The 53182-nt window shown below is 41.2% G+C and carries 46 protein-coding genes, 1 pseudogene and 1 CRISPR repeat array; of the genes and pseudogenes, 26 read left to right on the plus strand and 21 right to left on the minus strand.

The annotated features are described in order from the left end of the window. Positions 1 to 203: 203 nt before the first annotated feature. A complete protein-coding gene (locus tag WN50_RS01145) occupies positions 204 to 692 on the minus strand; it encodes a helix-turn-helix transcriptional regulator (protein ID WP_046279999.1) in 489 nt (162 codons plus the stop codon). A gap of 235 nt (positions 693 to 927) precedes the next feature. On the opposite strand from WN50_RS01145, the gene WN50_RS01150 reads away from it, so the two are divergent. The 5 genes from WN50_RS01150 to WN50_RS01170 all read left to right on the plus strand — a co-directional run bounded on the left by WN50_RS01150 (position 928) and on the right by WN50_RS01170 (position 4969). Further along, positions 928 to 1278, plus strand: a complete 351-nt coding sequence (locus WN50_RS01150) for a hypothetical protein (RefSeq protein ID WP_046279998.1) — start codon at positions 928 to 930, stop codon at positions 1276 to 1278. A gap of 79 nt (positions 1279 to 1357) precedes the next feature. Then, on the plus strand, positions 1358 to 1702 hold the full coding sequence (locus WN50_RS01155) for a hypothetical protein (RefSeq protein WP_046279997.1): 345 nt from the start codon (positions 1358 to 1360) through the stop codon (positions 1700 to 1702). 5 nt (positions 1703 to 1707) lie between these two features. After that, on the plus strand, positions 1708 to 2160 hold the full coding sequence (locus tag WN50_RS01160; RefSeq protein WP_046279996.1) for a hypothetical protein: 453 nt from the start codon (positions 1708 to 1710) through the stop codon (positions 2158 to 2160). 114 nt (positions 2161 to 2274) lie between these two features. Continuing rightward, positions 2275 to 2937: a hypothetical protein gene (locus tag WN50_RS01165; RefSeq protein ID WP_049557514.1), complete on the plus strand. Its 663-nt coding sequence runs from the start codon at positions 2275 to 2277 to the stop codon at positions 2935 to 2937. Positions 2938 to 3028: 91 nt separating this feature from the next. After that, the gene (locus WN50_RS01170; RefSeq protein ID WP_049557517.1) at positions 3029 to 4969 is read left to right on the plus strand and encodes a protein-arginine deiminase family protein; all 1941 of its coding nucleotides are present in this window, start codon (positions 3029 to 3031) and stop codon (positions 4967 to 4969) included. A gap of 169 nt (positions 4970 to 5138) precedes the next feature. Here WN50_RS01170 and WN50_RS01175 read toward each other — a convergent pair whose 3' ends face one another. Next, positions 5139 to 7061: a S9 family peptidase gene (locus WN50_RS01175; protein ID WP_046279089.1), complete on the minus strand. Its 1923-nt coding sequence runs from the start codon at positions 7059 to 7061 to the stop codon at positions 5139 to 5141. A gap of 598 nt (positions 7062 to 7659) precedes the next feature. Between WN50_RS01175 and WN50_RS36790 the strand changes: the two genes are divergently transcribed. The 3 genes and pseudogenes from WN50_RS36790 to WN50_RS33645 all read left to right on the plus strand — a co-directional run bounded on the left by WN50_RS36790 (position 7660) and on the right by WN50_RS33645 (position 9145). Next, positions 7660 to 8799: an Ig-like domain-containing protein gene (locus tag WN50_RS36790; protein WP_049557522.1), complete on the plus strand. Its 1140-nt coding sequence runs from the start codon at positions 7660 to 7662 to the stop codon at positions 8797 to 8799. Between the two features lie 57 nt (positions 8800 to 8856). After that, positions 8857 to 8960, plus strand: a pseudogene (locus tag WN50_RS33640) (IS1 family transposase); the annotation flags it as partial. A 62-nt stretch (positions 8961 to 9022) separates the two neighbouring features. Then, positions 9023 to 9145, plus strand: a complete 123-nt coding sequence (locus WN50_RS33645) for a PEP-CTERM sorting domain-containing protein (protein ID WP_152964666.1) — start codon at positions 9023 to 9025, stop codon at positions 9143 to 9145. Positions 9146 to 9172: 27 nt separating this feature from the next. Here WN50_RS33645 and WN50_RS01185 read toward each other — a convergent pair whose 3' ends face one another. The 4 genes from WN50_RS01185 to mfd form a co-directional block, all read right to left on the minus strand. Beyond that, positions 9173 to 10126, minus strand: a complete 954-nt coding sequence (locus WN50_RS01185; RefSeq protein WP_342586720.1) for a 2OG-Fe(II) oxygenase — start codon at positions 10124 to 10126, stop codon at positions 9173 to 9175. 560 nt (positions 10127 to 10686) lie between these two features. Continuing rightward, positions 10687 to 11277 (minus strand): class I SAM-dependent methyltransferase, encoded by a 591-nt coding sequence (locus WN50_RS37285; RefSeq protein WP_063847358.1) that lies wholly within the window; start codon positions 11275 to 11277, stop codon positions 10687 to 10689. Next, positions 11264 to 11815 carry a hypothetical protein gene (locus WN50_RS01190; protein WP_152964667.1) on the minus strand — a complete coding sequence of 184 codons (552 nt, stop codon included), beginning with the start codon at positions 11813 to 11815 and terminating at the stop codon, positions 11264 to 11266. The genes WN50_RS37285 and WN50_RS01190 overlap by 14 nt, the downstream gene beginning before the upstream one ends. Positions 11816 to 11943: 128 nt before the next feature. Next, a CRISPR array of direct repeats spans positions 11944 to 12780; the repeat unit is 37 nt; unit sequence GTTTCAGTCCCCTTGCGGGGAATTTAATGTTGGAAAG. A 271-nt stretch (positions 12781 to 13051) separates the two neighbouring features. Further along, on the minus strand, positions 13052 to 16489 hold the full coding sequence (mfd, locus tag WN50_RS01195; protein WP_049557525.1) for a transcription-repair coupling factor: 3438 nt from the start codon (positions 16487 to 16489) through the stop codon (positions 13052 to 13054). 79 nt (positions 16490 to 16568) lie between these two features. Between mfd and WN50_RS01200 the strand changes: the two genes are divergently transcribed. Continuing rightward, positions 16569 to 16778: a CNNM domain-containing protein gene (locus tag WN50_RS01200; RefSeq protein WP_082172228.1), complete on the plus strand. Its 210-nt coding sequence runs from the start codon at positions 16569 to 16571 to the stop codon at positions 16776 to 16778. A gap of 48 nt (positions 16779 to 16826) precedes the next feature. Here the strand turns inward: WN50_RS01200 and tnpA are convergent, their stop codons facing one another. Continuing rightward, positions 16827 to 17237: an IS200/IS605 family transposase gene (gene tnpA / locus WN50_RS01205; RefSeq protein WP_046279083.1), complete on the minus strand. Its 411-nt coding sequence runs from the start codon at positions 17235 to 17237 to the stop codon at positions 16827 to 16829. A 92-nt stretch (positions 17238 to 17329) separates the two neighbouring features. On the opposite strand from tnpA, the gene WN50_RS01210 reads away from it, so the two are divergent. The 5 genes from WN50_RS01210 to WN50_RS01225 are packed head-to-tail and all read left to right on the plus strand — an operon-like array spanning position 17330 to position 21440. Further along, on the plus strand, positions 17330 to 18511 hold the full coding sequence (locus tag WN50_RS01210) for an RNA-guided endonuclease InsQ/TnpB family protein (RefSeq protein WP_046279082.1): 1182 nt from the start codon (positions 17330 to 17332) through the stop codon (positions 18509 to 18511). Between the two features lie 12 nt (positions 18512 to 18523). Next, complete coding sequence (locus tag WN50_RS01215) at positions 18524 to 18868, plus strand: CNNM domain-containing protein (RefSeq protein ID WP_082172222.1); 345 nt, start codon at positions 18524 to 18526, stop codon at positions 18866 to 18868. Further along, a complete protein-coding gene (locus WN50_RS31630) occupies positions 18865 to 19017 on the plus strand; it encodes a transporter associated domain-containing protein (protein WP_082172224.1) in 153 nt (50 codons plus the stop codon). Before WN50_RS01215 ends, WN50_RS31630 begins: the two co-directional genes overlap by 4 nt. Before the next feature lie 46 nt (positions 19018 to 19063). After that, complete coding sequence (locus tag WN50_RS01220) at positions 19064 to 20305, plus strand: alginate O-acetyltransferase AlgX-related protein (RefSeq protein ID WP_046279080.1); 1242 nt, start codon at positions 19064 to 19066, stop codon at positions 20303 to 20305. Between the two features lie 58 nt (positions 20306 to 20363). After that, entirely contained in the window at positions 20364 to 21440 is a 1077-nt protein-coding gene (locus tag WN50_RS01225) for an SGNH/GDSL hydrolase family protein (protein ID WP_046279079.1), read from the plus strand. Positions 21441 to 21455: 15 nt separating this feature from the next. Here the strand turns inward: WN50_RS01225 and WN50_RS01230 are convergent, their stop codons facing one another. Next, positions 21456 to 22181 carry a GDSL-type esterase/lipase family protein gene (locus WN50_RS01230; RefSeq protein ID WP_046279078.1) on the minus strand — a complete coding sequence of 242 codons (726 nt, stop codon included), beginning with the start codon at positions 22179 to 22181 and terminating at the stop codon, positions 21456 to 21458. A 171-nt stretch (positions 22182 to 22352) separates the two neighbouring features. Continuing rightward, complete coding sequence (locus WN50_RS01235) at positions 22353 to 22985, minus strand: TetR/AcrR family transcriptional regulator (RefSeq protein WP_235440789.1); 633 nt, start codon at positions 22983 to 22985, stop codon at positions 22353 to 22355. Between the two features lie 259 nt (positions 22986 to 23244). Here WN50_RS01235 and WN50_RS01240 point away from each other — a divergent pair, with 259 nt between their 5' ends. The 7 genes from WN50_RS01240 to WN50_RS35665 all read left to right on the plus strand — a co-directional run bounded on the left by WN50_RS01240 (position 23245) and on the right by WN50_RS35665 (position 35885). Continuing rightward, the gene (locus WN50_RS01240) at positions 23245 to 23493 is read left to right on the plus strand and encodes a hypothetical protein (protein ID WP_046279076.1); all 249 of its coding nucleotides are present in this window, start codon (positions 23245 to 23247) and stop codon (positions 23491 to 23493) included. A 218-nt stretch (positions 23494 to 23711) separates the two neighbouring features. Beyond that, a complete protein-coding gene (cas6, locus tag WN50_RS01245) occupies positions 23712 to 24821 on the plus strand; it encodes a CRISPR-associated endoribonuclease Cas6 (RefSeq protein ID WP_046279075.1) in 1110 nt (369 codons plus the stop codon). A gap of 111 nt (positions 24822 to 24932) precedes the next feature. Continuing rightward, positions 24933 to 26132 carry a quaternary amine ABC transporter ATP-binding protein gene (locus WN50_RS01250; protein WP_046279074.1) on the plus strand — a complete coding sequence of 400 codons (1200 nt, stop codon included), beginning with the start codon at positions 24933 to 24935 and terminating at the stop codon, positions 26130 to 26132. Positions 26133 to 26172: 40 nt separating this feature from the next. Continuing rightward, positions 26173 to 28134, plus strand: a complete 1962-nt coding sequence (gene proX, locus WN50_RS35660; RefSeq protein ID WP_082172226.1) for a glycine betaine/L-proline ABC transporter substrate-binding protein ProX — start codon at positions 26173 to 26175, stop codon at positions 28132 to 28134. Between the two features lie 218 nt (positions 28135 to 28352). Beyond that, the gene (locus tag WN50_RS01265) at positions 28353 to 34745 is read left to right on the plus strand and encodes an AAA family ATPase (RefSeq protein WP_046279073.1); all 6393 of its coding nucleotides are present in this window, start codon (positions 28353 to 28355) and stop codon (positions 34743 to 34745) included. After that, a complete protein-coding gene (locus tag WN50_RS01270) occupies positions 34742 to 35770 on the plus strand; it encodes an ATP-binding response regulator (protein WP_046279072.1) in 1029 nt (342 codons plus the stop codon). The genes WN50_RS01265 and WN50_RS01270 overlap by 4 nt, the downstream gene beginning before the upstream one ends. 16 nt (positions 35771 to 35786) lie before the next feature. Further along, positions 35787 to 35885, plus strand: a complete 99-nt coding sequence (locus WN50_RS35665; RefSeq protein WP_235440790.1) for a LuxR C-terminal-related transcriptional regulator — start codon at positions 35787 to 35789, stop codon at positions 35883 to 35885. A gap of 155 nt (positions 35886 to 36040) precedes the next feature. On the opposite strand, the gene WN50_RS01275 is transcribed toward WN50_RS35665, so the two are convergent. Both WN50_RS01275 and WN50_RS01280 read right to left on the minus strand, forming a co-directional pair. Beyond that, positions 36041 to 36766, minus strand: coding sequence for a GUN4 domain-containing protein (locus tag WN50_RS01275; protein ID WP_046279071.1), 726 nt, complete (start codon positions 36764 to 36766; stop codon positions 36041 to 36043). Between the two features lie 81 nt (positions 36767 to 36847). Continuing rightward, on the minus strand, positions 36848 to 37360 hold the full coding sequence (locus tag WN50_RS01280) for an adenylyltransferase/cytidyltransferase family protein (RefSeq protein WP_046279070.1): 513 nt from the start codon (positions 37358 to 37360) through the stop codon (positions 36848 to 36850). Positions 37361 to 37708: 348 nt separating this feature from the next. Between WN50_RS01280 and hpsJ-B the strand changes: the two genes are divergently transcribed. Beyond that, complete coding sequence (gene hpsJ-B, locus WN50_RS01285) at positions 37709 to 38542, plus strand: hormogonium polysaccharide biosynthesis protein HpsJ (RefSeq protein ID WP_046279069.1); 834 nt, start codon at positions 37709 to 37711, stop codon at positions 38540 to 38542. 138 nt (positions 38543 to 38680) lie between these two features. Further along, positions 38681 to 39577, plus strand: coding sequence for a glycosyltransferase family 2 protein (locus tag WN50_RS01290; protein WP_046279068.1), 897 nt, complete (start codon positions 38681 to 38683; stop codon positions 39575 to 39577). A 287-nt stretch (positions 39578 to 39864) separates the two neighbouring features. Here WN50_RS01290 and WN50_RS01295 read toward each other — a convergent pair whose 3' ends face one another. Further along, entirely contained in the window at positions 39865 to 40566 is a 702-nt protein-coding gene (locus WN50_RS01295; RefSeq protein WP_046279067.1) for a CADD family putative folate metabolism protein, read from the minus strand. A 195-nt stretch (positions 40567 to 40761) separates the two neighbouring features. Between WN50_RS01295 and WN50_RS01300 the strand changes: the two genes are divergently transcribed. Next, positions 40762 to 41844 (plus strand): thiamine phosphate synthase, encoded by a 1083-nt coding sequence (locus tag WN50_RS01300; protein ID WP_046279066.1) that lies wholly within the window; start codon positions 40762 to 40764, stop codon positions 41842 to 41844. Positions 41845 to 41863: 19 nt separating this feature from the next. Further along, positions 41864 to 42154 (plus strand): sulfur carrier protein ThiS, encoded by a 291-nt coding sequence (gene thiS, locus WN50_RS01305; protein WP_046279065.1) that lies wholly within the window; start codon positions 41864 to 41866, stop codon positions 42152 to 42154. Here the strand turns inward: thiS and WN50_RS01310 are convergent. The 7 genes from WN50_RS01310 to WN50_RS01340 all read right to left on the minus strand — a co-directional run bounded on the left by WN50_RS01310 (position 42111) and on the right by WN50_RS01340 (position 50533). Continuing rightward, entirely contained in the window at positions 42111 to 42647 is a 537-nt protein-coding gene (locus WN50_RS01310) for a universal stress protein (protein WP_046279064.1), read from the minus strand. The two genes, thiS and WN50_RS01310, sit on opposite strands and share 44 nt — an antisense overlap. 565 nt (positions 42648 to 43212) lie before the next feature. Further along, entirely contained in the window at positions 43213 to 43434 is a 222-nt protein-coding gene (locus tag WN50_RS01315; RefSeq protein ID WP_046279093.1) for a DUF4327 family protein, read from the minus strand. A gap of 319 nt (positions 43435 to 43753) precedes the next feature. Continuing rightward, positions 43754 to 44590 carry a nucleoside triphosphate pyrophosphohydrolase gene (gene mazG, locus WN50_RS01320; RefSeq protein ID WP_046279063.1) on the minus strand — a complete coding sequence of 279 codons (837 nt, stop codon included), beginning with the start codon at positions 44588 to 44590 and terminating at the stop codon, positions 43754 to 43756. A 195-nt stretch (positions 44591 to 44785) separates the two neighbouring features. Continuing rightward, the gene (locus WN50_RS01325; RefSeq protein WP_049557546.1) at positions 44786 to 46444 is read right to left on the minus strand and encodes an S-layer homology domain-containing protein; all 1659 of its coding nucleotides are present in this window, start codon (positions 46442 to 46444) and stop codon (positions 44786 to 44788) included. A 107-nt stretch (positions 46445 to 46551) separates the two neighbouring features. After that, positions 46552 to 47238, minus strand: coding sequence for an endonuclease I family protein (locus WN50_RS01330; protein ID WP_046279062.1), 687 nt, complete (start codon positions 47236 to 47238; stop codon positions 46552 to 46554). A 219-nt stretch (positions 47239 to 47457) separates the two neighbouring features. Next, positions 47458 to 48639, minus strand: a complete 1182-nt coding sequence (gene lpxB, locus WN50_RS01335) for a lipid-A-disaccharide synthase (protein ID WP_046279061.1) — start codon at positions 48637 to 48639, stop codon at positions 47458 to 47460. 169 nt (positions 48640 to 48808) lie between these two features. Continuing rightward, entirely contained in the window at positions 48809 to 50533 is a 1725-nt protein-coding gene (locus tag WN50_RS01340; protein ID WP_046279091.1) for an ABC transporter ATP-binding protein, read from the minus strand. Between the two features lie 351 nt (positions 50534 to 50884). On the opposite strand from WN50_RS01340, the gene WN50_RS01345 reads away from it, so the two are divergent. Next, a complete protein-coding gene (locus WN50_RS01345) occupies positions 50885 to 51289 on the plus strand; it encodes a hypothetical protein (RefSeq protein WP_046279060.1) in 405 nt (134 codons plus the stop codon). On the opposite strand, the gene WN50_RS01350 is transcribed toward WN50_RS01345, so the two are convergent. Then, on the minus strand, positions 51286 to 52329 hold the full coding sequence (locus WN50_RS01350; RefSeq protein WP_046279090.1) for a glycosyltransferase family 2 protein: 1044 nt from the start codon (positions 52327 to 52329) through the stop codon (positions 51286 to 51288). The two genes, WN50_RS01345 and WN50_RS01350, sit on opposite strands and share 4 nt — an antisense overlap. A gap of 94 nt (positions 52330 to 52423) precedes the next feature. Beyond that, positions 52424 to 53182, minus strand: a 759-nt coding sequence (gene iscB, locus WN50_RS01355; RefSeq protein ID WP_049557549.1) for an RNA-guided endonuclease IscB, incomplete at its 5' end; no start/stop codon positions are given.

A 53182-nucleotide genomic window follows, 5' to 3' on the forward strand; every position in this document is an offset into this window, starting at 1 on the left:
TGCACTTCGTTTAACCCAACCTACTTTTATTAAACCTTAAAACTGGCTAAAGTTGGGTTGCACTTCGTTTAACCCAACCTACTTTTATTAAACCTTAAAACTGGCTAAAGTTGGGTTGCACTTCGTTTAACCCAACCTACTTTTATTAAACCTTAAAACTGGCTAAAGTTGGGTTGCACTTCGTTTAACCCAACCTACTTTTATTAAACCTTAAAACCTTCATCCCCTAAATCTAAATTTGGAATTGAGAGTTCAGAGACTTTTGAAGTCGGTATCCGCAAATTAAACGCAATAACTAATTGATTATTTTCAATATTAATATTCGTGATATTAACAACACTCTTTTCCGGTAATAAACTCTCAAGCGGAACTTCAGAAGAAGATTTACGTTTGTATCCCGCAGCATCTAACCATTCGGCAACATTTCTCCAGTTTTCTATTCTCTCATCACACTTATCTAACAAACTTTTTATATACCTATATAAAGTCGCACAGAGATCAGTCTCAACCCCTTTAGGATTTTTACCCAGTTTTTCTGCAATTTCAGCCGGACTATAACCACACAGCAACCCTCGCAGATGCAGCTTCTCCATCGGAGTTAGACGCTTACCTTTTGCGGAGGCGAGGTCAATATACAAGGTTTCCAAGTCCCAATCTTGTGCAGCCTGATTGAACTGTTCGTCAGTGGACATAGGAGAGTTTAGTGAATTCCTGATGTAATCCTAACACAATTCATGATTTTTGTTAGGTATAACCTGTTTTTAGCTAGTCTATGCTGAATATAGAAGCTCACATCAGCCTTGTATACAGTTCATCACCAGACATCATTCTCTTTGAAAGCAGAATTTTATTCAGTGGTATTTCTACTGAGTGAAAACTTGATCGAAACAGTAAGCTACAAAACAGAAAATTAAAGGATTAAAGTCAATGCAAATTTCATTTGAACCTATCAAAAATGCGTTGAGTCAAGCTCTTGAATCATTATCGGATTGGAAAAAACTCAATCCCTTCCAACAAGGTGACGTAATTGATAATACATTTAAGTCTATACTAAAAGACTTAATGAATCAATTTGGTATGAAACCGGGGATTGATTATGTAGACAATTTAAAACCCAATGAACCCTGTACTGATTTTGTAGCTTTATCTCCCAGAGCAGATGAGTTAATTACAGGTTTGATGGAAGGAAAAATTATAGCTATTAGCGGCCACATTCGTACAAGCAAGTTAGGGAATCAATCTTCAGTAAAAGCACATTTTCGTCGCAAAGCATCTTAAATTGATTCAAGTCAATTTTTAAAACAGCTTCACATCAAATAATGAGTCATAAAGTCAAACTCTATTCAACAGGAAAACAATGGAATCACAATTTTTTCAACAGGGTAACAATATCTATGAATGCAAAACATCTCCAACTCAAATGGGAGGCAATTTCAGTACATCATATCTCAAGTCAGCGATCAAGGATTTAGAGCAAAGATGGAAAGGCGGAAGTAAGCCTAGCGGCTATCGGTATGTGTTTCCAGTCAACTATCTAAATGATGAAGGTAAAGCAGTCATAGAGGATTTACAATCTCGTCATCCAGATGTAGATATTAGGTATTATGATTGTGATCATGTACAAAAACTTGTTGACAGTTTAGCAAAAGTTAATACTTTACCTGAGTTAGTCAACTACATTAACCGAGTACGAGGTAAATAATTAAAATGTCACAACAGCTATATTTTTATAAGATTAAGGTGTTTACGGGAAAGGTAGCCGAGTCTTTTGAACCTCAAAATATTTCTGATGCTCTCAAAGCATTAATCGGTCAAAGCAATTTAGAAGAAAATGATAAACTAAAGGAAATTCTCTTTGAAGAAATTGTTAAAATTAATCCGGTTTTACATAATTTAGACCCAGATATTACTCAAATTTTTAATGAAAATAAGGTCGATTTTTTTGAAAACACGGGTTATTTTCTGATGTCGGATGAAATACTATCAGCTATTGGAAAACGTCACGGATTTTTAAGTAAAACTAGCAATAAAAACACCAAAAATAAAAAAGAAAATACTTATAACACTGAGCGCACTGAAGATCATAAGCAACTTAAAAAAGATTATAAAAAACTTCAAGATCTTTTTAATAAGAATTTATTGATTGCTCGGGTGGGATAATTGTTTTAACAACTTAAATTTTAACCCAGAAAGAGACAATTATATATCATAGTTTACAAGGCGATCGCATTCCGTTTACCCTATTAAAGTTAAGTGCGATCGCTGATCAAAGTTGTGTCATGTACAACAGGAGTCAGGGATGATGGTGATGTTGGGTTTCGTTCCTCAACCGTAAGGGATGATGGTGATGTTGGGTTTCGTTCCTCAACCGTAAGGGATGATGGTGATGTTGGGTTTCGTTCCTCAACCGTAAGGGATGATGGTGATGTTGGGTTTCGTTCCTCAACCGTAAGGGATGATGGTGATGTTGGGTTTCGTTCCTCAACCGTAAGGGATGATGGTGATGTTGGGTTTCGTTCCTCAACCGTAAGGGATGATGGTGATGTTGGGTTTCGTTCCTCAACCGTAAGGGATGATGGTGATGTTGGGTTTCGTTCCTCAACCGTAAGGGATGATGGTGATGTTGGGTTTCGTTCCTCAACCGTAAGGGATGATGGTGATGTTGGGTTTCGTTCCTCAACCGTAAGGGATGATGGTGATGTTGGGTTTCGTTCCTCAACCCAACCCGTTGGTGCGATCGCGCAGGAAAGGCGTACCAAAGATGATGGTGATGTTGGGTTTCGTTCCTCAACCCAACCTACTGGTATTTTGAGTAATATCAGGTCAAAAAACTCTAATATTACAAAATACGTGTTAATCAGAGTATATTGGTTTCTGCTGAAAATCAATAGGGTTGATTCGCTAAATATTTATATATCTTTACTATTATTTTCCTGATTCCCAAAAACTGTAGACGAACTAAAGAGTAAACCTCTAGAGACAAATTTAATTTGACGTTTATTTTTGAACGTCTAAAGGAAGCATAAACGTGGACAAACGGACAATATTTCAAGTCTTAGGACAACCTTCACGAACGAATTTTCCAGCTTTATCTGGACAAATTATTTTACGGGCAGCAACGAATTTAACAGTTTATCATTCTGGACAAAGAGACTGGATGCCGTTTGAGATCAATTCTCCTATTAATGCGGCTGATGAATTAGAAAGTCGGCTTCTGGTGAATGGCGATCAACCGGGACGGGGAACAGCCGTTTTAGAACATCGGATTAATGAGACTATTGTTAATCAAATAGAACTCGAACTCTATACCCTAAAGCTTCAACTGATTAATGATGCCAATCGAGATGGCAAAGTTGATTTAACAGAAACGAACTGTAACAATTGGGTTTGGGGAGAAAATAGTCCGGGTGCTATTTTACTGGTTAATAATGATCGCGATTTATCAGATTTTAATCCAAGTTCCGAATCTCTTTCTGAACTTTCAGAGTTAGTGCTTGCACCAACAGGCTGTACTGATTTACCGAAAGGAGTAGAAATCGTTTTGTACGCTACACCCGATGCAGCAAAACGTTTTTGTGTCTACAAAAAAACCATTGATGGGTTTCGTCGAATTTTAGGGAAAGATCCCCTATTAGCAGATAGCAATGCAATTTCGATCTCAGCCCCTCTTGCTGCGACTGGGGAAACATTCTTTGTCGAAGCGCTTCAATATCCCGGTTCTTTTTTTGAAGGATTAATTACGATTGAAGTTCATTTGCGACACAATGGAGTTGTGATTGGAACCGATCAAGTCGTCTTCCGAGTCGCACCTTGGATTATGACTCCAAATACTCTCCCCGTTGAAAAAGTTTACACCTGTGAAATTTCAGAAGATTTCTTTAATCCTAATACTAACTTTCTGAAACAGCTTCGAGAAGCACTCGATGAATTAGACATTCCCCTAATCATTCTACCCCCTTCTCAACATAACGGCGATCGCTGGATTCAAGATGAAATTGAGTTTGGCTATTGTGAAAGTAGTAGTCATATTCTTCCTGTTGTTTTTGATAGTCCGCGTGATCGAGAATTAGACGGATTTCCCGAAGCCGAATTACTAAAGCCTGACTTTGGACATTTTCAAATTGGCGGAAGTACCCCCAATTCTTTGGATTCTTTTGGAAACTTAGAAGTCAGTCCTCCTGTTACCGTTAATGGACGAGAATATCCTTTAGGTCGCATCGTGTTTGGAGGTCGAAAATATGGAGATTTTGGAGAAGAAACCCGACAAATGATGCCACAAATTCGGAGTTTTCTTTATGCTCAAAAAGTCCAAAGTCCGATTGAAATCTATACAGATTGGCTAGCCGTTGGTCATGTTGATGAAATTATTTGTTTTATCCCGGCTAATAATGCTAAAGGATTTAAAGTATTGCTGGCTTCTCCAGGGAGTTGTCTAGCCTTATTACAATCTCTCAGCAATGATGGATATGGTTCGACTTTAATGTTTGAAGGTCAAAATCGAAACAGTCCAGACAGTTCCTTCTCCGCAGAAATTACCATTGATCAACTTCTTGATGATCAAGAATTTTGGGAAGCGAATGCTGTTTTTCAAAGCCACATGGATCTTAATCGAGAAATCCTCAAGCTAGAATTAGGATTAGATGAATCTGATTTGATTGATATTCCGGTTTTGTTTTATCCTCCTGCTAAAGAACGAACTCTCGCTTACTTCCCTGATATGATCAATCATTTAGTGATTGGAAATGTCAGTCTGGTTCCTAAACCTTACGGGCCTATCATTAATGGAGAATGTGCCTTTGAAGCTGCATTCCGCAAGGCGGTTCCTGAACAAACCTGTAAGTTTATTGACAATTGGTATCCCTACCATGAAATGTCAGGGGAAGTTCATTGCGGAACCAATACTTTACGTTCTCCCTTTACTCATAAAAAATGGTGGGAGTTTAAGCCCGATGGTGCGTTTGATATTTGACATACTCCCGCATTCTAAACCCACAACCGAAACGGTGACACTATTCAATTTTTAAGGTTCTGGCGATTTTGGCAAACCTCCTGGGGTTTTTCCTCCGTTTGGCTTTGCCAAAAATCGAATCAAACTGATCCTACAACAGATCTTTTTTCGGGTCTACCTAACACCAACTCTAAGAGTCCGCAGGTTCAAAACCGAACACCTTAGCATAGAAGCCAAACTCATCTTTGATCGCCCGTTTAATATTCTCAGCTTTGCGGAACCCATGTTGTTCATCCTCAAACGGCACATATTCAACCGTTAACCCCTTGGCTTTTAACACTTCCACCATTGTTTCGGCTTGGTTAGGCGGAACTACCTTGTCTTCTAAGCCTTGAAAGAAAATCACCGGACAGGACAACTGTTCGGTATGATGAATAGGCGATCGCTGAATATAGAGATCTTTCGCTTCAGGGTACGGCCCGATTAAATTATCTAAATAGCGAGACTCAAACTTGTGTGTATCTCGAAGGAGCGCTTCTAGATCACTGACGCCGTAGTAACTCGCCCCTGCTTTAAACACATCAGTAAACGTTAGGGCGCATAATGTTGTATAACCGCCTGCACTACCGCCTGTAATTGCCATGCGATCGCCATCCACTAAACCCTGCCCTGCCAGGTATTTCGCCCCATTTGCACAGTCATTGACATCAACAATTCCCCAGTTATCTTTGAGGCGTTGACGATATTCCCGTCCATAGCCTGTACTTCCGCCATAGTTAACATCCAAAACTGCAAAGCCGCGACTGGTCCAGTATTGAATTTTTAAACTGAGGCTACTAGAAGTCGCTGCCGTCGGGCCACCATGACTTTTGACTAACAGAGGCGGTTTTTCGCTGGGTGAGGCGATGTAATCTTTGTTGGTAGGAGGATAGAAGAAGCCAAAGGCGGTTTGATCGTTATCAGTGGGAAATTCGATCGGTTCGGCGACAGACAGATAGCCCTCATCGATGTCAATATCGGTTGAACGTTTCAACACCGACATTTCCCCATCAGAAAAGTTCAGTCGGACAACTGCACTGGGTTCGGTAGCCGAACCGCCTATAAATAAAATACGCCCTCCAGAGACTTTTATTCCCGAGATCGAAGTATAGGGAATATGGATCTGTTGCAGTTGTTGGGACTGACCATTTAAAGTGGCGAGATACCAGTTTCCTTTTTCAGTGTAGGTGCAAATAATCCCATCGGCAGTAGCGAAGCCGTAGGTAGACATTCCAAACACCCATTGCGGTAAGCCAAATTCGGCAGGAATGGGATAGAGGGGTTCGATTTGACCCGATCGATAACGATAAAAGTTCCACCACTCGGAGCGATCGCTGACAAAATACAGTACACCTTTCGGCGACCATTGAGGTTGAAAAATCGATTCTTCTTTACCGCCTGTCACCAGTTTGGGGTTAGCGAGGGAACCATCCGCTTGTACAGAAGCTAACCAAAGTTCGCTGTTATCCCAAGGCATATTCGGATGATTCCAGCTTATCCAACAGAGTTGTAAACCATTGGGACTGAGGCGAGGAGAGGCATAAAAATCCATTCCCTCAGCTAAAATAATCATGTCTTCAGCGTTGTTGAGATTGATGCTAACAATGGTGTTAACGGGTTCACCTGTTGCGGTGTGGTCTTCTCGCACACAGATTAACCGTTGACGTTGGGTGTCAATCACCGCATCAGCGTAACGATAGTTTCCTTCTGGTGTCACGGGTTCTGGGGTGACTTCGTGAGGAATAGGGCTGTTGTGAATGACCTGACGATAGAGACGTTGATCGGCAAAGTTGGAGAAATAGACAACTCCTTGATGAACAGTATAAGATCCGCCGCCGTATTCGTGAACGCGAGTCCGAACGTTATAGGGTGGGGGGGTGACATCCTGTTGCTGACCCTCGGGAGTCAGTCGGACTAATACACTGCGTCCTGCTTCTGAGGGACGGCTTTCTAACCAATAAATATCTTCTCCATCCCAAGCGACACTTCCGAGTCCAACCGTTCCCGCTACAATTAGATCGGCTGTAATGGGAGATGTCCAAGATCCATAGGGGGCTACAGTTCGATCCGTCATTAATCTCTGAATTTAGTGCAGGTCACAGGGTATTTTAGCTTAGATTGTTCCAGAAGGTTGATTCAAAAGATAGAGTCTGAGTTGTCTTCCGGTTTAATTTGGCGTTTCCGCACGGGGTAAAATGCGATCGCCTCCTCATTCTAGCTAGCTCTCTAGAGATAGAACGTTACCAAAGTTGAGCGGAAAGCGAGGGCGTGACTTCCGCCTCTGCTGACGAGGAGATATCCGACTTAATAAGTGGTGTTGATGAACCAAGAATTAGCAATAGCTAAGAATCCCCTTTCTTTAGAAATGGGGAGTATGTCAATGCGTCAATTGCAAGCCAAATCCATTGTTTTTTTTGCTTTTGACCAAGAAAAACGGGACACAAGCTCCGTCCGTGACTGACGGTTAACTTAAATTGATGCACCCGCGCCTTGGCAAAACAGTGTCAAGAAACTCCAGTTACCCGAGCAATCGCAGCAGCTAACGACATCCTCAAATTTTCACCACTTGATTTCCACCAATGTAAAGATTTGATGAAAGTCATTGTATTTTTTTAGTTTGTCAAATAAAGTTTAATTTGTATGTTTTAAACAGCAGGTAAGTAACCCCATAAATGACAACAATCATAAATTTCGATGAGTTAGCCGGAAATACAGTCGTCAGCGATCAATATTCTGGAGTCACATTTTCAACCGATCCGGGGTCTGTTGTAGCAATTCCAATTGCAGGAATTTTCGGAACCTCTGCACCCAACCTAATCGGTACATTCGATGAAAATGGCGGGTTGGATGGAAACCTAACCCTTGACGTTGCTTTCGAGTCACCCGTCAATAATTTTTCGTTTTTCACGATTGGCGATGACACCAATGGTACAGCCGCACTCATCGATGTTTATACCGCCGATGGATTGACTACAACTGTCGATCTGATCACTGATGGTAACGGTTTTACCCCAGAGCTTGTGGATTTATCAACATTCACAAACATTACCCGCATTAATATCAATACCATCACAGATCCGGGTGGGATTGGTTATGATGACTTTGCATTTGAGTTCGCACCACTGAACATTGCACCAGTTGCCGTTGATGATAGTGCAACTGCCGCTCAAAACAGTTCCCAGACCATCCTCGCCGCCGACCTACTCGCCAACGACACCGACGAAGATGGCGACCCTCTCACCCTGACCGAAGTGAGTAATCCCCTAAACGGTACTGTTGCCTTGGATGCCAATGGGGATGTCGTGTTCACTCCGACCTCCGGATTTAGCGGTACTGCCAGTTTTGACTATACCGTGTCCGATGGTACTGACACAGATATTGGTTCTGTGACAGTCGAAGTCGGAGGTATGTTCAATGGCGGAAATCAAAAAGATATCCTCATCGGTACTGGGGGTAACGATTGGATGTCCGGCGGTAACGGTGCCGATGAACTCTACGGAGGTGAAGGCGATGACACTTTGGGCGGTGACGGTAGCGATAACGGCCCAGATCTCCTCGATGGCGGTCTTGGCAACGATATCTTAACGGGTGGTTTGGGACCCGATGTATTTGTCCTCGCCCCCGGCAATGGAACTGATACCATTACCGACTTCCAGACTCCTGACAGCATCGGTTTGTCCGGTGGCATCGGATTTGGCGACCTGTCTTTCTCGGGTAGTAATATTATCTTGACTTCAACTTCAGAGGTGTTGGCAACCTTAGTTAGTGTGGATGCGACAAGTTTAACAGCAAATGACTTTGTAAGTGTTTAAGCTGTTTTAAACAGAGAACGTCACAAATAAAGTGAACGGCACTGGTGAGTGTATTGCAAAACATTCTGTTACTCCAAATGGGTGGAAATGTTGAAGCATTCGATTCGATTACTAATTCATTACCTCACCTCAAGTTTGACGATGTTCCAGTGCCGGCATAGATTCATAGTCTGATTCAGCAACGCCCAGTGTAGAGTTTTATAACTACCAGTTTACAGGAAAATTGCCTGAAATTCAAACGGCTGAGTTACCCTCTAAATCTCAAGACGTTCCTGAACCTTCAGCACTTTTAGGATTAGGGTTTATTGGGGGATTGTTTAAATTCTTCCAGCCTCATAAGTCCTAATCCAACAATTAACTGAGTAAAAGTTTATTAATTGTCTTCTCGTCGTAACCAACCGTTGAGGGTGAAGCGCCCATCTTCAAACTTGCGGGAGGGACAGCAAACTGGCATAACTTCATGTTTGCAACGACTGTCAAAAAAGACGATGCTATTATTGCGAGGTTCTATGGTTTTGTAGTTGTTATGGCTAATAGCTGAACCTGCTTTCAGTTCAGTTTCATAGAGTCTTAATTCTCCGCCTGAAAATTGCTTCGGTTCTTGGTGGAAATAATAGACATAGGTAATCACACGAGTATAAGTTTTTTCACTGCCTGAGTCATTATGAATTTTATAGAAGCAACCGTCGTTATGGGCGGTGAGTTGCATTTCCACTTGAGAAACGTTAAAGGGTTTATGATTGAGTTTCGGGCAAATTTCCGGGCAAGTTTGTAAGAGTTTGTTTCTCATCAAGTTATAAAAATCAGGAAATAAAGTCGCGTATAAGATAGAAGACTGACGGTAGTTCACGGCTTGGGTTGTCGTTGTTGAACCGACGAACTGATCGCTTTTACTCAAAGCTATTTCTAATATTTTTTGGTTCTCTTCTGGAGACAAAAAGTTTTCAATAAAAACATGATCTGCGGGTAAAAATAAAGACTCTGTTTGGATAACAGATTGATAGTCTGGCGCGGGAACGGGTTCGGTTTTGGGTGAGGGTTGAATGGGTTTAGAAAAGCCATTGGTTGAGGGAGAAATGCTAGAAGGTTTGAAGTTTTCAGGTGAAACTCCCACCATTTCTAATATTTTGAAGGCAATTTCTGCTTTTTGTTGAGAAGAAATATCAGGACTTTTTAGCAGAGATTCTAAAGTTTCTATCGATAGGTTAGTTAACTGTTTGAGTCGGTCAACAGAAAGGATATCGTGAGCCATCTTTCCACCAAATTCTGACTTATTCTCTATCATGGCATAAGGGGGTTCAACTCGGCAATAGAGTAGTGCAAGCATCGGGCTGGCAGTTGGAAGCAGTATAGATGTCTATTAACTCGGGAGAGTCAACATTTATGAATTACTACTGACCATCGACATTAAGCAATTATCCAAGCACTGTTTAATTATCCGATAGAAGTAGGCTATCTCCGAACTAATCCTATTACTGGTATTAGAAACTTTTCTGGTTTGTGCATCTATTTTATATGAAATCGAAAAAATATTCCTACTTTAATATAGCGGTGTACGCTCCTATGAGGTACAAACCAGAAACAACCAGAAACCCGGTTTCTTCAAGAAACCGGGTTTCTAGTGCCGAGACTTTGAAGAACGAACGTTTCAGTCCCCTTGCGGGGAAATTAATGTTGGAAAGTCCCTATTCGGGATTTTTATGAAAGTCCCGCGTTTAGTTTCAGTCCCCTTGCGGGGAAATTAATGTTGGAAAGTCACTTAGATTCAAGCCTGCAATGCCGAAATAGAGACGTTTCAGTCCCCTTGCGGGGAATTTAATGTTGGAAAGGAGACTAATCAGCAAGAATATTTCTGTGATGCTGAGTTTCAGTCCCCTTGCGGGGAATTTAATGTTGGAAAGTTTGATAATCTCTAATATCAAAAACTGCATCATAGATTTGACGATTGTTTTCTGACTTTCCATTTTTCAGGTAAGCCACACGCCCCACAATGGGATGGATAGCGTGAATATGTAAATTGAGTTTGAGAAATTCTGCGTTTCGTTTCTTGGCACAGAAGCAGTCTAATGGTGCAAGCATCAGAAGGCGACCATTGGGTTTGAGAAATTTCATTGAATGCTCAATGAATTTTACAATTTGAGAAAACGGGAAGTTGGCAACCACTACATCAACAGCACATCGGGCCTCAGCGTCCACTTTGAGAAAATCATAGTGATGGACAACAACTTGATGAGTTGCTAATTTCTCAAGCTGAGAAAAACGACTTTGAGAAATTTCATACGCTTCAACCCATCGGTTTTTCTCAGCTAAAGCTTTTACTAAACGACCCCGACCAGCGCAAGGCTCTAAGACCGTGATTTCAAACGGGGTTAATAATTGTACAATTTTCTCAGCTAAAATCGGTGGAGTCTCCCAATCGTCGGGACTCCAATTTTGAGAAATTTCATCGTTTTGAGAAATTAACTTAAGCTGTTGCATGACTTTGTGCCTCTACTTTCTCAAACCGCCAGGGATAATGTTTCTCAAGCTGATAAGCTCGGTACGCAACACCACAAACCGACTTTGACCACTCCTCAAAGTCACCCTTAGCAATATGCGCTCGGATAAGACTTTCCGTTAAACGCATGGGTTTTTGCTGATTTAATTTCAAAATATGGTGCATTTGCGCCAAATCAATGGGTTTTTCAATGGGACGCTTTGCAAGCTTTTGAGCGACTTTCTCAGAATCTGGGCGGTGAATTACCGCGTCTTCCCACCGCACCCCGAAATCTTCAGGCTTTTTCTCAAGCGCATAGCATAGCGCATTAAATTTATCCTCACTGATGTGAGGGTATTTATTAATTGTTACCGCGTGAAGGAATTCTCTGGAAATACCCGCAATCCGGCAGATATCACCAATCGGTAGTTGCGACGTCTCACAAGCGTGTTTGACTTTTTCACCAAAATCATCCGGTGCTGTGGCGATAACTGTTCGCTTTATCAGCATTTGAATACCTACAATAACTTCAAATCCCACTTTACACTATTTTTGGTGTATCCGTAAAGTGTTGTCAAATGACACTTGACAAAATTTAGTACACCACTTACAATAAAAAACAGATGCGTAGTGAAGCATCTGCGGGGAAAACATTAAACAAATTAGGAGTTTCAGTCCCCTTGCGGGGAATTTAATGTTGGAAAGCCGCTTCTAATTCATGTTCTTCTTCAACGGATAAAAGTTTCAGTCCCCTTGCGGGGAATTTAATGTTGGAAAGATGAATACGAACGGCCGTCAGGACGTTGTGACTGGACTGTTTCAGTCCCCTTGCGGGGAATTTAATGTTGGAAAGAGACTTGAAAACGATACGCGCCGATAAGTTCTTCTTGTTTCAGTCCCCTTGCGGGGAATTTAATGTTGGAAAGAGTTTAAATCCAACTGAGCAGAAGTTAGTAGAACTGTTTCAGTCCCCTTGCGGGGAATTTAATGTTGGAAAGTTGGTAAAAATTCTTAGAGAAAGATACGGAATTTGTTTCAGTCCCCTTGCGGGGAATTTAATGTTGGAAAGCTAACTTTAAACCCGGGATAATTAATAATAAGAAATGTTTCAGTCCCCTTGCGGGGAATTTAATGTTGGAAAGTTGGTTTTGATACATCTGCTTTTGAAGTAAAGACTGGTTTCAGTCCCCTTGCGGGGAATTTAATGTTGGAAAGACTCAGGCTAAGTTACCTGATATGACTCAGGCTAAGTGTTTCAGTCCCCTTGCGGGGAATTTAATGTTGGAAAGAAACAACGGGTATCAGTAACTCCGAACTCCGTGAAGTTTCAGTCCCCTTGCGGGGAATTTAATGTTGGAAAGGAAGAAATTCTTACGGTTGCTAATCACAAGATTGTGTTTCAGTCCCCTTGCGGGGAATTTAATGTTGGAAAGCATCTGCAATTCTTTTTGACCCCAACAGCACGTTAGTTTCAGTCCCCTTGCGGGGAATTTAATGTTGGAAAGTCCGCCGACTGAAGGTGAGTCTGGGTAGTCATTCTAAAGCCGAAATTGGCAAACCTAAAAATTAGGTTCATTTCAGCCCTCGAAAGATCCCGACTCCGGCATCTTTTACCAACAACCGAAACTGTGAAACTATTCATTTGTCGAGGTTCTGGCGATTTTCGTGAACCCCCTGGGGTTTTCGCCGTAGCTTCGGTTCACGAAAAATCTAACTGTTTACATAGTAAAACAGCCTTCTGATTTTGTCTACCCCCAACCCGAGGATGTCAGGAGATTAACCCAGTTGAATCACTTCTTCCTTCTTCTCGCTGAGAACATCCTGCATTTTATCTAACCATTCAATTAAAGATTCCAGTTGCTTACTGGCATTCATCACCCCTAAACCCCGAACCGTGACTTTGCCTTTGCTGTAAACAAACCGAGAATGTAAATGAGTCGGAAGCTTCTCTTTTAACAAATTCCAGGCGGGTTCTTCCATTGGCGTTTCGAGGATAATATGTTGTTTGGTTTCCTTGTCGGGTTTGATATGAGAAAAACCGAGTTTTTTGGCAATTTGTTTGAGTTCCATCACCCGAATTAACTGTTGGGCGGGTGTGGGTATTGGGCCGTAGCGATCGCACCAATCCTCTTCTAATCTTACCAGTTCATCGCGACTATTACAAGAGGCAACTTCTCGATAAGCGCTCATTTTTTGATCAATATCGGGAATATAATCAGAAGGAATAAACGCGGTTAAAGTCAGATCAATTTGCGTATCATCCACTTGCGGGATTTCTTGACCTTTAATTTCCCGAATCGATTCTTCTAACATCTCCGTATAAAGATCAAATCCAATTACATCCATTTGACCCGATTGTTCGGCTCCCAGTATATCACCTGCGCCGCGAATTTCTAAGTCTCTCATCGCGAGTTGATAGCCCGAACCTAACTGGGTAAACTCTTGAATGGCTTTTAACCGTTTGCGGGCATCATCCGATAAGATAGCCCGTCCATCGGCAGCAACGGGATAAAATAACCAAGCATGGGCTTGAACTCCCGAACGTCCAACCCGCCCCCTTAACTGATACAATTGGGCTAACCCAAACCGATGGGCATCTTCGATTAAAATCGTATTCACCCGAGGAATATCTAAGCCCGATTCAATAATCGTTGTACAGACTAAAATCTCAGCTTCCCCCGCATTAAAGGTCAGCATAATTGATTCTAATTCTTCCGCATCCATTTGACCATGAGCAACAGCTATCCTCGCGCTTGGCACCATTTCGCGAATTTTAGCTGATTTTTCCTCAATGCCTTCAATACGCGGAACTACATAAAACACTTGTCCGCCTCTATCTAATTCTTGACGAATCGCCGTGCGAACCGTTTCCTCATTATAGGGAGATAAATGAGTTTTAATCGGGCGACGAGAGGGAGGCGGTGTGGTAATTAAACTCATTTCTCTTATTCCCGACAACGCCATATATAAAGTCCGAGGAATAGGAGTGGCGGTTAATGTTAGAACATCAATATGAGTTTTGAGGGGTTTAATTTTTTCCTTTTGATTCACCCCAAACCGTTGTTCTTCATCGACGACTAATAAGCCCAAATCTTTGAATTGAATTGTTTTACTGAGAATCGAATGTGTCCCCACAATAATATCAATTTCCCCAGTTGTTAACCGTTGTTGAATATCTCTGCGTTCAGCCGTTGTGCGAAAGCGATTTAACAAGGCAATTTCTATGGGATAGGGCGCAAATCGTTCTTTTAGAGTATGATAATGTTGTTGCGTTAAAATCGTGGTTGGCGCGAGAAATGCCACCTGTTTTCCAGCAGTTACCGCCTTAAAAATCGCCCTGATTGCCACTTCAGTTTTCCCAAAGCCCACATCTCCACAAACGAGACGATCCATCGGACGTTCCGCTTCCATATCCCGTTTAACGTCTTGAGTTGATTTCAGTTGATCGGGAGTCGGTTGATAGGGGAAAGAGTCTTCAAGTTCTTGTTGCCAAGGCGTATCTAGAGGATAATTATACCCCGTTTGTTGGGCGCGTTGGGCGTAGAGTTTCAGCAAATCAACGGCTAATTTTTGAATCGCTTTTTTGACTTTATTTTTGGTTTTCTCCCAAGCTTTACCGGAGAGTTTATTCAGTATAGGAACTTTCCCGCCTGTACTTCTAAACCGAGATAAGGTTCCCAATTGATCCGCCGCCACCCGCAACAACCCATCACCATATTGAACCACTAAATAATCGCGGGTTTCATTATTAATCGTCAGACTTTCTAACTTAATAAACTGCCCAATTCCATGCTGACGATGAACCACATAATCTCCCGGACGGAGTTTATTCGGATCAACTTGTTTAGAAGCCGCCCGACGCCGTTTGCGAATATAACTGGGAGTAGCGAGAGAATGTTGACCATAAAACTCTCTATCCGTCACCACAACTAACCGAAAGGTCGGTAAAATAAACCCTTCAAGTTCAGCCAGTCCGGTATATTTCAGCGCAACGGGAGTATCTTTAATTAAACCATCAATCGCGGGATAGTCGCGAGGGTTGGGAACAAATTTTGATGGACAGTCATGTTCAGACAACAGGGCGACAGAACGACTCGGTTGTGCAGAAACCAAGAATATGGAAAAATGACGATTACGCTCTTGACGAATCAGATCGGCGAGTTTGGCAAATTGATGAGGCATGATCGGAACAGGACGGCTAGAAAGGTTGAGACTGGGCGAACCTGCAACCAATGGAGAAGGATGAACTTCGGTGAGTTCCGACAAATACAGCCGATCAAAGCGGGCGGAAATGTCAGCGAAAGAGTCCTTAAACAAACGATGAAGTTTGGGATGTTTATTTGAGGGGTTTTGTTCTAACAAACTCTGTTCGATATGATCATACCAGCGATCGCCATGCGCCGCACATTGATCCGGTTCATCAACCGCAACTAACGTTAGTTCGGGTAAATAATCAAGTAAACAGGCGCTTTGGTCGATTTTCCAATTTTCAGTCCCAATTCCCCAAGGGGTAAAATCAGTCGGCGTGAGAACCAATTGCTCTATTTTATCGAGCGATCGCTGAGTTGTCGGGTCAAATTCTCGAATGCGTTCAAGTTCATCACCAAACCATTCTAAACGCACCGGGAGTTCAGCCGCAACCGGAAAAATATCAACAATATCACCGCGACGACTCCATTGACCTTCAGTTTCAACCAGGGAAACTCGTTCATAACCCAGAGTCGCCAGTTGTTCATCGAGTTGTTTGGAGTCTTGACTCATTCCCCGTTTGAGGGTGAGACAGTAGGGTTTAAAGGCTTCTACTGGGGGAAGATGAGGTTGTAGCGATCGCTCAGTGGCAACAATCGCAATTTTCCCATTTTCTGGGTTTTTTTCACCGAGGTTGACCAAATCTGCTAACACCTGCATTTGACCCCAGATCATTTCTTCTGAGTAGGAAGGTTCGTAGGGGGAACCCTCAGACGTCGGATAAAAATGAACCAAAGACCAACCCATCGCTTCCAGTTGGGCTGACCAGCGTCCTGCTTCTTCTAGAGTGGCGGTGACAACAAATAAATTCAGTCCTGCTTCTTGGGCTAAAGCCGAAGCCACCAGTCCTTTCGGTAGCCGTGAGACTCCGTTGAGGTACAGTGATTGATGTTGATTGAGTTTGGTCAGCAGTTCACGGGTTAGCGGCGATCGAGCAGTCGCCCGAACAATCGCAGAAAATGTCATAGACGCTTTAGGGATACTGCAATGGAAGTCGTTCTAACATTGTAGAGAATTTAGCGATTCGTTAATGGGGATTTTCAAAATGTTTACGGTTCTCGGTGAAATTTTGATTGTGCTGCTGTTGGTTTTGATCAATGGTGTGTTTGCGATGTGTGAGATCGCGATCGTATCATCTCGCAAGGCTCGTTTGCAACAATTAGCCAATACCGGGAATCAAAAAGCCCACACCGCCCTAGAATTGGCGAATACCCCAAATCGCTTTTTATTATTGACGCAGCCGAAAACCACGTAACTTTAGTGAGTGGACGAAGGCAAGGTAGCGCTTTTAAGCGCCTGTCTGTTAATGCGTGTTGTGATGAGGATCATTAATATATTCCATGATAACTTTAGAACTAACACTACCAGCAGTAGTGTGAAAATATGAGCGAGTCCATAGACTAGGAAGTTTCAATAAATGAGGAAATTCTCTTCTTAGATAACGTGATGATCTCCCTTTAAAAGCTTGCACAATCTGATTAATGGCATAATCAGGTTGATGACAGATAAACAAGTGAATATGATCAGGAGCTATTTCCAGGGTTTTAATCTCCCATTCTTTCTCAATTGCCAATTCATAAAATATCTCCCGACAGCGTGTTGCTACATCTCCAGTTAGCACAGGCTTTCTTCTTTTTGGAATCCAGACGAGATGGACACAAGCCAATCCGACTGAATGGTTGTAATGCTTGTAATCTATAGACTTTAGTTTCATCTTGGGTTGTCTACTTGTTCTTATCGACAAAACCAGCTTACCGTGTTAAAGTTGATAGTAGCAAGCAAACAACCCATTGAGAGGTCGAATCAATGATAGTTCTCGAATACAAAGTTAAAGCAAAGCTTCATCAGTACAGAGCGATTGATGAAGCGATTAAAACGGTACAGTTCATTAGAAACAAGTCAATTCGTTATTGGATGGACGCACCTAAAGAAGCCAAAATTAATCGATTTGCTTTAAACAAGTATTCTACAGAACAACGTTCTGAATTCACCTTTGTCAAAGACCTAAACTCAATGGCAGTACAAGCTGCTGCTGAACGAGCATGGTTGGCAATTTCTCGTTTTTACGAAAATTGTAAATCCAAAAAACCTGGGAAGAAAGGATATCCTCGTTTCCAAAAAGATTGTCGTTCCGTTGAATATAAAACGTCGGGTTGGGCGCTTAATCCAACCAAAAGGCGAATCACGATAACTGACAAAAAAGGGATTGGTGAGCTTAAACTTTTGGGAAAATGGGATATCCATCAGTACCCAGTTAAGTCTATCAAGCGAGTTAGACTTCTCCGTCGTGCTGATGGTTATTACTGCCAGTTCTGTCTGGATATTACTATTACCGATATTCAACCGAAAACTGGAAAGGAAATTGGTCTAGATGTTGGTGTAGAATCTTTCTATACAGATTCCAACGGTTATCAAGAACCAAATCCTAAGTTTCTGAGAAAAGCCGAAAAGTCTATTAAAAAATCTCAGAGACAAATCTATAAAAAGGTCAAAGGTTCATCGGGGAGACGGAAAAGTAGAAAAGTTTACGCCAAAAAACATTTAAAGGTAAGTAGACAACGGAATGAACACGCTAAAAGACTAGCGCGTAACGTATGCACATCAAACGATGTAGTCGCCTACGAAGATTTAAGTGTTAGAAATTTGATAAAAAACCATTGTTTAGCTAAGTCAATTAGCGATGCAGGATGGTATTTGTTTCGGAAATGGATAGAATATTTTGCAGCTAAATTTGGTAAATTAGCAATTGCTGTTTCACCCCACTACACTTCACAAAAATGCAGTAATTGTGGGGTAATCGTTAAAAAGTCTCTATCAACTCGCACCCATATTTGTCGTTGTGGATGCAAGCTTCATAGAGACACAAACGCTGCTAAAAATATTTTGAATTCAACTAAAAATAGGGAAGGGCATTCCCGAATTAACGCTACAGGAGTTGGAGTCTCTACTCTAATTGGTGAAAACCTGTTAGAGCAAATTCTGACGTAGAATGTAGAATCCCTGTCGCAGAGAGCGCAGGGAGTGTCAACGACGGTGCAAGTAGGGATTACACTAATTGGAATTTTAGCGGGAGCGTTTGGCGGAGCGACGTTGGCGGAAAAATTAGCGGTTGAACTGAGTCAAATTCCTATTTTAGATCCTTATAGTGATGTCATCGCTTTAGCCGTTGTGGTTAGTTTGATTGCTTATTTATCTTTAATTTTTGGGGAATTAGTTCCAAAACGGTTAGCGTTAAATCATCCTGAACGGATTGCGGTTATTATTGCTAAACCGATGAATTTGCTCTCAAAATTGGGTTCGCCGGACTGTCCCCGTGAAATTATCACACCGTTGGCGGTTTTGTGATTACTCATTTCAGTCGTACTCCTTCAGTTGCAGATCATTTTGAATGGAAGGGTTTAAGAATTGAAGTGGTTGATATGGATGGAAACCGAGTTGATAAAGTATTAGTCATGCCTATTTCTAGAAACCCAATCCCTAGACAGTTGGATTAAAGATTGCTATCGTAGAATGTCTGACTCATTTTAGATCTTGAAGTCTATGTTAAAATCTCTCAAGTCACTTCGGCTTAAACAAGTTCGTCAAACTTTAATTTTACTGTTTTGTTGGACAGTTGTTCCTTTATTTTTAGTAGAATTTTTGATGATTGTCCTAGAACCTTATCTATTTAAAGGACTTTATCAATACGACCAAGATTTAGGCTTTAAAATTCGTCCCTACGCCAATGGAAATAATCAATTTGGGTTTAATGACCAAGATTATCCCTTAGAAAAAGAACCCGATAAATTTCGGATGCTGGTTGTTAGTGATTCTTTTAACTGGGCGGGGGGAAAAGAGGGAAATTACACCACATTGTTAGAAAATAAATTCACAGAATATTATGGTCAATCTCAAGTCGAGGTGATTAATACAGGTTATCCCGGAACCCACACCGGGGAACAGTTGGAGATGTTAAAAAAGTTCGGTTTACAATACAATCCTGATTTAGTCGTCTTGGGTTTTTTTGTGGGAAATGACTTTATTGATGCTGATCCTAACCGTAAACGAATTATTGTCAATGATATTTATATTGATATTGACAAACGGGAAGAATTAGTAATCTTGGGTTATCCCATGATCGGACAGTCGAGGCTATGGCTATTTATCCAACAAAAATATAAAATCTTTCAAGAAGCTGCAAAATCCAAACAAGCGTTACAACCAACTGAACGTTTAATTGCGTCTTCCAGTCCTCAAACTGTTAATATTAACCCTACTCCTCCCGTTGAAAAATCGCCCGGTATCCTCTCGCTTGAAGCTTTTTTAGAAGTTGAAAAACATCGTTTAAGTTTTTGCCGAAAAGATGACTTAGCCGAGGGAAAGAGAGATAAAAATATTAACTACATTCTCAACAGTGTTTCAGAAATGAATCAAATCCTCAAAGACCAAAATATTCAGTTTATTGTCGCCATTTATCCCGATGAGTTTCAGGTTAACCCAAAGCTGTTTAATCAAGTTATTGAAGAATTTGAACTGAACCCCAATAAATATCAAATCAACTGTATGCAAGATATCCTCAAACAACATCTAGAAGCCCAGAATATTCCCTACATCGATTTTTTAGATCGGTTCAAAACCGAACAACAAAAACAACATCTCTATCTTCTCCAAGAACCTCATTGGAATTCTGCGGGAAATCAACTCGCGGCTGAGATTTTGTTTGAAAATTTACGAAAAAATACGGATAATTACTTTAAGTCCCTGTCTGATAGTAACAGTCCTCTTCAGAGGACTAAAAATTAGCTAGGAATTTAAGTCTCTGTAGCAATATCAATCTTTAGTCAACAAATTGGAACTGAAAATGATCAAAATCAAACAAGTTAAATCGTTCTTCTTGCAAACCTTAATTATTACCTCAATTACCTGTATTTTATCAGAAATAACCTTCAGAATTTACCACAAAATCAACCCAACCTTTCTCTTTCCCGATCAATCTTACAACCGTTGGCGAGGAAAACCCCATTCTCAGGATTTTGAATTCACCTTAAATTCCCAAGGGTTTAAAGATGTAGAATATCCCTTAAAAACACCCGCCGGAACTTATAGAATTATCGGCATTGGAGATTCTTTCAGCTTTGGAATTGTTCCCTATCAACACAATTATCTCACCCTGTTAGAAGAAAAACTCAATCAAAACAATCAAAAAATTGAGTTAATAAACATGGGAATTCCTGGAATGGGGCCAAAAGATTATCTGTCTTTGTTAATCAATGAAGGGTTAGAATATCAACCGGATATGGTGTTGCTATCCTTTTATATTGGCAATGATTTTATGGATAATCAATTCAAAGCAAAAGAGCGAGTAGGATATCAATCCTATGTGATTTCTTTTGTGCGATCGCTAATTAAACTTCAAACCCAGTATGAAGGCTTAGTTTTCAATCCCAATAATAGTTTAACATACGTTGACAATGCACCCACCCAAAACGATGAATTTTACTTAAAGGATACCAAAAACAAAAGCAATATGTTCGTTAAAAATCCGGCTGATGACATCTTTGAGAGCTATGTAGAAGATGCCGTCAGTGATATTATCAAAATTAAGGAAATCTGCGACTATCGGAATATTAAGCTAGTGGTGGTGATTATTCCTGATGAAGTTCAGGTGGATCAAAAGCTGCAAGCCAAAATTGTCGAAAGATTTGATTCGGATGATCCAGATAAGTTAGATTTCCGAATTCCGAACCGAATGTTACAGGAAACCTTTCAACAAAACAAGATAGACTATATTGATGTAATGGATGAGTTTATCGCCGCTTCTAGTCAACAACGACTCTACAAACCCAATGATACTCACTGGAATATTGCCGGAAATCAACTAGCCGCAGACGTTTTATTTAACAATCTTTCTCAAAAATATCCTCATCTGTTTAGATAATTTTGTGATCTCTAATTAGATGAACTGAGAATGGGTGCGACTCAAGTGAACAATCGGTTCCCAATTGAGGACATCTTGCAGTAACGTTTGATAACCGATAGTGTTCGGGTGTAAACCATCTACACTCAAGCGCGATTTCCAGAACGTTTCACCTTGTTCTAACCACTGTTGAAAAATATCAAGATAGGGGATATTTCGTTCTAAACAAGCTAAACGAGTCGCTTCTTTGTAGCAAAATTGATTTTCGTGATTGTAATATAAACAATCTTGAAATGGCATTTTCGTCTGATCAACCGGAACCATTCCGACAAACAAAACCGGACAAAGATTTTGGGCGCAATTCAGTAAACTATTGATTACCGTTTGGAATTGTTCAATCTCCGTATAACTGCGACCTTGAGGGGATTGAACTTTAGCGCTATCATTGACTCCAACTGAGAGTATAATCACATCAGGAAAACGATTTCTCAGTTCACCGCGATGACGGAATTCGTGTTCAAGCCGATCTCGCACCTGAACCGCTCGATTTCCTCGCACACCCAGATTATAAACGACATGACCCGGACTACCCGGTGACATCCATTGTCGTCGCAGTCGTTCAACCCAACCTCCACCTTCAGGATCACCAAAGCCATAAACTAGACTATCGCCCAAAGCAACAAGTCTCAAAGAATGACGATGAACGGGTTGGGGTAAGCGAAGAACTGATGATTGGGAACTCCAAGCGACTGATGCTTGCATAGGTTTTAGGTTCGGGTTTAATAGAAACTGCCGGGAATTCCCCATCCCTTCATGGGTGGGGCGGGAGAGGCAGGTCAATCAAGCGGATCTTTCTTCCGCGCAGATTGACAACTGTCTATGTAGTTTATCGCAAATCTTATCTGTGTTAAACTAGAGCAATGAAAAATGTTGTCAAGATAGATTTTTAGATCGAGAAGCCCCAATCAACACCGACGCCGCCTGTTTAGCCTGCATAGCCGCTTCGGAACGACGCTCCATCATGGCAACCACCGTCGCACCCACCACCAAAATTACCAACTGTTGAGTTAGTTCCTCCGCATCAGGCAAATTAGCCGCTTTCACCAGAGAGAGAATATAATCAAAATTCGCCTGCTGATGCTCCAAAGAAACCTGATAACCCGGATGTTCTGGATCAACTAACTCAACCGCCGAGTTGAGAAAAGCACAGCCGCGAAAATCAGGCTGCTCAAAACATTCTTTCAGCGCATCGAAAATCGCCAACACCCGATCTTCTGGTTTCGTAGCCAAGCGTTCCACCGCCTCTTGAAACCAAGTCCGCCAACATTCATCCTGCTGTTGTAGCCAAGCCGCAATTAGGGCATCCTTAGACTTAAAATGGTTATACAGCGACATTTTCGCAACACCCGACTCCGCAATAATCCGATCAATGCCGACATTCTGCACCCCTTCGGAGTAGAACAGTTCAGATGCCGTCGCCAAAATGCGATCGCGGACAGAGGAACGAGAGGATGATTTTGTCTTTACCATAGCATCTGTGTAGACAGGTCTGTATAATATAATCATATCGCATTCTCCCTTGAAGTCGCACCCGGAGACAATTTCCAGGGGTACACAGCCAAGAGCCAAGAGCTAACCTCACACAAAAGCAATTTTCCAAACTGGCTTGACAATATACAGACCTGTCTACATAATATAAATATACAGACCGTTCTACATAAAGAGGGTTTGGTGAAATCAACTCAGATCGAGAAACAGTTCATTACCCTCAGCGATTGACGATTCCATTCTTTCAATTTCATCATTATTTTTAGGACAATTGATCATGCTTAGTAAATCCATCAGACCCCACCCTCAAAACCTCAACACCTCCTTAAAACTTTCTGCTGCGATTGCCTTAATTACGATGAGTATGATGGGCATAACTGCTGAAACGCCTCAAACATCTTTCAAGAGTGATCACAACCAAGAACTCAATCTCACTAAACCGGAAAAAGTCACCATTTCTCGCTACGAAATGACAGACCCCACAACAGGTTTAGCAATTTCCGTCTCTCAAATTCAGTATCACTAATCTCAGGGTAATCTGACAACAGATCCGTTGATTCATGTGCAGGGACTTAGGGCATTGCTAGGCAATGAACGCCAAAAAAATTGACAACCTTCTTCTAGAGTAGTTATAAAAATTTAATAATATCCCTCGGGGGAACCCTCGCCAGAGAAAAAGGTTTATTGGGTAAAAAAACGGTTTATACTGAGTTGGAGATCACTCTTTTATGAGGACTTCAATGCGTGAAACGGTCTTTAACAAAAACGACTTCCTTAAGTTGGTCTACTGAAACTGAATTGGTGGGGTTAGCTTTAGCTCTGCGTCCGAGTGGTGCAGATTTGCTGTATCCTCAATATACTATCGGGCTTCATGCTTGGTTTCTTGACCAAGTGCGACAAACGAACCCGGACTTATCGGCTTATCTTCACGATGGAGAGTCAGAAAAGCCTTTTACGCTTTCGGGGTTGGAAGGTGGGCTGAAAATGTCGGGAAAACACTTGCAATTGCAACCAGAACAGACTTATCTTTGGTCTATTACGGCTTTGTCTAAGCCTGTTGTAGGCTGGTTAGCGGAGTGGGTTAAACGTTTACCTCCACAGGTTGAATTGCGAAATGCACCGTTAACAATTCAATCTTGCCAAATTGCTTTAGCCCCAACAACTTATCGTCAACTTTTTGATGCGCCGATTCCGAAACCTGCTAGGATTAATTTGAGTTTTCTGAGTCCTACCAGTTTTCGGCGCAAAGGTCATCATTTTCCCCTGCCTCTCCCCACGAATTTGTTTCATAGCTACTTACGGCGTTGGAATGATTTTTCTAATCTTCCTGTTGAACAAGAGTCTTTCTTAGACTGGGTGGATGAGTCGGTGATTATTCAACGCCATCAGATCGCTTCTGCAAAAGTGGCTGCCGGAAAACGGGGAATGGTAACGGGATTTACCGGGGCAATTGAATTAGGTTTATCGAAAAAATCTTCTTTAGCTTCTGCGGAAAATCAACAATTATTTTATGCTTTGGGGCGGTTTGCTCCTTATTGTGGAACCGGACATAAAACAACCTTTGGCTTGGGACAAACCCTTTGCCAGTGGCAGGTTGAGGAAATAGAAGTTATTCCTTCAAGTTCACAACAATTGGGTGAACGGATTGCCGAGTTAGCTGAACAGTTCACCACACAACGAAAGCGCACGGGGGGAAATCGCACTCAAAAAATTGCGGAAACTTGGGCGACAATTTTAGCCCGTCGCGAAGATGGAGAATCTTTGATTGCGATCGCAGTAGACTTGGAAATGCCCTATGAAACGGTGAAAACCTACGCCAAACTGGCGCGTCGGGCATTGCGCGAAACGGATTAATCTTTTCAGTTGAGGGTGAATTTATTCTCCCCAAGCCAAACATCAAGCCCTTCCATTGCAAATAAGCGTTTCGGCTGACATTAAAACAGATGAGGTTCAGGTGGGTAATTCATGAGTGATCCTAAAGCAAAAATTCGCATCGAACATCTCATCAAGATTTATGGAGATAATTGTCGTGCTGCACTGAAACTGTTTTCACAGGGAGCCAACCGAGAAGCGATTTTGCAAGCCACAGGTCAGGTTCTCGGCATTGCAGATGTGTCTTTTACCATTAACCAGGGTGAAATTTTTGTGGTGATGGGGTTGTCCGGTTCTGGTAAATCGACTCTCCTGCGTTGTATTAATCGTTTGATTACCCCAACCCGTGGACAGATTTATCTCGACGATGAAGATATTGCCCATGTGGATGAAAAACGAATTCGTCAAATTCGCCTCACAAAAGTGTCAATGGTGTTTCAGCATTTTGGCTTATTTCCTCATAGAACCGTTGCCGATAATGTGGAATATGGGCTGAAGTTACGCGGGATGAACAAAACCCAACGTCGTAGAAAAGCCTTAGAAGCCTTGGAAGTCGTTGGGCTGGCTCAATGGGCTGATTATCGACCGGACACTCTCAGTGGAGGGATGCAGCAACGGGTGGGACTGGCTCGTGCTTTGGCGACGGATGCTGAGATTTTGCTCATGGATGAACCGTTTAGCGCCCTCGATCCGTTAACTCGCAGGGAGATGCAGAATGAATTATTACGACTTCAGAAAGAATTGAACAAAACGATTGTCTTTATTACTCACGACACTCAAGAAGCCTTAAAATTAGGCGATCGCATTGCGGTGATGAAAGAAGGGGTGATTGTTCAAATCGGCACTCCAGAAGAACTGTTAAATCAACCGGCTAATGACTACATCCGTGATTTTATTCAAGATGTCAATCGAGGGCAAATCCTCAAAGCAGGAATGATTGCTCGTCAAACAATTTCCTTAACCCTCGGTCAACACTTAGATCAAGTCGCCCTCCAACAGATACAAAGCCAAAACCTCCAGCATATTTATATCCTCAATTCTGACAGAGAACCTATTGGTTTCCTCAAACTCGAACAGCTTAATCTAGAGAAGCAAGACATTAAAGACATCACTCAATTGATGCAAACCAACTTTTCCACAGTTCCAGCAACCGTTCCTTTGGAAGAGATTTTTCACCTTTACCGCAAGGAACACAGCCTAGTGGTGGTTGATGAAAAAGGAAGGTTTCAGGGCGTTCTAGAACAGGCGGATGTCTTGGCTAGTATTAGCAAATTTAGCGGAACTTTAAACTAAAAAAACAGCCTAAAATCCTCACATTTAGAGGAAAAAATCTATGTTAAAAAAACGCCTAAAATCATCAAAATTGTTAGTTCTGGCAACTCTATTGTTGATCAGTTTAATCACTTTTTCCTCCTTAGCACAAACGCCTAGCCACTCGGATCTGCCCGGAAAAGGTGTGATAATTCGTTCAGGGACAAGCGATTGGATTGAGGATCGATTTCAAACTGAGATTATCAACATTGGGTTGGAGAGACTCGGTTACAAAACAGCACCATTGGTAGCAGTAGCATATCCAGCCCTCTATACCGCAGTCGCCAATGGGGATTTAGATATTGCGCCCGTGTTTGGAGAACCAGGGCATAATGAATTTTATAAAAATGCGGGCGGTGAAGAAAAGTTAGAGAAAGTCGGTTTACTTTTTCCTCTTATCCAGGGCTATCAGATTGATAAAAAAACGGCAGATCAATATCAAATTACGAACTTACAACAATTTCAAGACCCAAAGATTGCCAAGCTATTTGATAGCGATGGAGATGGCAAAGCTGATCTAGTTGGTTGCGATCCCGGTTGGAGTTGTGAGTTAGAACTGGAGCATCATTTGGATGCTTACAAACTGCGGAATACTGTGAAAATCAATCAGGGAAATTATACCGCCTTAATTGCGGATGCCTTAACTCGTTACCGACAAGGAAAACCATTTTTTTCCTATGTTTATAGTCCTTTCTGGCTCGGTCAGGTGCTGAAAGTCGATCAAGATGTTATTTGGCTGGAAGTTCCTTTTACTACTTCCCGCATGGGAGAGCTTACCGCTAAAGATACCTCGCTAAACGGAAAAAATCTGGGGCTGGTTCAAGGGAAATATCGAGTGATTGCCAACCAGAAATTTTTAGCCAAAAATCCATCTGCAAAACGTTTCTTTGAACGGGTTCAAATTCCTTATGAAGATATGATTCGAGAAAGCTATCGCATTAAAAATGGTGAAAATAAACCCAAAGATATTCGTCGTCATGCTGAAGAATGGGTTAAGGATAATCAAGACCTGTTTGATGGATGGTTAGCTGAAATTAATCAGACCAGCAACAATCTAGGGGAACAACCCTCAAGTATGGGCGATAATACTACTAGCAAAAGTTTAAAAGGACTGAATATCTTATTAAATCCCTTCCAATTTTACACCATTCCTCTGGATCAGTGGATTACCGCCAGTATTAATTTCCTTGTCGATCACTTTCGTCCCCTATTCCAAACCATTCGGATTCCTATTAGTTGGGTACTGACACAAATTCGCGGTTTATTGCTGGCAATTCCTCCTGTAATTTTCCTATTGCTGGTTGGCTTGATGACCTGGAAACTGGCCGGACAAAGTGTAGGAATTTACAGCCTGCTGGCTCTCACTTTGATTGGTTTTGTGGGGTTGTGGGAAGCGGCGATGGTTACTCTGGCTCTCGTGGTTACAGCCGTGATCTTCTGCATTATTGTGGGCATTCCTTTGGGTGTGGCTTGTGCGCGGAGTGATCGATTTGAGCAAGCGTTTCTCATCCTCCTAGATACCATGCAAACCCTGCCAACCTTTGTTTATCTGGTTCCGGTGATTATGCTATTTGGAATTGGAGAAGTTCCAGGGGTGATTGCTACAATTATCTATGCGCTTCCCCCCTTAATTCGCTTTACAAATTTGGGCATTCGACAAGTCTCGACCGAGATTGTGGAAGTTGCTGGTGCTTTTGGTTCAACGCCCAGACAAATCCTGTGGGAAGTGCAAATTCCTCTGGCTATCCCAACGATTTTGGCTGGAGTGAATCAAACGGTTTTATTTGCTTTGGGGATGTCGGTGATTGCTTCGATGATTGCAGTTCCAGGGCTGGGTTTAACCGTATTACAAGGAATGGGGCGTTTGGATGTAGGGATGGCGGCTGTGGGGGGACTAGGAATTGTTTTGTTGGCAATCCTGCTTGATCGGATTACTCAAGCGATTGGAAAGGCAAATAACAACAATGGCAACCTAACTTATTAAGCCGAGAATTTTTGATCAGTTGGCAAACCTGTCCTCACTTCAAAATAGCTGTTCTTCAATGAATTTGACTGGACGATGGGTGACACCCCTCTAGCCGAGAAAGCCGATTTGTGCTATGTTCCCCCCCAAGGGGTCAAATATTTGTGCTACGGTTTAGACAAGTATTGACCCAATGACGGATTGAGCCTCGTCTGCCTTTTCACGAGAACAGCTACTCTATGCTTATCGTTCCTGGCGTTGAAGTCAAAACACGCATCTACGAAAGTGCCAATTCTTTAGTTTATCGCGCTCTTCGACAGCCAGACAACGAACCTGTTATCCTGAAAATCCTCAAAGAAAATTATCCCACGCCACAAGAACTTGCTCGTTATCGTACCGAATATCAGATTACTAAATCCTTGAATTTAACAGGCTGTATTAAAGCCTATGATTTGCAGCCCTATCAAAATACCCTCGTGATGTTTATAGAGGATTTTGGCGGGGAATCATTAAAGATTTTGATGCAGCAGAAACCGTTGAGTTTAGAAGAATTTTTGAAAATAGCGATCGCCATAACAGACAGTTTAGCAGATCTTCACGCTGCCCATATTATTCACAAAGATATTAACCCCTCAAATATTGTTTTCAACCCAGATACTCAAAAACTAAAACTTATTGATTTTGGCATTTCTACAAAATTTACCCGAGAAAATCCAATCCTAAAAAATCCGAACGTCTTAGAAGGAACCCTTCTCTATATTTCCCCCGAACAAACGGGAAGAATGAATCGGAGTTTAGATTATAGAACGGACTTTTATTCACTGGGAATTACCTTTTATGAACTGCTGACTCATCAACTGCCTTTTGAGAGCATCGATGTATTAGAGTTAGTTCATTGTCATCTGGCAAAACAAGCGTTATCGCCCTCAGAAATTAATCCAGAAATTCCTCCAGTATTGTCAGAGATTATCATAAAATTAATGGCAAAAAACGCCGAGGAACGCTATCAAAGTGCCTTCGGAATCAAAGCCGATTTAGAAAACTGCTTAAATCAATTAACTACTACTCAAATCTTATCAAAATTTCCCCTGGCTCGTCAAGATATTTCTGAACAATTTCAAATCCCGCAAAAACTCTATGGGAGAGAACAAGAAATTGAAACACTGCTAACAACTTTTGAACGGGTTTATGAAAAAAATCAACTGTTTTTAATTGCGGGTTATTCGGGGATTGGTAAATCAGCTTTCGTTCAAGAACTCTATAAACCGATTACTGAAAAACGGGGTTATTTTATCTCCGGTAAATTTGACCAATATCAACGCAATATTCCCTACAGTGCCGTTGTTATTGCCTTTCTAGAATTAATTAAACAACTGTTAGCGGAAAATGAAGCAAAGCTAATAGAATGGCGAGAAAAATTACTAGCAGCTTTAGGGATCAATGGTAGAATTATTATTGATGTTATTCCCGAAGTTGAATTCATCATTGGGAAACAACCCAAAGTTCCAGAAGTGGGGTTGAGTGAGAGTCAAAATCGCTTTAACTTAGTGTTTCAGAATTTCATCAAAGTTTTTCTCAAACCCTCACATCCTCTCACCCTATTTCTAGATGATTTACAGTGGGCGGATGGAGCATCTCTAAAGTTAATTGAACTGTTAATGAGTGAAACAACACCCGGTTTATTTTTAATCGGTGCCTATCGAGATAACGAAGTTTCTGCGGCTCATCCCTTAAGCTTAACCATCGAAGAAATTCGCAAAACAGGCGCCAGTATCAACGGGATTTTACTCTCGCCTTTGGAGTTACCAACGGTTACTCAATTCGTTTCTGACACTCTAAATTTACGTCAAGATGAAGTTAGGGATATCGCTGAATTGGTTTTCAATAAAACAGGCGGTAATCCTTTTTTTATGAATGAGTTTCTCAACTCGCTGTATGTTGAGGGATTGTTGAACTTTGATATGATTTCTCGCCAATGGAAATGGAACATAGAAGAAATACAAGAAAAGAATTATACGGATAATGTCGTTGACTTGATGGTGTTTAAAATTCAAAGGTTGCCAGAAAATACACAAGAAACACTCAAAATAGCAGCTTGTATGGGCAATCAATTTGAATTGCAAACTTTAGCTACTCTTTGTCAAAAATCCTTGCCAGAGATGGCAGATAGCTTGCACAACGCTATTGCAGAGAACCTAATTTTACCCCTACATAATATGGGCGATGTGGAATTAGCAATAGCCGGAAAATTACCCGACAACCAGCCCTTATCCTACAAATTTGTTCACGACAGAATCCAGCAAGCCGCCTATTTGCTTATTCCCGAACCTGAAAAACCATTTGTTCATCAAAAAATTGGTCAAATCTTACTCAAAATTATTCCCTCTGAAAAGCGAGAAGAAAAAATCTTTGAAATTGTTAATCAACTGAATTTTGCTGATCAGTTACTCTCTAAGCAACAAGAGAAAGATGAATTAGCTCAGTTAAATCTTATTGCTGCTCAAAAAGCTAAAGCTGCTGTGGCTTATAATGCGGCACAAGAATACTTAAATATAGGTAGAAAACTACTAGCAACTAATAGCTGGCAACAACAGTATGAACTGACTTTAGCGTTGTATGAAGAAGCCGCAGAAGTCGCTTATCTATGTGGAGATTTTGAACAGATGGAAACCCATATAAATGTTGTACTTCAAAGAACCAAAAATATTCTGGAAAAAATAAAAGTTTATGAAATACAAATCCAAAGTTGTATCTCTCTCGCAAGAGTTTCAGACAATGTAAAAATTGGGCTAAAAGTATTAGAGTTGCTGGGAGTATCTTTTCCTTCTTCGCCTAGCCCATTATATGTTCGGCAACGTTTACAGCAAACTCGGGAAACTTTAAAAGGTAGAAATATAGAAGATTTAATGAATTTACCTGTGATGACAGATCCCGAAAAATTAGCAGTGATGCGTATCTTCTCAACTATAACTCCTGCCATTAATATGGTTGGACGAGAATTATGGCTATTAGTGGTCTGCGAACAAATAGATTTGCTGATAAAATATGGTAATTGTCCTCAATCTGCCCTTATTTACAATTGTTTTGGTACTCTTATAAACCGGGTTTTTCAAGATTTTGATGCAGCTTATGAATTGGGAGTCTTAGCTTTAAAATTAGTGGCGGGTTTTACAACTCAGGAATTCAGAATAATTACACTTCAAGGAGTAGCAACAACCTTGATTCATGCAAAGTCTCATCTTAGAGAATCATTAGCACTCCTCGAAGAATCTTGCTTAAGTGGAATACAAAACGGTCATTTAACTTATGCAGTTGTTGCGGCTTATTTTAAATGTCAGTATTCATATTTCAGTGGTTTAGAACTAAGCAAACTAGAAAGGGAAACAGCAATTTACAGTAATATTCTAACCGAATGTAAACCCAGAATAAGTTTAAAAATTTATCAATTTTATCGGCAAATTATCTTGACATTGACCGATGTAAATGAAAAACAATTAATTAGTCAATATTTTACAAATAGCCAAATCATTGATTCTCAAATCGCTTATTCAAAAGTCGATACTTGTATCGTTTATTTGAATCAAGTTGTCTTGTGTTATCTCTTTTATAAATTTCCTGAAGCCTTGAAAAATGCTATTTCTGCCGAACAGTATTTAGATGAAATACCCGGAATGATTTATGTTCCTCTGTTCTTCTTCTACGATTCCTTAGTTCAACTGGCTGTGTATTTATCTGCCGATCAGTCCCAGCAAGATTGTTTGCTGGTAAAAGTCAACAAAAATCAAGAAAGTCTGCAAAAATGGGCGGAAAGCGCCCCAATGAATTATTTACATAAATTTTATCTGGTAGAGGCAGAAAAAGCACGAATTTTAGATCAATTTCTCGAAGCAATGGATTATTATGATCGCGCAATTTCCCTCGCTAAAGAACATGAATATATTAATGAAGCCGCCCTCGCTTACGAACTCGCCGCCAAGTTTTATTTATCTAAAGATAAAGAACTCACGGCTAAGGCTTATATGCAGGAAGCCCGTTATCATTATCAACTCTGGGGTGCAACAGCAAAAGTCAAACATTTAGAAACTCAATACCCCCAGTTATTCGTCATTAATAAACGAACCCATTCAGAAGTCTCAAACCCGATCTCAACAACCGGAAATCATTCTAATTCTTCCTTAGATATCGCTGCGATTATGAAAGCGTCTGAAGCTATTGCTGGCGAAATTGTCATTGAAAAACTCTTGTCAAAATTAATGAAAATTTTGATAGAAAATATTGGGGCTGAACTGGGTTATTTAATCTTAGAGAACGAAGGAACATTAAGAATTGAAGCTGAATGTTTCTCGGAAAATGAAGAAGTAACGGTTTTACAATCCATCCCCGTTGAAACTTGTCAAAAACTCGCCGAATCTATTGTGAGTTATGTGGCGAGAACTCAAGAAAAAGTAGTTTTAAATAATGCGACTGCTGAAGGCAACTTTACCAACGATCCTTATATCAAAAAAACACAAGCTAAATCTATTTTATGTACAGCTTTGATGAATCAAGGACAACTCAGTGCAATTGTTTATTTAGAAAATCGACAAACAGCCCAAGCCTTTACGCCCGAACGATTAGAAGTTTTAAAATTATTATCAGGACAAGCGGCGATCGCCATTGCCAATGCTAAACTTTATAGCGAAGTCAAAGAACGTGAAAATCGTTTGACTCAATTTATTGATGCTATGCCAATTGGGGTCATTGTACATGATAATACTGGGCAAATCACCTATACGAATCAAACCGCGTGCGAACTTAGTCGCATTTACACAATACCAAAAGCGAGTTCTGAACAATTAGCCGAAATTTACCAACTTTATCAAGCTGGAACTAACAAGTTATACCCTACTGAAAATCTACCCATTGTTCGTTCTTTAAGGGGTGAAACGGTTAAAATTGAGGATATGGAGTTTCACGGAGGAGATAAGATTCTTTCTTTGGAGGTGTCGAGTACGCCCATTGTTGATGAAACGGGTAAAATAAATTATGCGATCGCAGCCTTTCAAGACATCACCGAACGCAAAAAAGCAGAAAAACTGTTAGCCGATTATAACCGCACTTTAGAGCAACAAGTCACCGAACGTACTCAAGAATTACAAAGAGAAATTATCGAGCGAAAACGAGCCGAAGAAGCCGCACAAGCCGCTAATAAAGCTAAAAGCACGTTCCTCGCCAATATGAGCCATGAATTGCGAACTCCCCTCAATGCAATTCTAGGTTTTTCTCAATTAATGAATCGTTCTTCATCACTTTCTGGAGAATTTCAAGACTATTTAGGAATTATTTCTCGCAATGGAGAACACCTACTAACTCTGATTAATCAAGTCTTAGATTTATCTAAACTTGAAGCTGGACGTGCGACACTCAACGAAACCAACTTTGACTTTCATCGCCTATTAAATGACCTCGAAGATTTGTTTAAATTATCGGCTGAGACTAAAGGATTGCAGTTATTAATCGAACGAACTCCAGACGTTCCTCAGTACCTCCAAACCGATGAAACTAAACTCCGCCAAGTTTTAATTAACCTCCTTTCTAACGCCATAAAGTTTACCTCGGTTGGGGGTGTTTCTGTGAGAATTAGAGCCGAACATTTAGAGTCTCGAATCTATTTTGAAATCGAAGATACGGGCGAGGGAATAGCCGAGGATGAACTGAAGACTTTATTTGAAGCTTTTGTACAAACTCAAACGGGGACAAAATCTCAAGAAGGAACGGGACTCGGGTTAACTATAGCCCGCTCTTTTATTCAGTTAATGGGGGGTGAGATGACGGTGAAATCGCAAGTTGGGCGAGGGACTTTGTTCAAGTTTAATATTAAAGCTAACTCAGTAGAAGTTGCTGATATTGAACAAGAAGAACCCTCTCGTCGAGTGATTGAAATTGCACCCAATCAACCTCGTTATCGCCTTTTAATTGTAGATGATCGTTGGGATAATCGTCAGTTATTAGTTAAATTACTTTCTCCCTTTGGCTTTGAACTAACAGAAGCCAGTAACGGGGTAGAAGCAGTTCAAATGTGGGAGGAATATTCACCCCATTTAATTTTTATGGATATGCGAATGCCAGTCATGGATGGATATGAAGCCGCCCAACGTATTAAAACTAGAGAAAAGGAACACAAACTCTCATCTGATTCCCCTTTTTTTAAGGGGGGTGAAGGGGGGATAAAAGGTCAAGCTACAGCCATTATAGCAGTAACAGCTAGTAGTTTTGAAGAAGAGAAAGCGGTTGTATTATCTTGTGGTTGCGATGATTTTGTTCGTAAACCTTTTAGAGAAGAAAATATCCTTAATATTCTGCATAAACATCTGGGTGTAGAATTCATTTTTGAAGACGTTAATCCGATTTCTGTGAGCAATGATTTGGAGGTGAATGTCTTGACAAAATCGGCTTTAGCTGCATTACCTTCGGAGTTGTTGGTTAATCTCCAGCAAGCCATTATCAATCTTGATTTAGAACAAATGCAAGCCGTTATCGAGAAAATTGGGAAAATTGAACAATCATTAGCAAAGGCTATAGAGGCTTGTTTGAAAAAATTTCAGTACGAAAAATTGTTGGATTTAATAACTTCTTTGAGTGATAAATTATGAATAATAATCTCAATCTAGACGACAAAGAAACAATTTTAATTATTGACGATTGCCCTGATAATTTGCACCTATTAAGCGAAATTTTATCTCATGCTGGATATAAAGTTCATCTGGCTCCGAGTGGTAAATTAGCCCTAAAATTCATCGAGTTGAATTTACCCGACTTAATTTTACTGGATATTATGATGCCTCAAATGGATGGCTATACCGTTTTTGAGCAGTTCAAAAAAGCTGAGGAACACAAAGATATACCCGTTATTTTCATCAGTGCTTTGCATGATGTATTTGACAAAGTTAAAGCGTTTTCTTTGGGGGGAGTAGACTACATTACTAAACCTTTTAAAGAACAAGAAGTTTTGGTTCGCGTCGAAAATCAATTGCGTCTGAGAAGGCTTTCTCAACAACTCATAGAAAAAAATATATTAGAAGAACGTAACCGGATGGCGCGAGAAATTCATGATGTTTTAGCACAAGCCTTTACAGGAATTATCCTAAATTTAGGAGCGGCTGAACGAGCGATGGAAAAGACTCCAGATCAAGCAGTTTCACATCTGAAAACTGTGCGCGAACTCGCCAAGACTGGACTAGCAGAAGCCCGACGTTCAGTAACAGCTTTGCGCCCACAATTGTTAGAAAATGGCGATTTGTATAGCGCTCTTAACCTGATTGCTACACGGATGTCATCCCATAGCCAGACGCGCATTGTTTTAGAAGTCATGGGTACCGTAGATTCTCTCCCTTTAGAGGTTGAAAATAACTTGCTGCGAATTGCACAAGAAGCACTAACCAATGCTTTTAAATATGCGAAAGCGAGTACAATTAATATTGAGCTAATTTATGAACCCGAACAGTTTTCTTTGCGAGTGCAAGATAACGGACAGGGATTTGATGTAGAGAGTCCTTGTTTTCTGAACGGTTTTGGTTTTTTGGGAATGAAAGAACGAGCCGATCGCATTCACGCTCAACTGATGATCACGAGCGAAGTTGGACGAGGAACAGAAATTCGGGTTTCGGTTCAGCGATAATTGGAAAAATTTCCAAGTGAAGTTTCACGTCAACAATATTTTGAGTAAGTTGAATGTCAAGGATAGAACCCAGGCGGCGCTCGTTGCTTTGAAACGGGGAATGGCTAGTTTATAGTTGGGCTGGTACGATACGCCGTTGCGATGGGAAGCTAAGAAAAAACAAGCAGTCTCCCAACAACAACCAGCAGGGAATAAAAGTTTGATGAAAACGGGGGTAAATCCGGTAAAAGCTTCTAGATTTACCCCTGGATACTGCATTTTTCGCGAATTTTACGGCTCTGACCAAGCTGGATGGGAGAACAACGCTTCAATCAACCTGACGCCTCGCAGTTGGTTAGACAGGGGTAAATGACCCACAGGTGCAGTTAAATCCCAGGTAAACTCTTGCGGGTAGCGAGTCCAATTTCCATTCTGACGCCAGCCAATTTTTGGCCAAAGTTTCTCCCAGTTTCTCCCAACACCTAACCAAAGCTGTCGTTGTACAGAGTAACCAAATTTTCCTTCAGAATAGATCCGCCAGAACAAATCAAGGGTATGTAAGTCAGCCGTAGAGAAGCGTTTGACTTCCGAAAAATAAACCCATTTTCGTTCAACAGCAGCTTGGCCGGCAAGTTCGCACAACTTTTGCAGGGTTAATTTGTCCGCTTCTTGAAAGTCTTGTTGAGCGAGGAGTGTTTGAAGCTGACTGTAGTCCGCTTCTGCTTCCGGGTTGGCTGAGAGTAAACCTTTGGGAAAATGAGCTTGTAGAAAATCTTGAACCTCAGAGGAGTTGGCGGTATAAAGAATCTGATACGCTTTACCCTCAACAGGAGTCGGAGAAGCAGATTGACGTTCTAACAAAAACTCCATTAATACGGGTATACCGACTTCCCCCGCCTCCGCTAATGTTTGAATCAGTTGTAGCTTCGTTTTCTCAGAACCCGAGTTGAGTTGAGAGCGAACATCATCCGGGTTGAGTGATGCGTCCTGTGCTTTGAATAGGGTCGAATCAGTCATAGGAGGCGTTTTGGGGTGAGCAATCTACATGACACTGGTGTGTAGATCCTCAACTATTGTACAGGTGTATGTCTCCTTATTCTATGATCGTTGCAAAATCTGATTAACAATTGTGCTAGTCGAGAGGGGAACTTCGACTTGAATCAAACTAATCTTCCCCCCATAGGCTAAAATAGCAGGGGTTTCGGGTAACGTTTCTAGGGTGTAGTCGCCACCTTTGGCGTAGATTTCGGGTTTTAACGTTTCGATCAGTTGAGTCGCCGTAGCTTCACTGAAAATCACCACTGCATCTACAGGTTTGAGGGCGGCTAGAACTTCGGCTCTTTGCATTTGCGATACAATTGGACGAGGTGGAAATCCAGGTTTTGCAGGTTTGAGGCTTTGAACTGAGCGATCGCTATTTAAGCCGACAATTAGCGATCGCCCCAAAGTTTTAGCTTGCTGTAGATAACGAATATGTCCGGCGTGGATCAAATCAAAACAACCATTGGTTAAAACCAAAGGACGCCAAGCCGCTGGATCTGAAGCGATCGCCTGTTGTAATTGTTCCAAGGTGTAAAGATTTTTGAGATTTAATGAATCGGGATTTGCCATGAGTTTTGATCCGTAATAATGATAGTCTGAATTTCATTAGGGAGCGCGATTTGATTGTCGGTGATCTCCATATTGAGGTCACACTTGTAAACCCGATGCTTACGGGTTCACGGGGTAAAGAAAGTTACAGTCGGTATGCTAGGCTAGCGTTAATCAAGTTATATCGTTAGCCCAGGTCATTTGACTCCGGCGTTAAGCTAACCCGATAGGCTCCTGCATCAGTCTATAACAACTTGAAAATCTGCATTCTCCTTTTGCGGGTTTGAGAAGCCAAAAACTATCTTGACTCGCCCCCAAATTATTCCACCCTGCTGCTTATGCAGATGATCACTGAGTTCACTCAATCCTATGAAAGCAACTACTAGCCGTCAATTTCCCTCACTCGCCGCTTGGAGTGTTAAACTGATCGGGGCTATCTTGATTGTCTCTTCTTTAGTAGACTACCTGATCTTGTTAATTCCGCCCAATTTACTCAATCGAGGATGGCAACTGAGTGTTACGAGCCAATTGGTTGATCGCGGTATTGTCCCCATGGTCGGAATGGGTTTAGTTTTGATTGGTTTTTGGATGGATAGCGTTACTTCTGGAGGAAGTCAAAAACCGATTAAACCTTTAGTTGATTTGAGATTTTGGATAGCACTCCTCGCCAGTGTATTGGGACTGCTTTATCTGTTGTTATTTCCCCTCCATTTGAATAATACTCGTTTAGCGCGGGCGGAAGCGTTGAGTCAAATTCAGCAACAAGCTTCTCAAGCGGAAACTCAACTGGAAACCCAACTGGGAAGCGATCAGTTTCAACAACAGGTTGAACAACGGAAAAATCTACTCAAAAATCAGTTTAGTAGTGTGATTCAAAATGAGGAACAGTTGAATCAACTTTTGGCTCGAGAAGATCTGCCTCAGCAAGTTAAAGACGTTCTCGAACAATCCAAAACAAATCCTCAAGTTCTCGAACAATTTTTAGAACAGCAAGCTGATAGTCTACCGACTCAGCTTTTAACTCAAATTAGAGAACGTCAGCAACAACTCGAAGAACAGGCTAAAACTCGTTCTTTGAAGTCCAGCTTACAAACCGGAATTAGCAGTTTATTACTCGCAATTGGTTATATTGGAGTCGGTTTTACTGGTTTAAAAGGGGTTGGAATTTTGGGTGGGGGTCGTCGTAAACCTCCTGCGGGTTAGTCTCAAAGCATTTTGCTAACAGTAATCAGTATCAGGATAAGCGGAAAAAAACTGATCACTGATTACTGATTATAAACTGTGTTTTTTCTGTTAAATTTTTTATTCTCATTGGTAAGTTTTTAAATTCCTCAAAAACTAATGTTTTCAATTTATATCCTGACTTACAACGATGAAATTGATATTGCGGCTTGCATTGAGTCGGCGATGTTATCTGATGATATTATTGTTGTAGACTCTTTAAGTAGCGATCGCACGGTTGAAATCGCCCAACGTTATCCGGTGCGCGTCATCCCTCATGCTTTTGAAAGTCACGGACGTCAACGAACTTGGATGCTTCAGGAAGTTCCCTGCAAATACGAATGGGTTTATATTCTAGAGTCCGATGAACGGATGACGACCGAGCTGTTTTCTGAGTGTTTAGAAGCGATGAAAAGCTCTGAATATATTGGTTATTATGTCGCAGAACGGGTGATATTTCTCGGGTCTTGGATTCGTCGCAGTACCCAATATCCCCGTTATCAAATGCGTTTATTTCATAAGGAGAAAGTCTGGTTTACCGATTACGGTCACACAGAACGAGAAGTTTGTCAAGGGCCGACCAGTTTTTTAAAAGAAACCTATCCCCATTATACCTGTAGTAAAGGGTTATCCCGTTGGCTGGAAAAACACAACCGTTACTCAACCGATGAAGCCGCAGAAACCGTTAAGCAGTTGGAATTAGGAACTGTTAATTGGGGAGATTTGTTCTTTGGAAAATCAGAAGTTGAACGACGCCGAGCGCTGAAAGACTTTTCTCTGCGTTTACCCTTTAGGCCGTTTATCCGCTTTTTTTATATGTATGTTATGTTGGGTGGTTGGTTAGATGGTCGCTCCGGGTTTGCTTGGTGTACATTACAAGCATTTTATGAATATTTAATTGTACTAAAAACTTGGGAAATTCGCAATATGCCCGTTCCCGAGTTAACACCTGCTCATCTTCCTGTTGTTGAGATGAAAGAAACCGCAGTTTCTTCTCAAGTTTACACTGAAGAATAGGGAACAGATTACAGGTGATATCATGTCCGGATAATTAGTGATCAAAAACTTTCTCATAATCTCTTGGTGCGCGTTCCCGATTCGCCCGCAGGTGGTGAGAGCAGTGCGTTGGGCGGGTTCCCCGACTTGAAGCAACTGCCGAACCCGAAGGGCGCGGGGTCGCACCGCTCCTCCTCTTTCTTCTTCTTTATTTCCTCCTGACTCCTGACTCCTGACTCCTGACTCCTGACTCGGTGACTAACGAAAGATGGGTTACGCCCATGCTAACCCATCCTACCGTTCACAAATTAAGCAGCTTGACAGTATTTTTTGTAGATTCCATCTAACAACAAATTAAAAGCAAAAACAGCTTCTTCTGTCGCTGAAATCGCCTCTTGTTTTTGTTCGTCCGTTTGACAGAGTTTAACCAAAGCATCACGAGTCATCTGAGAGTGAACTTCATCGGCTTTTTCATGGACTTGAAAAAATGCAACTGCATCGGATGAAGTAATGCCATAATAGGTGTTCAGTCCGGCAATTTTAGTTGTAGAAACTTCGGGAATTTGGGCTTCATAAGCATAAAGCGCAGCCAAACCTTTGACTGGATTTTCACTGCGAGACAGTTCTTTTAAAATGCTAACCGATTGTTGGGTTTGTTTGAGATGTTGACGTTCCTTGACTGCTTTTCTGTCAACGCCTAATCCTTCAGCAAACCGCAACCAAAGTTCAGGATGATTGGCAGAACCCCGTTCTTCTTCGATTAAATTTTCCAGCAACATCCGACGAATTTCTAAGTCATCACAAGCGGCGTGAGTAGCACTAACGTAGGTGGGGAAGTGATGAACTTGCAAATAATATTCTTGGGCGTACTCTTGCAGCATCCCTAGCGTCAGTTTGCCTTCATTCCAGAGTTGATAGAAAGGATGCTTCAGCAGATGATTTCCATCAATAATCGCGTCAATTTGAGTTAAAAACTCTTGCTCAGTAATGGATTGCTCTTGGACTAGCATAATTCACCCTAGTGATGTTGATGCTTGTGAATTGTATACCAAATTGGCGAATTTTGACACTCCGCGCCACGACTTCAGAGTCTCAAAACGAACTTACGCTACATTTGCCCCTCTAACTTGATCTCGAAAATCTGCTATAGTAGCCTGCGGTTCTTCTGCAATCGGGTAAGCTAAGTACAGATTGAGGTAGGTTTGATGGTCGATCAACAAAGTTGGAATAAACAGGTGCAACCCGCCCTCTGTCGCATTCTAGATGCAAATTTAGATCGCGCTCGTGAGGGATTGAGAATTATTGAAGAATGGTGTCGCTTTGGACTCGATAGCGCAGAATTGGCTGAGGAGTGCAAACAGTTGCGACAAGAATTGGCTCAGTGGCATACGATGGAACTCCGGTTGTCGAGAAACACGCCTGGAGATTTGGGTACGGAACTCACGCACCCCCAAGAAGAAAGACGCGAGGGGATTGATAGCGTATTACAGGCGAATTTTTGTCGCATCGAAGAAGCTCTACGGGTACTGGAAGAATACGGCAAAATTTATCACCCGGATATGGGCGTATCGTTTAAGCAGATGCGCTATCGAGTTTATACCCTAGAAAGTCGATTATTGGCTTATCGACGTTATCAACTTCTCAATGATGCCTATTTGTATTTAGTGACTTCTCCATCGGATAAAATGTTCTCGATTGTAGAAGCGGCGTTGCAAGGCGGACTGAAATTGGTGCAGTATCGCGACAAACAAAACGATGATGAAACTCGACTTCAGAATGCAGAAAAGCTCTCTCAACTTTGTCATCGTTATGATGCCCTGTTTATTATGAATGATCGCGTGGATTTAGCGATCGCTTCTAACGCTGATGGGGTTCATCTCGGACAAAAAGATATTCCGATTAGTTTAGCGCGTCAGTTACTCGGCCCGCAACGAATTATCGGACGTTCAACGACGAACCCCCAAGAAATGCAAAAGGCAATTGACGCCGGTGCCGATTATATTGGGGTTGGGCCTGTGTATGAAACTCCCACGAAGGCGGATAAACCTGCTGCTGGCTTGGAATATGTGCGTCATGCGGCTGACAATTGTTCGATTCCTTGGTTTGCCATTGGCGGAATTGATATGAATAATTTTGATGATGTCATGTCTATTGGTGGGGAACGGATTGCGGTAGTCCGAGCGATTATGGAAGCCGAACAACCGACGCTAGTGACGCAATATTTTCTGTCTCAACTGACGCGAATTCAAACCTTACGGACTTACAATATTTTACCAAATCCTTCTTGAAATTAACCGTTAAAATCTCATGTCTGATTCAATCCAACTTCAGGTTAACGGAGAACTCAAAACCTGTTCTCCTCACACGAAATTACCCGATTTTTTAGAACAGATGGGATTAAATCCCCGTTTGGTGGCTGTGGAATATAACGGCGAAATTCTGCACCGACAATTTTGGGAAACGACAGAGATGAAAGCCGGAGATGTCCTGGAAATTGTCACCATTGTCGGCGGGGGAATGACAGTAACCAGTGATCAGTTATCACTCATTCCTATTAATTATAGACAGGTTGAGTCTGAGAAGCTGATTGATGTTTAGTACAGGCGGTTTCCGTTTGAATGACAAAAACTGAACAAGACGCATGATGCAAAACAGAGCTACTCACACTTTTTAAAAGGAATTCTGACCATTTCATGCGGTTTCGTCGTCCAACAATCACTAGATCGGCATTCCAATCTTTCGCTTGCTCACAAATTAACGCACTGGGATTTCCCACTTGATATTGATATTCTACAGAAATTCCTTGAGATTTGGCTGTATCACAATAACGTTGTAATTGCGAACGAACTTGCTTCACTTGCTCTGTCCAACTTGCCTGGGAGAATTGTTTTAGGATTGTGTGTAAATTCACATTTCCTAAAGTCCCAATTCCAGCTAAGGGATTGATTTTTTCTTCGTTCTCCCAAGAAATACAATGAAATAACATCAGGTGACTTCCTTCAGTTTTGGCGACTTTGAGCGCCTCTTGAAAAACTCTTTCTACTTCTGGAGATGAAATATCGAGGGCGACTAAAATTTTATGAAAAGTCATTATTTTTCCTCTTTTAAGATTAGATATTGACAGTAAACTCAAGCTTCAAAAATACCAATTTTGTCTCAAGGCGAGTGACAGATCCACCCAGTTTCTCATCGTTATATCATGTCCGGTTGATTAATTGCGTTATGGGTGTAGGGCGGGTTTCACTAAATTTTTCCTCCCAGACCTCGCTATCGCTCTAGCCGCGCCCCTACATAATGATCATTAATTAATTGGATGTGATATTACTTCTGCATTTGAGGCACTGTACAGCCAGGAGAAACCGGGTTTCTGAGCCAGCTTGACCGGAAAGAGATTTTTTAGGAATTTATTCAGATTTTGAGTGATAATTGGTAGCCTGTTCTACAGATCCATCTCCATTGTCGCCGAAAGTGGTGATTTTAGATAGCTATTTTAAGTTTATTTACAAACCCCTGACTGTGATGAACTCTCAGCATTCAAGACTGATAATTTTCTCTCAAAAAAAAATAAACCCAACCCCAAAAATCAGGGTTAGGTAAGATTTCAACTCAGATCAACTGATTGTTATGAAATGCAGTCTTGCTATTAGTAAATATGCTTAGTCTTCTCGCCACTCTTCATAACCAATCAAATCAATAATCCGATCTCGCAGTAAAAAGTCATTGTCTTCTAATTCACACTCAACACCTTCCCAGTCTCGGGCTGGAATATATTGACACAAGGTATAAATTGGTTGATGACAGCCAACAACCCCCTGACAAACTAAGTGACGGGCTTCATCTTTGATCACATTAATGGAATAAACTTTAGTTTGAAGCATTGTTCCTCTCTCTCGCCTTTTATTAAAAGAATCAAACACCGCCATTTACACTCTGATCAGGACTCAAGAGCAAAACGGCTGAAAATCAAAATTCTATTTCCAATTTTATTTTCCTCTAGATTGAGCATATTTATCTATTTAGTTTAAAATTATTAACAGAAAATCCCCCGAAATTTGGCAATTGTTCGAGGTCTGTGTTAAACTGTAGTTACAGTAATAATATGGACCTTCTGTGGCTAATGCCTTGTAGCTTGAAGAAAGTCCAAAGCAAAAGTAAAAACAGAGGCACATGGGCTGTGCCGAGATGATGTCAAACAGACTAACTGGATTGGGCTAATTGAGCTTTAATCTTTTGCCAAAGGGCTTCAAATTCTTCTAATGTGTATTCAGATAACGGGCGATCGCAAGCTTGTTCAAGTCGGGAAAATCGCTGAATAAACCGATGATTTGTACCCTGTAACGCCGCTTCTGGATCAAGTTCATACCATCGGGCTAAATTAATCAACGTAAATAAAACATCTCCTAATTCTGCTTCTTGATTAGCTTTTTCTTCGTGTAAAAGCGCGTGTTCAAACTCCGCTAATTCTTCGTGAAACTTCTCCCAAACTCCCTGAATATTCTCCCACTCAAACCCAACAGATGCCGCTTTTTGAGAGATTTTCATTCCTGCCATCAATGGCGGAAGTTGACGGGCATACCGACTGAGTTTAGACGATAACGGTTGGGTTTCGGGGTTTTCTCCCTTTTCGGCTGCTTTGATTTGTTCCCAATTTTCATGGACTTCTTCTATCGTTTCAACTTCAACTTCTGCAAAGACATGAGGATGACGACGAATCATTTTTTCGGTGATGCGGTTAGCAACATCTTCGAGGGAAAATTGTTGAGACTCACTAGCTATTTGGGCTTGTAAAACCACCTGAAGCAATAAATCTCCTAATTCCTCTGCGATCGCTTCGATATCCCCACTGCGAATAGCATCCACCACCTCATAGGCTTCTTCGATCACATAGGGCGTCAGGGTTTGCGGCGTTTGGGCGAGATCCCAAGGACAACCCCTATCCGGCGATCGCAACTGGGCGACAACATCAATTAAACCTTGCAAAGCGGTTAAAGTGGGCGATAAAGCTTGGGGATGGGAATTTTGAGATTCAGACATGGGTGATGGCATTCTAGCACTACTAGAAAAGCTTAAAACATATTCTTAAAAATGTGTACTCTGAGAAACCGGGTTTCTATTCCAAATGTGTAGGGTGCATCAAATTAGGGAAATTTGTTGGCAGGATAACCAAATAATTTTTGATACACCCTACGAGGTTGACTATAGCAATAAACCCGATTGATGATGAGGAGATTAATAAGAGGAATTCCAGATCAAAATTCCCTCAGAAGTTGCGATGGAAAACAAATTCCCTTGTGGACTAAATAAATTTTGTCGGGCATCATAGATTACCATTGGAGAAATATTCGGCGGAAAAGCTAAGTCAAAAGTCTCACGGCTTCCGACATAAAAAAAGCTTGCCCCGGCTACTTCTCCACTGGCAAAATAAGTCATTCCATCCCCAGAAAGAGTTCTATTTCTGCTGGTTCTATCTACAGATAAACTGAAGTTAAAGCGTAACATTCCCGTTGATATCTGCCAAACTCGCACATGAGTAACGATGGGAAAACCGCTAACAATAGTTAAAACTGAACTGAGTAAAAATTGACTATCCAGACTAAATGTAATGTTATCAATAACTGTTTCTTCATTCAAGGTATACAGCAATTCACCTGTGCTAACATTCCAAACTTTAACTTGTCCTTTGCTGTTATAACTGGCGAATTTTTCATTATTATGACTAAACACCAGTTTTTCTAACTTCGGAGGGTTAAACGTCAAAGTTCGGATAGTTTTACCCTGTTTTACATCCCAAATTTGAATGTCTCCATTATCAGGATATTGATCATCAATACTTCCAGCAAATGATGCCAAAAATTCTCCATTTGGGCTAAACTCTAACAAGGTTAAAAATTTTTCGTCTAGGGTGAAATAATCTAAGAATTGGATAGTTTCAAAGTTTTGAATAACTTGGCTAGTTCGATTTAAAAGTTTCAGACTCAGTTGCTTTTTCTCGGTGTCGTAAACGTAAAATGCGATAATTTCAGCGTTGTTATTCAGGGCAAAGCTATGATAAATTTGATTGGGTTCTTCGGCAATTAAATTAAGAGAATCTCCCGTTTTAACATCCCAAAGTTGAATTCCGGTTTTTGGCTGATAACCAGCTAAAACTTCTTCGTTATAACTCCAATCAATTTTAGATGCAGATTGAGATAATTTTCGTTCAAATTTATTATTTTTCCAGGGGTTAGCCGGAAGAAAATCAGGAGAAATAACAGGTTCAATAATCACTTGAGAATTGACTCGATCTATTTGTCCAGGTTGTAAACGAGATTGGGCGATAAAAACAGCAATTTCCGCTCGTGTTGCGGGTTGATTGGGTGTGAGTTTTTTAGGATTATTTGGACTGGCAATAATTCGTTTTTCTAAAGTTGCAGCCACACCAGAATTAGCATAATTTGGAATATCTTTTGCATCCTCAAAAAGTTGACTAAAAGAGTTAATCAGTTGAGGATTTGCTTGCAAATTTAACCCACTTGCTAAAGCGACTAAAGCTTGAACTCTGGGAATATTTTGTTGGGGTTTAAAAAGATTACCGGGATAACCCGAAATAAACTTTCGTTCATAAGCCCAACGAATGGCTTCAAACGCCCAAAACTTAGATGAAACATCGGAAAATTTAATCGCTTCTCGTTTAGCCGGAATATCAGGAAAGGCTTTCTTTAAAGCGGCTGCAAATTCCGCCCGTGTCATTAAGTTATCGGGTTTAAACTTACCATCAGGATAACCATTAAATAAACCAGAATATCCTAACTCTTTTAGACAGTTTTCTGCCCAATAATTTTTAATATCTAACCAGATTTCATCGGGAGTTAGGAAAGAAAAAGGTTGTTCAGTTGTTTCTTGTTTCATTGTTTTCACAGAATTTAATCTCGTTTTAAAGAAAGTAAAAATCCGGTTTATTATAAGAGATTGAAGCTTACTGTATAAACCGGGTTGATATCTGAGTTTTTTCAGGCTTAGTCTTCCGGGAATTGTTTTATATTTGAACAAGAAATTAAATCGGGATTATCGATGAAAGGATTACGATTTCCTTGTAGTTGTTCGATGCGATCATTACGAACTCGTTCAGCTTCATCTACAGGATCAGCACAATGCCAAGCTGTTAATAAGTCTTTCAATTCAGGATCACCACCCGGAGGCGCAATTTTAGCCCCATATTCTTTGTTCATGTAAAAGATAGAACGAGCAATATTTCCGCGAGAAATGGGCTGAGGTTCAACAGATTCTTGTTTACCATTCAGTTCAAAATCACAGCCTTGAATTGTGGAATTTCCGGGAATAATTGCAAAGCTATAACTGGAGCGTTTGCTGTTATAATAAGTTAAAGAAGGATAGAGATTATGTAAATCTCCTTCCATCCGATTAAAGCGAGCGCTCGCTTTACGACATTTTTTGCGAGAAACTCCCTCACAACCTGCGGCTTCTTTCATCCAGGAAGCAGGATAAACGTGTTCAATATTAAAAGAACGATCACCAGGGGTTATTTTTTCCCCACAGTAGAGATCTTCACCACCTTTTGAATAAAGTTCTCCCCAAAATAAATCTTGGGCTTTGTTGTAGTTGGGAATTTTAGTTTGATCCGCAAAAGCAGGTGTCGTAAACGATAGGATCAGCAGCAAGATAGCAACAGCAATAGTTCTCATAAGTCCAAAAATTTTAGAGTTGAGAGTGAAATGGAGTTGTCAGGTTAAACAGATGTATTTGCAAAATCTTTTGTCTACTTCGGGGCTGCATTGAGTCATACCGGAAGAAAAATATAAATTCAATCTTTAGCTTGGTTTTGGCGGGTACAGATAACAGGCGATCGCCAGCTTGTCCTAGTATAATTCTATAAGTTCACTTGAATATCGCTTTTAAAACGCTTAATTTTCTCTCGATATATTGTTTAAAATCTCAGCCGCAACGCGATCGCAAACGCCTACTTCTCCTAAAGCTTGTTGCATTTCTTGATAGTCAGCTTGCATTTTTTGTCGTCTTTGGGGATTGTTTAACAGTTCCATTACTTCACCAACAATCCTTTCAGGTGTAGCTTCTTCTTGGAGTAATTCGGGAACAATCGATTTCATTTGGACTAAATTGGGCGGTGACATAAACGGAATCGAAAATTTGAGAATATTTCGGGCTATCCAAGCCGTGATCGAACTCACCCGATAAATCACGACTTGCGGAACATTTAACAACGCAATTTCTAAGTTAACCGTTCCTGATTTCGTAATCGCTAAATCGGCTGCGGCTAGAACCTTTAAAGTCTGATTTTGATCAGAGTCAGTCGTGACTAATTTAGCATTTAAACCGTATTTTTGGATTGACTTTTCAATGGAATCTTGGTATTCTGGTAATGAGAGGGGAATCCAGAAACAAACTTGAGGCAATTTTGACTGAATCATTTTCGCTGCCTCAAACATCACAGGCATTAAATACTTGATTTCTTGCCAACGAGAAGCAGGTAAAAGGGCGATCGCGATTTCATCCGGTTTAATACCTAATATTGTTCTCGCTTGTTCTCGACTGGGGGCGGTTTGCATTCGATCCATTAAAGGATGACCCACCCAAGTTACATTTGCTCCTTTTTCTCGAAAATAACGGGCTTCTTCAGGAAAAATGGCTAATAATCGGTTTGTAATTTTAACAATTTCGGCGGTATTTCCTGAACCCAATGACCACACCCATTCTTGGGGAGCAATATAGTAAATAATCGGAATCGAAGAAAAATGACGACGAATATAATTGCCTATCTTAAGATTCGGCCCCATGTAGTCAATCAGAACAACTAAATCAGGAGGATTTTGCTGTAAATATTGCTCAACTTGCTGCTGCATTTTTAGAGTCGGAAACACATAGGGCAAAGATTCCCAAATCCCGACAGAACCCATACTCAAAGTATTTCCTAAAAGATCTGCACCCGCTTTTTCCATGCGAGTTCCGCCTAATGCAATAATTTCTAATTCTCGGTCTAAAATATCGGCTTGACGGTGCAAAGCTTCAATTAACATCGCCCCTTGTAAATCTCCAGACACTTCACCTGTACTGATAAAAATTTTCATGTTATTGATGCTAAAATTTAAAAAATAAGGCTACAAAAGCTCATAGACAAGAGGGCGGGTTGATCTAGATTATTGATAGGAAACATAAATTTTTTCAGAACCCGCCCCTACGCTGACAGTTTGTTTTTCTCCCAAACTTCTGTAGCCAACATTGAAGTATTTCATATCATTAACTAAATTGTTGAGCATAATATCGGGCATATCGCTCACCTTTTTCAAGCAACTGATCATGGGTTCCCGACTCCATAATTTTACCGCCTTCTATGACTAAAATCCGATCAGCCCGTCGTACCGTTGCCAAACGATGAGCAATAATAAAAACCGTTCGATTTTCCATTAATCGTTCTAAAGCCTCCTGAACTAAAGCTTCAGATTCTGAGTCTAACGCTGAAGTGGCTTCATCTAAAATTAATATTCTTGGGTTTAATAATACCGCCCTGGCGATCGCAATTCGCTGTCTTTGTCCGCCCGATAAATTCACCCCCCGTTCCCCCACTAAAGTTTGATAGCCCTCGGGAAGTTGACTAATAAACTGGTGAACATTGGCAATTTCTGCCGCCATTTGTACCTCTTTGAGATCATAATAAACCTGACCAAACGCAATATTTTGAGCCACCGTTCCCGAGAAAATAATCACCTCTTGCGGAACAATCCCTATTTGTCGTCGCAGACTGCTGAGAGTCACATCTTGAATATTAATTCCATCAATTAAAATTTCACCTGCTTGGGGATGATAAAATCGAGGTAATAAATTAACTAATGTTGTTTTCCCGGCCCCAGAAGCCCCCACTAAGGCGATCATTTCTCCCGCTTGAACCCGCAAATTGAGGTTTTTTAAGACAGGTTTTCCCGGAATATAGGCAAAGTCAATATTCTGATAGTCTACTTTTCCTTGAACGGATGGTAGGATAATCGCATCTGATTTTTCTTTAATTTCTGGCTGGATGGCTAAGAGTTCAAATAGGCGATCGCAAGAAGCTTCACCCTGTTTAAATTCGCTGTAGTTACTGGTTGTTAAACCAATCGGATCAATTAATAAGGCAACAGCCGTAACATAGCTAATAAACTCGGTTCCCGTGAGATTATTTTGGGAGATTTGCCAACCTCCTAATAAAAATAGAAAGACTACACTCATCGCTTCTAAAAAACCAACCACCACAAACTGAAGGGCTTTGATTTGTTCAGCGCGATATTTGGCTCGTCGGTTGTGTTCTGCTTCTAGAGAAAAACGAGCAATTTCATAGTCTTGGGCGGCAAAAGCTTGTACTAAGCGAATCCCGTTGAAAACTTCTGTTAATAAAGAAGCTAAGTTAGAAATACGGGTTTGACTATGGCGACTCAAGCTGAGTAACTTTTCTCCAAACCAACCAATTAAGACCGCCATCAATGGCGCAATAATGAACGTTGCGAGGGTGAGTTGCCAGTTAATATAAATCATGTAGCCTAAAACTACAATCAGTTGTAAAATACAGGGAATAAACTGATGAAAAAACTTATAAATCACTTCCCCGACCCGATCAATTTCTTCGGTGAGACGGTAAGAAAGATCGCCTGTTTTAGCCGTTTCAAAATAACCGACACTGAGTTGATGGAGATGGGTATAAACCTGTTTTCGCAAATCAAAAGCGATCGCTAAAGCCGCCTTTGCCATTAACGTATCTTGAGCGTATTGAACCCCACCCCGAACCAGAAAAATAATCGCAGTAACACCTGCAAATTGGGCGATCGCACTAACATTGCCTTGACCAATATAACCTGCAATTTTGCCGACCAACCAGGCGAGTAAGGGCCAGAATGCTGTAAACCCCAGGGTACAAACCAAAGCTTTCGAGATCGTTGGCCAGTGGGGACGGAGAAAGGGGAGAAGTTGCCAGTAGGAAGACGACTGTTTCAAATTGTGTTTGCGTCGCGTCTCCGAAGGAGATTCGCCAAAATAACTGTTATTAGCGACTAGCTTTTCAGGATTTTTTCCTTCTGTCAATGCCTGAAAGGACAGTTGATCATTGATCGGGCAAAATTCACGCAAAAATAGGGTCAAGGAAGGTCAGATTCACGGTGATTTTTATTTTTTTTCCAGAGATTTAGCTCTTTCAAGCCTTCACTCAGAAGTCCCAGGGGTGAGGACTCTAGGGTGAAATGAGTCAGCGAATGATTACTTGATGCAAATATGTTAATAAATGTTAAAATCAAAGAGTAGAGGCTGAAAACGCTGCAACAGAGGATGTACTGCACAAGGGATTTAATTATGCTGCCGCAACCAATTTTCAACAATCGCGCTCTGAGCGAATCTTTCTATCAAGCTTTAGTCAATCGCTTTCATCATTCCCTGAACCTAGCAACACAAACCCTACTCGGGGAATGTAGCTATGGCATGGCACCGAGTCCGACAGGAGTGAAGACCTTTTTGATCATCGCCCCCTCTCGGCTGATAGCTGAACAATTAGTTCAAGAGATTCATTCAATTTTGCAGCGAGTCAGCACCCTTATGGCAGGAGTAGGACAAGTAGCAGTTTGCATTGCTCCCCCTCAAGAAATAGTAAACCGTTTGAACGCCTCAGAAAAACCTGAACCTTCTCCTAACGTTCCACCCAGTCACATGGCTTGTAAAATCTTTCCGATTCCTTCAGAGGTCGATCAGGAGACTGACTAGGAATGTTTGGGACGCTGTGACTGAGAGTTGGTCGCGCTGACCACTTCTCGAACTCGATAAATCGGTCGATTTTGAGACTCGTGGTAGGTTCGCATCAACACCTCAGCCAATAGGCCAAAGCTAAACAGTTGAATTCCGGTTAAAGTCAGTAAAACTGCTAGGATCAACAGAGGCCGATCGGCAATGCTTTCACCCAAACCGTATTTGAGGAAGGTCAAGTACAGTCCAGAAAGAACACCAATCAACAGCGACACCATACCCAGTAACCCAAAGACGTGCATCGGCCGAGTCAAGAACTTTTTCATAAAGGAAATCGTCAACAAATCCATCACGACCCGGAAAGTGCGATCCAAGCCATACTTGCTGCTACCAAACTGACGCGCATGATGACGCACAGGAACTTCTGTAATTCTCGCCCCTTCAATTACAGCCAAAGCGGGTAAAAATCGGTGTAACTCCCCATAGAGTTTGAGGTCCGCCGCTACTTCAGCCCGGTAAGCTTTCAAAGAACAGCCATAGTCATGGAGTTTAACGTTGGTCATCTGTCCGATGATCCAGTTGGCAATCTTGGACGGAAGTAATCGTGTTAAAGCCTTATCCTGTCGGTTTTTGCGCCAGCCACTCACCACGTCGTAGCCTTCCGCTAATTTATCTAACAACATGGGAATATCGGCCGGATCATTTTGCAAGTCTCCATCAAGGGTAATGATCACCTCTCCGCGAGCCTGATCAAATCCCGCCGACATCGCCGGAGTCTGACCATAGTTGCGTCGGAGAATCACCGCTTTTAAAATGGGGTTAATGGCAGCGAGTTGTTTGAGGAGATCGGTTGATCCGTCTCGAGAACCATCATCGACACAAATCAATTCATAAGTGAGACCTGTGGACTCTAAGCTGGCTTGAATCGCCTCAATCAGTTTAGGTAAACTTTCGACCTCATTGTAAATCGGAACAACAATAGAAACATTGAGGGGTTTGACAGTTTCGGAGGATAGAGAATGCGCTGATGGTTGCTCTAATGGAGTTGGTAAAATATCCATCTGAGATGCGGCAAGGGGACTCCCGTTATACCCGACAGGGTTAGCGGGAGAGAAATTGCCGCCCAAAGAAAACTGAGCGGAGCGAGAATCATTGTTAAAAGGAGTAGGAGAATCCGTCATGTTTTTGAACAGGAATCAAGTATTTAGGGTGAACATCAAACTTAGAGTTGGGAAGTTGCAAAACAAAAGAAGGACGGAATCGAATGGCAATACGCCCAACATAATGTCCAGAAAACTTCCCTTTTGGGATAGCAGCTTTTACGATATCACCTGTTTGAAATCCTTGAAAGAACTTAGCTTTAGGAGCGTGTCCAACCGGGAATCCAAACCGATTTACTCGGCATCGTTGACGAGTTCCGTGTCCCATCGCTTTGAGCAGCAAAGGTTGTTTCGTTAAAACTTTTAGAGATTCAACTTTTCCAACACAAGCTGCATCTAACCAATGAGATTTTAGAATATTTAATCGGGTTCGATTAAACTTGGTCTGTCCACCAGAACCAGTAGAAACAGATAATCCAGTCGCTTTTAAAGCATTAAACAAAGCCCAGCGAGTAGAGTTAACCGCCGCCGCATCTTTTAGGGGCGTTTTTGCTTGGCTTAAGATTTGTTTTAATAAATTTTGTTTTCCAGAAAGAAAGTCTTTAATGTCCTGAGTTCCTTTACTGGTATTACAAGATTCACAAGCAATACAGAGATTAGAAATCCGATTAGTTCCTCCCTTTGATTTGGGGTGAATATGCTCGATTTGGAGAGGGGTATTCTTTGTACCACAGTATGTACATTGACGACTCCACTTCTGTAATAGATATTCACGCACTTCATAACCCGGCAATTCTCCCTGTTGATATTCAAT

This window comes from Limnoraphis robusta CS-951, from assembly GCF_000972705.2.

Coding starts and splice junctions, on each gene's coding strand:
- WN50_RS01145 (WP_046279999.1), bottom strand. CDS start 692: ATGTCCACTGACGAACAGTTCAATCAGGCTGCACAAGATTGGGACTTG.
- WN50_RS01150 (WP_046279998.1), top strand. CDS start 928: ATGCAAATTTCATTTGAACCTATCAAAAATGCGTTGAGTCAAGCTCTT.
- WN50_RS01155 (WP_046279997.1), top strand. CDS start 1,358: ATGGAATCACAATTTTTTCAACAGGGTAACAATATCTATGAATGCAAA.
- WN50_RS01160 (WP_046279996.1), top strand. CDS start 1,708: ATGTCACAACAGCTATATTTTTATAAGATTAAGGTGTTTACGGGAAAG.
- WN50_RS01175 (WP_046279089.1), bottom strand. CDS start 7,061: ATGACGGATCGAACTGTAGCCCCCTATGGATCTTGGACATCTCCCATT.
- WN50_RS36790 (WP_049557522.1), top strand. CDS start 7,660: ATGACAACAATCATAAATTTCGATGAGTTAGCCGGAAATACAGTCGTC.
- WN50_RS01185 (WP_342586720.1), bottom strand. CDS start 10,126: ATGCTTGCACTACTCTATTGCCGAGTTGAACCCCCTTATGCCATGATA.
- WN50_RS37285 (WP_063847358.1), bottom strand. CDS start 11,277: ATGCAACAGCTTAAGTTAATTTCTCAAAACGATGAAATTTCTCAAAAT.
- mfd (WP_049557525.1), bottom strand. CDS start 16,489: ATGACATTTTCTGCGATTGTTCGGGCGACTGCTCGATCGCCGCTAACC.
- WN50_RS01200 (WP_082172228.1), top strand. CDS start 16,569: ATGTTTACGGTTCTCGGTGAAATTTTGATTGTGCTGCTGTTGGTTTTG.
- tnpA (WP_046279083.1), bottom strand. CDS start 17,237: ATGAAACTAAAGTCTATAGATTACAAGCATTACAACCATTCAGTCGGA.
- WN50_RS01210 (WP_046279082.1), top strand. CDS start 17,330: ATGATAGTTCTCGAATACAAAGTTAAAGCAAAGCTTCATCAGTACAGA.
- WN50_RS01220 (WP_046279080.1), top strand. CDS start 19,064: ATGTTAAAATCTCTCAAGTCACTTCGGCTTAAACAAGTTCGTCAAACT.
- WN50_RS01225 (WP_046279079.1), top strand. CDS start 20,364: ATGATCAAAATCAAACAAGTTAAATCGTTCTTCTTGCAAACCTTAATT.
- WN50_RS01230 (WP_046279078.1), bottom strand. CDS start 22,181: ATGCAAGCATCAGTCGCTTGGAGTTCCCAATCATCAGTTCTTCGCTTA.
- WN50_RS01235 (WP_235440789.1), bottom strand. CDS start 22,985: ATGATTATATTATACAGACCTGTCTACACAGATGCTATGGTAAAGACA.
- WN50_RS01240 (WP_046279076.1), top strand. CDS start 23,245: ATGCTTAGTAAATCCATCAGACCCCACCCTCAAAACCTCAACACCTCC.
- WN50_RS01250 (WP_046279074.1), top strand. CDS start 24,933: ATGAGTGATCCTAAAGCAAAAATTCGCATCGAACATCTCATCAAGATT.
- proX (WP_082172226.1), top strand. CDS start 26,173: ATGTTAAAAAAACGCCTAAAATCATCAAAATTGTTAGTTCTGGCAACT.
- WN50_RS01265 (WP_046279073.1), top strand. CDS start 28,353: ATGCTTATCGTTCCTGGCGTTGAAGTCAAAACACGCATCTACGAAAGT.
- WN50_RS01270 (WP_046279072.1), top strand. CDS start 34,742: ATGAATAATAATCTCAATCTAGACGACAAAGAAACAATTTTAATTATT.
- WN50_RS01275 (WP_046279071.1), bottom strand. CDS start 36,766: ATGACTGATTCGACCCTATTCAAAGCACAGGACGCATCACTCAACCCG.
- WN50_RS01280 (WP_046279070.1), bottom strand. CDS start 37,360: ATGGCAAATCCCGATTCATTAAATCTCAAAAATCTTTACACCTTGGAA.
- hpsJ-B (WP_046279069.1), top strand. CDS start 37,709: ATGAAAGCAACTACTAGCCGTCAATTTCCCTCACTCGCCGCTTGGAGT.
- WN50_RS01290 (WP_046279068.1), top strand. CDS start 38,681: ATGTTTTCAATTTATATCCTGACTTACAACGATGAAATTGATATTGCG.
- WN50_RS01295 (WP_046279067.1), bottom strand. CDS start 40,566: ATGCTAGTCCAAGAGCAATCCATTACTGAGCAAGAGTTTTTAACTCAA.
- WN50_RS01300 (WP_046279066.1), top strand. CDS start 40,762: ATGGTCGATCAACAAAGTTGGAATAAACAGGTGCAACCCGCCCTCTGT.
- thiS (WP_046279065.1), top strand. CDS start 41,864: ATGTCTGATTCAATCCAACTTCAGGTTAACGGAGAACTCAAAACCTGT.
- WN50_RS01310 (WP_046279064.1), bottom strand. CDS start 42,647: ATGACTTTTCATAAAATTTTAGTCGCCCTCGATATTTCATCTCCAGAA.
- WN50_RS01315 (WP_046279093.1), bottom strand. CDS start 43,434: ATGCTTCAAACTAAAGTTTATTCCATTAATGTGATCAAAGATGAAGCC.
- mazG (WP_046279063.1), bottom strand. CDS start 44,590: ATGTCTGAATCTCAAAATTCCCATCCCCAAGCTTTATCGCCCACTTTA.
- WN50_RS01325 (WP_049557546.1), bottom strand. CDS start 46,444: ATGAAACAAGAAACAACTGAACAACCTTTTTCTTTCCTAACTCCCGAT.
- WN50_RS01330 (WP_046279062.1), bottom strand. CDS start 47,238: ATGAGAACTATTGCTGTTGCTATCTTGCTGCTGATCCTATCGTTTACG.
- lpxB (WP_046279061.1), bottom strand. CDS start 48,639: ATGAAAATTTTTATCAGTACAGGTGAAGTGTCTGGAGATTTACAAGGG.
- WN50_RS01345 (WP_046279060.1), top strand. CDS start 50,885: ATGCTGCCGCAACCAATTTTCAACAATCGCGCTCTGAGCGAATCTTTC.
- WN50_RS01350 (WP_046279090.1), bottom strand. CDS start 52,329: ATGGATATTTTACCAACTCCATTAGAGCAACCATCAGCGCATTCTCTA.